Genomic DNA, 57,671 nt, shown 5'->3' with positions numbered 1-57,671 from the left:
GGTGGTGGAGCGCCTTGGTGAGCGGACCCTGCTATATGGCAAACTCGACAACGGCCTTGACCTGATTGTCGAGGATAGCGGGAGGTCGACCGTGCGCGCAGGGGACCGCGTGCTGGTCGGCTTCGATGAAAAGGCCCTGCATGTCTTCGATGGCAATGACAAGGCCTATCATTGGCAGGAGGAAGCATAAAATGGCTGAGTCCTACCGTCGTTCCAGTTGGTCCAACGCCTTGTTCATCCTGCCATATATGAGTGTTTTCATCACTCTGCTGGTCTTCCCCCTTTTCTGGGGCATGTGGCTGTCTCTCAACAAGACAGACCTGTTCGGGGGTGCCAAGTTCATTGGTATCAAGAATTATATCCGGGTTTTCAATGATCCGGTTTTTGCGCAAGCCGTCTGGAATACGGTTGTTTTTGTTCTGGTCTCGGTGCCAACTCTGGTGGCATTGGGGCTTTTTCTCGCCTTGGCTCTCAACAAGACAACCAAAGGCTCCAGCTTTTTGCGCGGCCTGTTCTTTTCTTCTTCGGTTCTGTCGGTGACCATTGTCACACTGATTTGGCGTTTCGTCTTCGTGCCCGGTGACGGGTTGCTTTATCTCATTTTCACAAAGATGGGATGGGAGACGATCAACTTTCTCTCGACCGAAGGTTGGTCGCTCTTTGCCGTCGGGGTTGCGACTGTCTGGTGGTGTCTTGGGTTGCCGATGATGCTGTTTCTGGCATCCCTGCAACAGATTCCCGGCGACCTCTATGAGGCAGCCGCTCTGGACAATGCGTCTCGCTGGCGGATCCTTACGCGCATAACCCTGCCTTCGATCAAATCGACCATCCTGTTGGTCACCGTGGTGCAGATCGTGTTCCAGTTCCAGCTTTTCGGGCAAGCACAGCTGATGACGAATGGCGGCCCTTCGGGCACGTCGCGTCCGATCGTCATGTATATCTATGAAACAGGTTTCATTCGCTGGGATGTTGGCATGGGTGCCGCGGCATCGGAAGTGCTGTTCCTCATCATCCTGGTTGCGGCCATGGTGCAATATTGGGTTACGTCAAACAAAGAGGAGGCCTGAGCAATGGCTGGAAAACGAAAGGATACCTATTCTCCCGAATGGTTGACGGCGAACCGCTGGTTCTTCTGGATCGCTGCATTTCTGGCATGCGTCATGGCTGCGCCAGTTCTTTGGGTTACCGCACTTTCCTTCAAGGATAATGCGCTTCTGATGCGTGGCACGGAGGCTGTGTTTTCAGCGCCCTATACACTGAAAAACTATTTCGACCTGCTCCATTCCAGTCTTGTTTTTCGTTGGGTCCTCAATTCCATGGTGGTGGCTATCGGACAGACTGCGGGCGTGCTCATATTGGCCTCTCTTGCAGGATATGCCTTTGCGCGCCTTGAGTTTCCATTTCGCAAGACAATCTTTGTGATCGTTCTGTTCGGGCTGGCCGTGCCTGAGCAGGCGGTCATCATTGCCCGCCATCAGATGTTCAGCTGGCTCCAGCTTCACAATACCTATTGGGGGCTGATGCTGCCCGGCATGTCTTCGGCTTTTGGCGTGTTCCTGATGACGCAGTTTTTCAGGGCAATTCCGCGCGAAATCGACGAAGCGGCGCTGCTCGACAACACGCCACGGTTCCGCATTTTCTGGAAGGTGCTGATGCCCCTTACCATGCCAGCGCAGGCGACACTCGGGATTTTCACCTTTCTGCTCGCATGGAATGATTACTGGTGGCCGCTCATCTCGGCGACCAAAAAGGACATGTATACCCTGACAATCGGCATTGCGTCTTCGCAGCGCAATTTCGCCCAGTCGGAAGGTCTCGGTTTTCTGGCAGCGCAGGCTGTGTTCGCCGCTCTTCCAGCTGTTATCGTCTACATTTTTTTCCAGCGGCATATCGTAACCGCTGTTTCGGGAGGAGCTGTCAAATAAGGCGGCTGACAAGCCGGTTGCGTTCAAGGAATGGGAGATTTGAAAGCGGTCCGGCAGTTTTCGGGGCACTTGCCCCAATATAGGGAGAGAGAAAAATGAAATCGGTTCTATTGGCCACTGCCTCTGTCGCATTGCTCGGCATGGCCACCTTGGCTCACGCAGATACGACCATTGAATTGCAACGCTTCTTCGGAGCCTGCGACGCGGACTATGGCACCAACACCGATGTTGCCAGTGCTGTTGGAGAGTGTGGGATCATCACCTCGCTCGTCAACAAGTTTGAAGCGGACAATCCGGGCATCAAGGTCAATGTGACGACTGTCGAGTGGCCCGGCTACAACCAGCTCAACGCTCAGTTGGCGTCCAATGCTGCTCCTGATGTCGTTTCGATGCACTATACCGCTATTTCCGACTATCAATCGCGCGGGCTTCTGATCCCGTTGGATGATTTGCTCGCCTCTCAGGGCATCAAGCCAGATGACTTCACCGATGCTGCTCGCGGTGGATCCACCAAAGAAGGCAAGATGTTTGCTCTTCCGTTCGACAACTGGGCCATGCTGTTCCATGTCAATCTCAACCTCATGAAGGAAGCCGGATTGGTCAAGGAAGACGGAACGCCAATTCTGCCAAGTTCGGTTGATGAATTCTTTGCGCAAGGCAAGCAGTTCAAGGAAAAAACCGGAAAGCCTTATCTGGTACAGGTTTATGCGAATGAAACCGCGGCTTACACGCGCATGTTCTACACCACGATGATGCAGCAGAAATACGATTTCTTTGCTGATCCGAAGAAAATCGACCTGTCAGGTCCGGAAGCAAAAGCCGCTCTCGAATTCATGAAGAAAACCCACGATGACGGTCTCAGCTCGCTCGGTATGGACTATACCGCAGCTGTTTCCGGTTTCTCATCCGGCAAAGGCGGCATCGCGGTCAACGGTACCTGGTTGATCGGCGACTATGACGCCCAGTCGAAAGAAGAAGGCAATGCACTGTCCGGTGGTTACACCGTTTATCCTGTGCCTCAATTCTTCGCAGCCAAAAACGCCACCTATGTGGATGGTCATGGCTGGGTGATCCCTCGCGGTGATCGTGACGACGAAAAAATGGCAGCCATTGGCAAGCTGTTCAAGTTCCTCAAAGACAATGATTTCGAATGGGCCCGTACCGGCCACCTGCCAGCCGTGAAATCTGTCTTTGACATGCCGGAATTCAAGGCTTTGCCGCACCGTGACAACATTGCTCCGATTTCGGTAATCGGTCAGTCTCTGCCACCGGAAGTCATGCGTCAGTTCGCTATTCAGGACATCATCGGTGAGGAAGTTGGTGCCGCTGTCAATGGCGACAAATCGATTGATGATGCCATCGAACGGATCGAAACCCGCGTCAATGACCTGCTGGGTAACATCTAGTTTGTTTGACCGCCAGCCATTGGGGTGAGCGGTGGATTTTGGCCCTGTCGGATGGATGTTTGCCATCCGGCAGGGTTTTTTCATACATGTTTCCAGCCAGCGCCAATGGTCACTATGTAGCAATTGATTTCCTTGCTGTTCTCCTGAAAGTTAAACAAAGGTTAAAGCTTTGTACCAAAGGCGAAAAGGCAGTGGTTCGAGTGTAAGAGGATCTTATGCCCAGCGGGGAAACGATGATTGCGAAACCTGATCTGTCTCCACGAAAAGATGCCCCTTTGCAATGGTGGTTTGTTGAGGGTCAATTCCGCGATGAAACTCGTGGCGTCTATGACTTCATGGTGTCCGTGTTCCGCGCCAAAATCACGCGCGAACAACGACAGCCGGGCTACATGCTTCTGGTCTCGCTGTTTGACCATGAGACTGCGGCAAGCCTTTATCGCAGCGAAATATCAGGCTCTATGGTCGATGCCTTTCTGCATCTGGATCCGACACGCAGCCGTAAGAATGCGACAATGCATGATATCGAGCATGCTTTCTGGGAGGAAATCCGCCTCCATGGCGTGCCAAAGCCGCTGGTGAAGTCCGAAGAGCCGGACCTGTTTGATGAAACAACCCTCGATATTCGTTGGAACGATGTAAGCCTGAGCGAGGTTGATGACACCATTGCGCTCAAGTTCAATCTTCCCGGCTGTGGCTCCGAATGCTCCCTTACCCTGCGTCCGGAAAGGGGATGGCTCGGAAACACTTACAATGAGCAGAAAAAAGACGACGAGATGTCCTATGAGAATTGCCCGCGGCTGGCTGTTAGCGGGCAGTTCAAACAGGGCGCTGTAACCGGCCATGCCTGGTTTGATCATCAATGGGGTGAACTCGATTGGCTGTTCCGCAAGGATACGGGTGGGGAGCTTTTGGGTTGGCAATGGTTCGGCATAAATCTCGACGACCAGACGGATCTTCTGCTGATCAAACGCCATGCCTATATGTCGGAGGAGATCTTGCAGGCCCTTTGTGTCTATTACGGGCCCGATGATGATGGCGCACCCCGGCTCATAAAGACATTCGACCTGCTGCCCCAGAGGCACTGGACCAGCCGCCGAACGAAGGCAAGCTACCCGGTCGAGTGGCTTATCGAGATCCCTGAACTTGATGCCTCTTTGCGCTTCACTCCCCTGATTGATGATCAGGAGATCCCGGTTTTCGGGCTGGTCAATGCCATCTGGGAGGGGGCGGGGACCGTTTCCGGTACAATCAATGGCAAAGAGGTATCCGGTCGCGCGCGCCTCGAATTGCACGGCTACAGCAACATTCTGGATCACGATCAGAGTTTGAATCAGTGGGGCAGACAGATTGACGCGATCATCTCTGATTTTCTGCCCGAAACACTGACCGATGAAACGCTTGCAAGCTTTGCCGGGAAACCAAGCTGGGGTTATGACAGCACGGCCCAGACGGACATGCTGATCAAGCCTGTCTGGGACTTGCTCAAACGCGGCGGTAAACGCTGGCGCCCGATCTTTGGTTTCTTGTTGATGGAGATGCTGGAGACCGACCACCGACCGTTTCAGACGATGCTCGCGGTCATTCCCGAATTGATTCACAATGGCTCGGTGATCATTGACGATATCGAGGACAAATCGCAAATGCGACGGGGCGGGCCATGCCTGCATCATGGCTATGGCATGCCCAGTGCCATCAATGCGGGCAACATGCTCTATTTTCTGCCAATCCTGTCACTGGCAAACCATCCCGCCTTGTCCTTCGAGCAACGGGATGAGATCTATCAGATTCTGATCGAGGTTTTCGTCAGGGCTCATATGGGGCAGGCTCAGGATCTCTATTTCTCCGAAAGCGGTCTTAGGCGCGACGCTGCCTTCTGGCAAGACAACCAGCTTGAGGGCCATATCCTGCAAATGCATGCCTTCAAAACTGCGGCCCCTGTCATGGCTCTGGCCGAGATTGTTTGCGTCATCGCCGGAACCTCGCAGGGACTTGCGCGAAAAGCTTGTTCGCTTCACCGAGGCGATGGGCGTTGCCTTCCAGATTGTCGACGACATCAACAATTTCACCAAGGAGCCTCGTTGGGGCAAGGAGCGCGGGGAAGACCTGTTTGCTGGCAAAACCAGTTACACGATTTTCAAGGCCATGGAGATGCTTCCCCTTGACGAGCGCGACGAGCTGATTGCCATTGCCGACGACAAGATTTGCCGCAACACAGCCGAGGGCAAGCGACGCGGATTTGAATTGATAGAAAAATCCGGTGCCTTCAAGGCCTGTGAGACAAAGGCCCATGATCTGCTTGAACCCCATTGGCGGGAAATCTCGAACATCATTCCTCCCAGCGAAGCAAAGATCATGCTGCGCTTCCTGATGACCAGACTTCTCGGAATGCGGCTCGAAATCTAGCGCATCGGCTCTCTACTCTCGGCCTCGACCAGTGACTTGCGCCGCTTTTTTGTCCCTGTAAGGACCGCAAGAAAGCTTGGCAGCAGGAACAGATTGGAAATCAGGGCGAAAAACAGGGATGCCATTACCAGCCGACCGAAAAGAGCGACAGATGGCAGGGCACTCAGTTGAGATGTGGTCAGCCCGGCAATAAGAAGAAGCGAGGTTGCCATGACCGCCGGGCTGATAGCCTTTATCGCACCGCTGAGCACATCCTGCGTTTCAAGCGACTCATCCTCGCTTCCCACAAGGTGAACCTGATTGAGCAGATGGATGGAATTGTCGACAGCAATGCCAAAGGCAATGGTCAGGGCAATCACTGACGACAAACTCAGAGGTTGGTTGGCAAACCAGAAATAGGATTCAACGGCAAGGATCGGGATCATGTTGGGCACAAGGCAGGCAAGCCCCAGCCGAGCGGATCGAGTGATCAGCATGATGGATGCAATGACGATAAAGATCGCGCTGATGAGGCCAGCCCTCAACTCGTGGATCATGACCGGAGCCTGATAGGCGGTGAGAACCGAGACACCAGAAAATGTCACCATGTCCTTGAGGCCGTCTCCTGCAAGCTGATCCTCGATTTTTTCAATGACCTGTCGAATTTCAGTTGCTGTGATGATCGAAGCAAGCGGCAGGGGAATGCAGAAGGACAACCCGTCCTCGCTGATGAAACGCCTGGAGAGTGGATTGCCATCCTCAAAGCTGGCTTCGCCGAGATAATCCGTCATGCCAAGCAACATCTCGGATTTCAAAGGCTTGGAAAGGCCTTTGTTGAGAGACGCAAATATCGCAGAGATCTGCTCTTTGTCGCTTTCACTTATGCCCCTTTGACCGTCAGGATCCCGGATCGTCGCATAGAGCTGCCCCGTGCCGCCAAGCTTCTGCTCGATCTGGCGTTCATGCTGCAAAATGAGCTTGTCTTCGGGCAAATAGTCGACCACCCGGAAGTCGGCCTTTGTGTTGAAATGGATGGCAACGAGCCCGGCACCGAGAAGCAGGGCAACCACAACCGCCAGACGGTAAAAGCGTTTCGTTACGAAAATTGCCAGAGGGCTGAGGGATTCCAGCAAGGGAAGCATGGGCGCGATGGATCGCTCATCCCGTTTCAACAAGAACAGCGCGGTCGTGGGCAGAATGATGATGACCGCGAAAAAGGCGAGCATGATGCCCATGGTGCCGGTAAAGGCCAACCTGTCCATGGAACCGGTGGAGCCAATGCCAATGCCGATGAAGGCCAGAGAGGTCGTAAGGCTGGTGAGGAAACAGGCCGGGCCTGTTGTGCCAACGCCAAATATCACGGCTTCCCGCACGCTTGCGCCCGTCAGCAGCTTGCGATGCATGGCCATATAGAGATGCATGCCGTCGGCAAAGGCCACGACGATGACCATCGTGGGCACAATGGTGGTCAGAAAATCGACCGGGATCTTCATGAGTGCCAGGAAGCCGAAATACCAGACGGCACTGACAACGGCGGGTAACGTGCACACAACAGCACTGCGCCAGCTGCGGAAGACCAAGCCTGACACCAGAATGCAGAAAATCGTGGCGACAATTGTCAGCTTGGTCTGATCTTCGTTGAGCGTGTCGCGAATGGAGCGCTGGATTTCGGGAATGCCGACAAGGGAAACCTTGAAATGCTCCTTGTAGGAAGAGGCCATCTGAAGGATCTCGTCTACGCTTTCCTGACGGAAACCCGATTGCGAGGCCGTGGCGGGTTCCGAGAGCATCAGCACCACAAGGGTCGTGGTCAGATCCTCACTGAGCATCTTGTCCGCAAAGGCAACATCTTTGCGCAATTTCGTGAGCCGTTCGGCAACGGGCAGATCCGCAAGGGTTGGGCTGGTCAGGAAAAACCGGACAGCACCGATATCTCTTTTCTCACCCGGAGCAAGGGCAGACAGCTCCGGCAGGCTAAAGATGGAAAAAGCAGTCTCCATTTGCGGGGCAAATTGAAGATCGAGAAGGAAATCCTGCAAGGCGGCATACGTATCCGGCCGGGACAGGTCCTCGCTTTCAATCAGCAGATATTCATCTTCGGAAAAAGGGTGAAACGTCTCTTCAAGCGCCTCAAACTGGTGATAGGTCTCCGAGTTATTGCGCAGATTCTCGTTTATGTCGCCGGTGAAAGTCGTCCGGGTGAACATGAGGGCGAGGCAGATGAGCGTCACCAGCACCATCAGCACGGCAAGCATCCGCGCATGGGTTGCGATCTTTGGAGCGAAATGCCTAAGGCCGAAATTATGCATGGCTTGAAATGCTTCCCTTGGATCCCGATAATTCCATCGAACTGATGGATCAACAGTGGGACCAAGCGTTTATATGCATTTCAAGAGTGGATGATCAATAGACAAATCTTGCCAAAATCGGCATGGACGATAGTCCCCGAGAGGCCGGATCCGACATCAGGTCTGTTTTTCCGTCCTTATGACGATCTCGGACCGTTTCGAACTCTGGAATGGTGCATTTGGCAGGCTGTCGACCGCCTCATGCAACGCCTTGACAAAATGTTCGGCCACCGGCGAGTCCGACCGGCTTGCCTTGCGGATGATCCCGATGCGGCGATGTAGCCACGGGGCATCGATCTGCTTGTAGGCAAGCCCCAGAACGCTACCCGCATCGATTGCCGACATGGGAAGAATTGCGATCCCAAGTCCGGCCCGCACCATGCCAAGAGCCGTCGACATATAGTTGGCCTCGGCCGCAATTTCGACTTCGGTTCCTTCTCTGGCCATGGCGCGTTCAAAAAGCACGCGAATGGAGCTGTTCTTTCCCGTCAGCACGAGCGGGTAGGCGGCACAATCCTGAAGTTTCAGAACAGCCCTCGCATCTTCCAGTGGATGCCCACTTTGATAAAAGGCACAAACATGGTCGGTGATGAAATTCTCAACCTTGATATCTCGGTCAGGGGTCAGGCGGGTCCCGATGCCGAAATCCACTTCCTCATTCTTGACCATCTCGACAATCGTTTCCGCGACAACGTCACGAATCCGCACCTCGATATTGGGATGGCTCTTTCGGAAACTGGCCATTGCCTTTGGTACGATGCGCGACGTAACCGAGGGCAGGGCGGCAAGACGAACAACGCCGCGACGGGCCTGATAGATATCGGTGCTTGCTGTCATCACCTCTTCCATGTCCGCCGCAATGCGCTCGAACAGGGGCAGAAGATCCTGCCCGGCCGGGGTCAGTGAAACCTGTCGCCGGTTTCTGTCAAACAGCTTGATCCCAAGCGCTTCCTCAAGCTGGTTGATCTGAACGGTAAGAGCTGGCTGGGAGATATTGAGCTCTTCCGCCGCCCGTGTGAATTTCAGGTGTGAGGAAACGGAAAGAAAGGCACGAATCTGCCGAAAACTGGGCTGCACGGAACGCCTCTTTGCTGTTTGATCGCGGCGACTCATTTCAACCATGAAGAGAATGCACACAACCGAGGTAAATTTTGACCGAAAGGATAACTTTCACAAAAGGGTAGAAGAATCAAACCTTAGGGCGATCAGTTATAAATAAACGTTATCAGAGATATCATATAATTTCAATTTTTTAAACTAAAGTTTTCATTTAGACTATTTGGTGCGAGCCAAGAAAAGGGTTCGCCTACAGGTTGGGAGGATGAAAAATTCACTTCAAGTCATGAAGTGAATATTATAAGTATTACTCCTTATACTGTGGTAGCTGTTTCAATAATACTGGGGCTCGGGAAGAGATTTCTTGTAAAAATCTGTGGGCCCTGAAAGCTGAGGGATGAAATGCTAGCACTATTGGGACTGGTTACGATTCTTGTACTTCTCGTAACCATCATGACAAACAAACTCACACCTCTGGTCGCGTTGATCTTGGTTCCGCTTGCTGCCGCTCTGATCGGTGGTTTCGGTCTGGAAAGCGCCGGTTTCATGGTTGGCGGTATCAAGAAAATCGCCCCCGTTGCAACCATGTTCGTTTTCGCGATTGTCTTCTTCGGTATCCTGTCCGATGCAGGCATGATGGACCCGATCATCGACCGCATTCTTAAAGCGGTTGGCATGAAACCGGCCCGCATCACTGTCGGTACCGCAATCCTTGCGATGGTTGTCCATCTGGATGGCTCGGGCGCCGTGACATTTCTTGTCACCATTCCAGCAATGCTACCGCTATATGACAGGTTGAAAATGCGCCGTGTCGTTCTGGCCGCGATTGCTGCGATGGCTGCCGGGACCGCGAACATGTTGCCATGGGGCGGCCCGACCTTGCGTGCTGCGACCTCGCTGCATGTGCCTGTTACCGATGTCTTCAATCCGATGATTTTCGTCTTGATCATTGGTCTGGTGGCTGTTCTGGTCTTTGCTTATCTGCTTGGTGTTCGCGAAGAAAAACGTCTTGCTGCAAGCGGCGAAACCGTTGAAGTCGATCATACAGAAGTTCATGTTCGCGAATTGAGCGAAGAAGAACAGGCCCTGCGTCGTCCAAAAATGTTCTGGCCGAACATTCTGCTGACCATTGCCGTTATTGCTGCGATGATTTCCGGCGTTTTGCCAGCTGCCATTTCCTTCATGCTCGGTACTGTTTTCGCTCTGCTGCTCAACTACCCACAGGTGGATGCACAGAAAAAACGTGTTGATGCTCATGCAAAAGCAGCTCTGATGATGGCTTCGATCCTGTTTGCCGCAGGCGCTTTCACCGGCATCATGCGGGATTCCGGAATGCTCAAGGCAATGGCCGAAACGGCTGCCAACTTCGTACCGGCAGACTTTGCTTCGCATATGCCTGCAATGGTTGGCGTTCTGTCCATGCCATTCAGCTTGCTGTTCGACCCCGATAGCTACTATTTCGGCGTCATGCCAGTGATTGCAGACGTATACAAAGCCTTCGGTGGCGATCCGATTGCAATCGGTCAGGCCTCTATTATTGGCCAGATGACCACTGGTTTCCCGGTAAGCCCGCTTACCGCGTCAACCTTCCTGCTGATCGGTTTGACTGGTGTGCCACTTGGTGAGCATCAGAAATTCACCATTCCGCTGGTTTTTGCCATCTCCGTCATCATGACACTTGCAGCCGTAATCTTTGGGGTCTTCCCGCTCTGATAACGACTAGGCATAGCCCTGAATAACAACAAAAGGAACATTCGATATGAAGACCATTCGTATTGGATCCGGAGCCGGCTATTCCGGTGACCGAATTGAACCCGCCGTTGAACTGGCTGAAAAGGGAGACATCAACTATCTTGTCTTTGAATGTCTCGCCGAACGGACCATCGCGATTGCCCAGAGAGCAAAACTGAATGATCCAGAAAAAGGCTATGATCCACTTCTCACCGAACGTATGCAGGCGGTACTCCCCGCCTGCAGCAAGAACGGCGTAAAAATCGTTACCAACATGGGTGCTGCGAACCCACTTTCCGCAGCGAAAAAGACAAGCGAAATCGCTGCCCAGCTCGGCTTGAACGATCTCAAGATTGCTGCCGTTTCCGGTGACGATGTGTTTGAAATCCTCAAGTCCAGCGACACCAAGATCACAGAAACCGGCGAACCGGTTTCCTCCATGTCCAACACCATTGTCTCGGCCAACGCCTATGTAGGTGTCGAACCCATCGTGAAAGCCTTGCAGGAAGGGGCCGATGTGGTCATCACCGGTCGCGTGGCTGACCCGTCCATGTTCCTCGCACCCCAGATCGTCGAATTTGGCTGGGCGCTGGATGATTGGGACAAGTTGGGCAAAGGCACCGCAGTTGGCCATTTGCTCGAATGCGGCGGCCAGATCACCGGCGGTTACTATGCAGAGCCGGGCAAGAAGGATGTTGAAGGCCTTGGACGCCTTGGCTTCCCGATTGCTGAAGTCAGCGAGAATGGCGAAGCCGTGATCACCAAGATTCCTCAGGCTGGTGGACAGGTTACTGTCGATACCTGCAAGGAACAGATCCTTTATGAGGTTCATGATCCTTCGACCTATCTGACCCCGGATGTAACGGCCGACTTCTCTAACATCACCTTCACTGAAGTTGCCAGAGATCGCGTCAAGGTCGGCAATGTGACTGGTCGGGAGCGTCCGGCAACGCTCAAGGCATCGGTTGGCTATGTCGATGGCTATATCGGCGAAGGCGAAATCTCCTATGCTGGCCCTGGCTGTGTTGCCCGTGGCAAGCTTGCCCTTGAGATCGTCAAGGAACGCCTGACAATTTCTGGCGTCGAGACCAGCGAATTGCGCTTTGACCTGATCGGCATCAACGCCATTCATGGCGATGTGCTTGCACCTCAGCCAGAACCGACAGAAGTACGCGTTCGTGTTGCTGGCCGCTGCGAGACAATGAAAGAAGCTGGCAAGATCGGCAACGAGGTCGAAACCCTCTACACCAACGGTCCGGCCAGCGGAGGCGGTGCAACCAAGTCCGCCAAGCAGGTTGTTGCCATGCTGTCCGCTCTCTTGCCACGCGAGCAGGTCACCCCGTCCATCCAATTCATCGAGGGCTGAAATCATGAAACTCTTTGACATTGCGCATTCCCGCACCGGCGACAAGGGGGACATCTCCAACATCTCCGTGATCGCCTATGACCCGAAGCATTTCGACCATCTCGCCAAGGAAGTGACGGCCGAAAAGGTAAAGGCCCATTTCACTGGCATCGTGCATGGTGAGGTGGTTCGTTACGAACTTCCCTCTATCGGAGCTCTCAACTTTGTCATGCAAAAGGCCCTTGGTGGCGGTGTGACGCGCTCCCTGGCTCTTGACCCCCATGGCAAGTGTCTCGCATCGGCTCTTCTGGCAATGGAAATTGCAGATCTGAGCGACTGATGCATTGGCTCCGGGCGGCTTCCCAACCTCCCCTCAAAAGCCCGGAGCCATTTCTCATTTTCAAAGGTGAAGTGAATGTCACACGTAATTACCCTTGAGGATGCCGTCGCCAGGATTCCGGATGGCGCGTCCCTCATGATTGGTGGCTTTATGGGCGTGGGTACACCGCCACGTCTCATTGACGAGTTGGTCCACCAGAAAAAATCCAACTTGACAATCATCGCCAATGACACTGCCCGTCCCGGCAACGGGATCGGTAAGCTGGTCGAAGCGGGCCTTGTTGCCAAGGTCATCACCAGTCATATCGGCACCAACCCGATGACCCAGCAGAAAATGATTGCCGGTGAAATCGATGTTGAGCTGGTCCCGCAAGGCACGCTCGCAGAGCGTATCCGCGCAGCAGGGCATGGGCTGGGAGCTGTTGTCACTCCGACCGGTGTTGGTACTCCGGCTCAGGACGGGCAGGAAACCGTGACCATCGATGGCAAGACCTTCATTCTGGCCAAGCCGATCAAGGCGGACTTTGCGCTGCTCAATGCCAAGATGGCCGATTACCTCGGTAACCTTGTCTATAATCTCACCGCGCGCAATTTCAATCCGGTGATGGCCCTGGCCGCAGAAACGGTCATTGCCGAAGTACAGACCATTGTCCCAACCGGCGCTCTGGCTCCCGACCTCATCGCCACACCGCATGTGTTGGTGGATTATCTTGTGGCAAAGGAGCAGAGCAATGGATAGCAAATCTTTGATCGCAGCCCGCGTTGCTCAGGAACTTGAAAGCGGAGATCTGGTCAATCTGGGCATAGGACTGCCTACCATGGTTGCCAACTATCTGCCGCAGGGCGTAGAGGTCTTCTTTCAGTCAGAAAACGGCATCTTGGGCATGAGCAGCTTGTCCGATCCGCTGTTGCAGGACGAGGACCTGACAGATGCCGGAGGCAGCCCCATCGGTGCCATTCCCGGCGCTGTCGGTTTCGACTCGTGCTTCTCTTTTGGCCTCATTCGCGGCGGTCACCTCGATGTGACGGTTCTTGGTGGCTTGCAGGTGGATGAAAAGGGCCAGCTTGCCAACTGGATGGTTCCGGGCAAGATGGTGCCGGGCATGGGGGGCGCGATGGATCTGGTCGCCGGTGCCCGCCGTGTGATCGTTGCCATGACGCACACCGCAAAAGGCAGCCCCAAGATTGTCAAAGAATGCAACCTGCCTTTGACCGCTTTGCGCCGGGTCGATCTGATCGTCACCGATCTTGCTGTCATCGAGCCAACAGATGAAGGTCTCGTGCTGCGTGAACTCAGCCCCGGAACAAGTGTTGATGATGTCAGGGCTGCAACAGAGGCAACACTCATCATCCCTGATGACATCAAGGAAATGAAAATCGCCTAGCGGCGCTTGCCGCATTAGCCAAATCTCAAAATAGCGATTGGAACATTGAGAATGACTGAAATCATCATTGCCGCAGCGGCCAGAACGGCTGTAGGAAATTTCAACGGTGCATTGGCGAGCGTGCCTGCCCATGAACTGGGAGCAACTGTGATCCGATCCTTGCTCGACAGGGCGGCGGTTAGTCCTCTGGAAATCTCAGATGTCATTCTTGGGCAGGTGCTGACGGCCGGGCAGGGGCAGAATCCGGCCCGTCAGGCCGCAATCAGAAGCGGCCTGCCCGAAAGCTCAACCGCGATGACCATCAATCAGGTCTGTGGTTCGGGACTGCGTGCCGTCGCGCTTGGCATGCAGGCCATCATCTCCGGGGATGCTTCTGTGGTTATCGCCGGTGGTCAGGAAAATATGAGCATGGCTCCCCATGTGGCCAATCTGCGCAAGGGGACCAAGATGGGGCCGACAACCTTTGAGGACTCCATGATCAAGGATGGCTTGTGGGATGCATTCAACGACTATCACATGGGGATCACTGCCGAGAATGTAGCGGTTACCTGTGGCATCAGCCGGGAATGCCAGGACAGGCTTGCCGCCGAGTCCCAGCGCCGAGCCGCCAAAGCCCAAAAGGAAGGTCGGTTCGAAAAGGAAATCGTTTCTGTGGCCGTGCAAAGCCGCAAGGGAGAGATCATTGTCGAGCAGGACGAGTTTATCCGTCCGGAGACCACCGAGGCATCGCTTGCAAAGCTTCGTCCTGCCTTCAAGAAAGACGGGTCTGTTACTGCTGGCAATGCGTCTGGCATCAATGACGGCGCCGCTGCCGTACTGATGATGTCTGGCGAGGAAGCGGACAAGCGAAATATCAGGCCGATGGCAAGGGTTGTGGCCTGGGCAACCGCTGGCGTCGATCCGGCCCTCATGGGAACTGGTCCGATTGCCGCCTCTCGCAAGGCGCTCAACAAAGCGGGCTGGAAGCCTGAAGATCTCGACCTGATCGAGGCCAATGAGGCCTTTGCGGCTCAGGCTGCTGCCGTCAACGACGAAATGGGCTGGGACATGTCGAAGGTAAACGTCAATGGCGGAGCCATTGCAATCGGCCACCCCATCGGAGCCTCTGGTGCCCGTGTGCTCGTGACCCTGCTTCATGAAATGGAACGTCGGGATGCCAAAAAAGGCCTCGCCACTCTATGCATTGGCGGCGGTATGGGCATAGCCATGTGCATCGAGAGAGATTGAACGGTCTCCAAATAAAAACAACTTGATTCCCTGAAAGCAAACTGGGGCATTTTCCAAAAGGCTGGCAATACGGCCCGAATGGAACGTGCCCCTTTTCTTTCATGCGACTGAGCGGGTTTGGCGATCTTGCCATCACGGTAACGACAGAATTGCAAGGCCCTGTCAGGCGCGCAGTCGGGCAGGGACAGCTTCTCCCCTCGGCATCAGCCCGGGGGAAGCTTTCGAGGCCAGTTTGAAATCGAAGCGGAAGAATTCAACATGCCTGAGCAAAATCGCACGAACTGCCTTGCGCCCAGTCCGAGAGTTCAAGGAAATCCGCTGGTCGGTCGATCATTGGACAAACAAGCAGCGAAGCCGCTCGCCACTGTTGGAGAAGATCATTGTATAGCGGCGATCCGATATGTCTTGTCTGAAATAGAAATCACTGAAATTAAAGACGATGGAGTTCATTATGTCTGACCGTCTATCACAATTGCTTGCTGATACGCCCACAGAGCCGATAATTGAAAGTGCCTTCGGTGTGGTTCAAATCCCCACCCCCGCATCAACTCTTTAATCTTTATAGTTCAGATCCGTAAATTTGCGGTATGCCCTCTTTTCCTTCGTTTGTTAGGTCCGTCAAGCTTTTGCCGTCGAAGATTGGAAGCTGTAGCATTGGAGCAATTAGTCCTCCACTAGCGTGATTTTCCCCTTGTAAGCTTCTGCTCACTACGCCCTTGGTTACCACACCCCCACTGACCAAAATCGGACTGCCGCTCATCTTTCCCGGAATTTTAGCACTGAACTCGAAGTTTGGACCGGGCGTATTGTTTTGCTTTTCGGTCATGTTATCGGGATAAATCGCAGTAACGGTCCCAACTGAAACCATTAGTTCCGGCCGGTATCTCTCCTTGCCGCCAATTCGCAAGTTTTGCATTTCCGGATAACCGATAGCTACGGCTTGGTCTCCAACTCTCAAACTGTGGGGGCCGATATTTAGTGGCTGATATGGCCCAATTGCCGGAAACTCTCGAACCTTACAAATAGCGATATCCAAGTCGAGTTTGAATTCTGGTGGCAAGTGAAAAAGTGGACCACAAACCTCTTTGCCCCAATGCGTCGTCCACACAATAGGGCAAAGGAAATATTCGGCTTCTCCTAATTCTTTGGCGATTCTGAAGGGAGCTGTTTTTATCGCAGGATTTGCTGGAAGCATCACGCAGACGTGAAGGTTGTTTCCCAGCATAGCTGAATTGTTGCTGATCTCAGTCAGCTCTGCGTATTTTTCATCAACGGGGTCTCTAATAACGTGAGCCGCAGTCATGAGCAATCCTGAAGCACTTATGAAAAATCCCGTTCCTATACAGCGAATTTCGTCGTCCCCTTCATTCCAAGCTACAATTGGAACGATGCTTTGTCTTAGGAAGAAATCCGTCGTGCCAAAAGAAGTAAAGAAGCTATCCATAATCCGTGAGGGGTTTTCGGTCATGACATCTACTTCTGGTTCAATCTTGAAGTAGTTCGATTCAAACCCTCTCTTCGCTTTAAGATTCAGACCTTTAATAGCTTCGATACTCCAAACGCCGCTATTGGATTTTCTAAATACAGTCTTGAGAATTTCTACGCCCATGACGTCCACATTGAAGTTGGTTAGCGCTGCAATGTGAATAGATTACACTCAATTCGCACGTATGGCGATAACGCGCAGATGGTATGCACTCTGTTATAGAAGCTGTCTTTTCACGAACAGGTCATGTGGGGGGGGGAACTAAAACTCTCTAATGAAATCAAGAGAATTGGCTGGGGTGGTAGGATTCGAACCTACGGTACACGATACCAAAAACCGATGCCTTACCACTTGGCCACACCCCAGCATGCCCGAACAATTTGCTCAAGCGTAAAGTAGGCGCTTTATACAGAAGCCATTTGAGCAGTGCAATGCCTTTGCTGCCTTTTTCACAAGCCAAACAGGAGGGGCGCAAAAAAAGTCAATGCGAAACGCTTGTATCCGATCGCTTTGCGCAGGCAAATCACATCGGACGTGGAAAAACATTTATTGTAAGAGGAATTTACCACAATATGGCCTTGCCATTGTCAGACTGGGACGCTATAAGCCCCACCACCAGAGGTACGGAGCGTAGCGCAGCCTGGTAGCGCACCTGATTTGGGATCAGGGGGTCGGAGGTTCGAATCCTCTCGCTCCGACCATTTAGCTAAGCAAAGCCAATCCTTCCTCAGAATACCCTGCTAGCACTCTCGTAAAAACCTGGTCGGGTCCATACGAGTGCTGGTTTCTTTTCAACTTACCGATATTTCCACCCAATTGGGCCCGCTGGTTCTCTGGTGCTCTTCCGCATTGACATGTCAGCGCTTCAATCGGAGTTCCGCTCGCGTTTCAATGTTTCGCTCGAAAGAGATCCACAACAGCACGTGTTTCTGCAAATTCATACCCTTTTTTAAAACTGCTGACACAGCATGAACGAGTTTGGAAGCACTTTCACAAAATACAACCAAAAGTATATAAAAATAATAATAATAGTAATGGTTGATATATATTGTCGAATTGTTGCAAAAATACAACCGCAGACCTCAATTTGAAGTGTTTATTCTGGATATTTGCAATTGATTTAGGCTTGCAACATTCCATAACCAGTCCGTTTATGTATAAAATTACATAAAATTCTCAGGATTGTTCCAAGAAATTTATTTTTTGAAAATGAATAGTGCTGATTTGGGATGTTTCGATAAATCATTTTGACGGTCTTTATATTATGCAGCGACGAAATTTATGTAGCTTCTTTGTAACCGCTCTTGTTTTCTTGGTGTTGCCCGGTCTTTCAGGCCCCGCCTTGTCGGCTTCTTCAATGACATTGGCCGGAGCCGTTCAGCAGGCAGTCACGACACACCCCAAAATCTTATCTCGTGTTAGTGAAAAGAAAGTCGAGAGGACGCGTCTGAGACAGGCTACCGGGCGCTTTTTGCCAACACTCGATGTGAGCGTGAGTGCTGGCAAACAACGAATTGACCAGCCAGCTGGGCTTTCTGAGGACCGCAACAGGCAGTGGAATTTTAACAGACAAGCAACCGCAGAAATCGGGTTGGTGCTGTTTCAGGGGTTTGATCGGGCTAACCATGTTTATGGGCAAGTTGCTCGGCTGAATGCGTCGGCCTTGAGGATTCTGGAAGAATCCGAACAGATTGCTTTGCAGACGACGGAGGCTTATCTGGACGTCTTACGTCATCGCAAAATGCTGGCAATCGTTCGACAGAATATTGCGACCCATCGTCGATATCTCACAAAGATCGAAAATTCCTTCAAGGGAGGCTCAGCCATTCGGGGCGATGTCGTTCAGGCGCGTGAGCGCCTTCGCTCGGCTGAAGCTGTGGTGAGCGAAGTCGAACTGGCTCTGGGAACAGTAACGGCGAAATTTGCAAATCTTGTCGGTGTTGAACCCGGACGATTGGCGGCGGTGAGCTATCCGTCCGGTCTTCCCGGTTCCGTTTCCCTTGCAATGTCCAAAGCCCACAGCAGCAATCCATCCTTGAAGGCTGTCGAGAAGGATATTGATGCCATCGGATATGACAAAAAGCGCGCGAGCAGTTCTTTCCTGCCAACAGCAGAACTGGTTGGTCGTTCGTCCTATGGTGATTACATCAATGCGACACCGGGCTATCGCCATGAGGAATATGTGGGTGTCAGACTGTCATGGAACATTTTCAATGGCGGGATCACGCGTGCCAAGCAGGATGAACAGACCGAACTTCAGTCCGTCCGGCGAAATTATCTTGATCAACTGCGCAGGGATGTCGACCAGACTATCCGCACGGCATGGGTGACCAAAGATAGCAATGACAAGAGACAAGCTGCATTGAAACGCCAGATTCAGGAAGGCCAAGCGCTTGTGAAGGCCTATGAGAGGGAGTTTGATGCCGGCCAGCGCAGCTATCTCGATCTGTTGTCAGCCGATGGTAGCTTGACCAATTTGCGAATGGAACTGGTCAGCACTCAGACGATCGCTCTGTTCGCCCGCTATCAACTGCTCGCTTCTATGGGCGGACTGCTTGACTTTTTTAATATTGCTCCCGTGCCGGAAGGCAACCAGCAGGCCAAGCCGAACTCTGCACTCGGGTTTGCGCTCTCCAATGGATTCGTGATCAAGCCATTGAGCGACAAATAAGTGTTTCCAAAGGAATAAGCCGCTTGATACGGCTCGCTTAAGGTATGTGTGGTGATAGAAGATCATTCTCAATCCGGTTTTCTTTCGAAGCAACCAGATATTGACGCAACGACTGACACAACGGCACAGCCTCAGGACAATGAACCCGCTTCTGTCGATATCGTCCACACCACATCTTTGGGCGACTGTCTGGTGCATGTCGCAAAATTCCACGGACTGCCGGCTTCAGAAAAAGAGTTGGCCGATAAGTTGGCGGTTACTACGGAAGGAATTCCGTCCGAGCTTTTTATTCAGGCCGCTGAAAAGCTCAATATGATTGCGCAGATCGAGAAAATGTCTCTCAGCTCGATCCCGTCTGTGACACTTCCTGTCATATTGTTTCTGAAAGACGGGTCTTGCATTGCTCTTGAAGAGAATGCTGAAAGGCAAAGCGTCAGGGCTTACGTGCCTGGAGAGAAGGGGGGCTTCCGACGTTTAAGCCGTAAGAATTTGACGCGGGATTATGCTGGCTATTGCGCTTTTCTCACGCCCGATCCCAAATCGCATCAGCATCCTGAGGACGATAGTCCCGAGGTCAAGAATGCCAGTTGGTTCTGGTCCGCAGTCAGACATTTCTGGCCTAGTTATGTTCAGGTGGCGATTGCTGCCTTGCTGGTCAATCTTCTGGCGCTGGCCAGCCCGCTCTTTGTAATGAATGTCTATGATCGCGTCATTCCAAATCTGGCTATCCCGACACTCTGGACTTTGACGTTTGGGGTGTCGATTGCCATTCTGTTCGACCTTATCTTGCGTATCTTGCGTTCATGGATCGTGGATAATACCGGACGTCGAATTGATATGGCCATATCAGGCCGTCTTTACGATCATCTGGTTTCGCTGCGCCTTCAGGCAAGGCCGGTTTCAACCGGTATGCTTTCCAATCAGATACGCGAGTTCGACACGGTCCGCGACGTTTTGACGTCGAATGCGGTGGTTGCCATTCTGGACAGTATCTTCATTGGTGTATTCCTCTATGTCATGTGGTTGATCGTCGGGCCCTTGGTGATGGTCGCCGCGATTGCGGTGCCAACGGTATTGATCCTCACTTTCCTGTGTCAGTTTCCCTTGAATATGGCTGCCCGTCAGGCGCAGTCAGACGCATCGCGTCGTCACGGGATACTGGTTGCCACGGTCGGCGGACTGGAAGACGTCAAGGCAATCGGCGCTGCTGCTTGGCTGCGGCGGCAGTGGGACCGGTCAGTTGCGGCATCCAGCAAGTCCTCGGGAGCGGCTCGCTTCTGGAACACTCTGGCCCTGACGGGAATGACCACAGTGCAACAGATCGTCTCTGTCGTGGTCATTACATGGGGAGTATTTCTTGTTCTTGAGGGGAACATAAGCGTAGGTGCCCTAATCGCGACCAATATCTTGTCCGGGCGCGTACTGGCTCCGCTTTCCAATGTTGCTCAAACCCTGTCACGCTTGGCACATGCGCGCGCTTCATTGAGAGGGTTGAATGGATTCATGACCCTTCCAGGCGACATTGTAACAACCGAGCAATCCATCGTACCACGCAAGGATGGTCACTGCCTTGAGACACGTTCCCTTTGTCTGAACTATCCGGGATCGCAGATCGCATCTCTACAGGATGTGTCGATCACCATCAGGCCCGGAGAGCGGGTTGCCATCATCGGACAGATCGGGTCAGGCAAAAGTACGCTTGGCCGATGCGTTGCAGGATTGCTCGATCCTTCCGAAGGTGCTGTCTTGCTTGATGATCAGAATTTGAGCCAGTTTGGGGCCGCATCCATAAGAGATGTTGTCGTCTATTGTTCTCAAGATCCAGACTTGTTCGAGGGTAGCCTGCGAGACAATATCATCATGGGACGCCCCTTTGCCAGTGATGATGAAATCCTGACAGCTCTTCGCGTGAGTGGCGTTGATCAATTCGCTGCCACACACCCCTTGGGACTGGGATTGCCAGTTCAGGAACGCGGGCGCAATCTCTCCGGTGGCCAGAAACAGGCCTGTGCCTTGGCGCGCGTGTTGATCAAAAAGCCGGACATTCTTTTTCTAGATGAACCGACGGCTTCCATGGATACCGCAAGCGAGAGGCGTTTCATGGCATCAATGAAAGAAATGCTAACCCCTAGCCATACACTCATCCTTGCGACCCACAAGGAACGACTTCTCGAACTGGTCGACCGGATTATCGTAATGGACCACGGCAAGGTTGTCTTGGATGACAAAAAGGAAGTTGTGTTGGCAACGCTCAAGGGGTTGCGAGCAGGGAAAGTTCCGGTGAACGCCAATGCCAAGAATTGAAGAGCGGTATGCCAATGATGTGCGACAGGCGATGAAAGCAAGCCGGGCTGGCTGGTCTTGGCTGTTTTTGCTGGTAATCGTCGTCATGTTGGCAGGAGGCGGGTTCTGGGCTGCCAATGCGCATATCGGTGAAGTTGTGCGCGGCCAGGGGCGTTTCATCGCAGCGCAGGAAAATCAGCTTGTCCAATCCCTCTATCCCGGCGTTGTTTCATCAATCCATGTCCGGGAAGGGGATCAGGTTTCCATCGGCCAGGACTTGATCAGTATCGACGATACCAGCGCTCTGTCTGAATTGGGAGAAGTCCGCGAACGGATTGCTGCACTGGATGTGCGGAAAATGCGATTGATGGCCGAGGTAAATGGGACGATTCTGGACTATTCAAAACGGCCGGACTTGCCAAAGCTGCTATGCAGTGAGGAATTTGCGCTCTACAAGGTTCGTCAGGATGCGCTCAAACAGGAGCTGGCTGTGGCCAATCAGCAATTGGCTCAAAGACAGATTGAAAAGGTTGAAAACGAGACAAAACTGCGTGAAATCGAGGGTACGATCGAATTGTCGAACCGGGAGTTGACGCTTGCAAGAGATCTCAACAAGACCGGATCCATACCCGAACTGCAATTGATTAGGCTGGAACGGCAGGCTCTCTCTGAAACAAGGGAAAAGGCAGTTCTGCAAGCAAGCAGCCCCAGAATTTTGGCTGCAATTTCCGAAGCCAAGGCGAAAGTGTCTGCCGTAACGTCAAACTATATGGCACGGGCCAGGGAAGAACTGGCCAAAGTTATGGGAGAACGGAATGTTCTTAAGGAAAGCATCATCCGGCTGGAGGCAAAGGTTGCACGTACGATTCTGAAGTCCCCGACAAATGGTATCGTAAACCGAATGCAGATCAAGTCTGTCGGTGCCGTGGTGCAACAAGGTGCGGTTCTGGTAGAGATCGTGCCATCCGACGACAATTTGCTGGTTCAGGCGCGCGTCAGCCCTCGAGACATTGCTTTCATCCATCCCGGACAGGATGCGCGTGTGAAAGTGACCGCCTATGACTACACGATTTATGGGGATCTTCCTGCGCGATTGGAACGGATCAGTGCGGATACGGTTACAGATAAAGAAGGTCAAACTTATTACCAAGTTATTATTAGTGTAAGTAAAGATGATTTCGGCGGAAAAACCAAAAATTTACCAATAATTCCGGGAATGGTTGCTAGTGTAGATATTTTAACCGGAAGTAAAACCGTGATGGACTATCTGTTGAAGCCAATAAAGAAGGCGCAATGGGAAGCTCTCAGGGAGAGATAATCTTTACTTAACCATGTCGCGCCTGTTTGGAGGCACGCATGGTTGTGAGATTTTCAGTTAAGATTTTGGCCCTCGTGGTCATGACTTTGCCGTGCCAGGCCAATCCTGCCTCTGTTTCTATCAAACCTGTTCAGTTGGCTGACAAAGCCGCCGATACTATTTCTCCAACAGGAATGGAAGATTTGCGGTTCGAGCGTCGCAAATTCTTCAAGCCCAATGACGTGGTAGCCAGAATATTGGCCACACGAAAAGCAAAGGAAAGCAACTCGGACGCCTCAAAGCCGCAAACTCTGGTTTCTCGGAAGGTAGCCACTCGCTTGACACCACCTTTTGCGCAGAAACTCTATCTAGACCATTTTGTTCGAGTGCCTTCCATTGGTCTGGCTCAGAAATGGCAACGGGCCAGGCAGCAGATGCAGGAAATGGCTGTGGCTCTTCGGCTGTGCGAAGCCGGGATCTGCGAAAACCAACAGCTGTCAGAGCTGAGCCGGGTTGTGATGAGTCTCAGAACTCTCCCCCAAGAAGATCTCCTGCAAGCAATCAACTCGCTGGTGCGTTCAAAACTTGCTTATCGGCCTGAGATGGCTGGATTTGACGAATGGGCAAATCCGATGGTGACATTTCAAAACGGGTTTGGAGATTGTGAAGACCATGCGATCTTCGTTGGGGCATTGTTGCTACAAGCAGGTTACAAGGAAAACAGCCTCAACCTGCTGGTGATGAAAAACCAACAAACCGGGGCAGGGCATGCGGTTATGTCCGTCAAGGATGACAGTGGCAAAAGGCACATCTTTGACAATCGCAAACGCGATGTCACGTCGACGCCTGATGCTTTCTACACTGTGCAAGCGATCGGATCCTTCAATGGGCTCTGGTTACCTGTCACCTTTGCATCTGGTCAGTTGGCCATGCTCTAGTGGTATTGCGAGTGCAATTTGCCACCATAACAAAACTCAAAGACTATCCCGCAGCGGCCAGAACCGTGATCTGGGTCAGATCTCCCTCGGAACTATAAATGGCGTTAAGGACCTCGCCTGCCGAGACGTCGGTAAGGTGCGCCACTGCTTCAAAGCCATGTGCCGAACCAGCTCCGTCAATATCGACATATAGAACGGCATCGCCATTCTCATTGACCTCGATATTTATGAAGCTATCGGGATCAGCAGGATCAAAGGCGCCATCGAGCAGGTCGGACAGATCAAGTCTGTCCTCATCGCTATCGAAATCGAGGATCGTGTCTACTCCGCCATCGGTTTCCAAAATGAACGTATCTTGTCCAAAACCACCCGAGAGCAGATCATCGCCAGCACCGCCTGAAAGGGTGTCATTGCCATTCCCGCCACTCAGTTGGTCGATACCTTCGAGGCCAGAGAGAGCATCGTCCCCTATGCTGCCCGTGAGAATGTCCGCACCGCTCGTTCCTGTGTAGCTGTTCCCGATAATCCCGGACCCATCGTGATTATAGGCAGGAAAGAAGGCGTCCTCAGAGAAGTCATCAAGGCTTGTATTCTGGAAGGTGACCATGGTGACGTAATTGTCACCACCGCCATTGACATCAACCTGAAGCAGGACGTCGGAGCCGGACTGGATCAGTTGCATCAGACCTGCACCAAACGGATTGGACGACCCATCCCAACCGGTCAGGTTGTTGTTGAGAATGGCATCGAAGTCGAGCGTGTCACGGCTTGCGTCAAAGTCGGTGATGGTGATGCCAGTTGCTTCTGTGCCAGACCAGCCCATGAGGGTAATGCTATCGGCATCGGTGTCGGCAGCTCCCTCATCCCCAAGGGTAAGAGTTGCGCCTTCGGTCTTGGCATAAATCTCGATGCTATCTGCTCCAGAGCCAGCCACCAGATCAAGACCGCCATAGACGTATTTACTTACGCTCGTGAATGTGTCGTCGCCGGATCCTCCCAGAATGGTGAAGCTGGAGCCATTGTAGGAATTGGCGGTGGACAGATCGACAGTGTCATCACCATCCCCGCCGTCGATCAACAGCGTGCCAGTGGCATAAGTGATTTTAAAACGGTCATTGCCCGCACCACCATAATATTCACCACCGGCATAATTAACCTCGGTGGAAAATGTATCGTCCCCAGATCCACCTGTCGCGAGGATGCGATCATAGCTCTGATCAATATAAAACGTATCATTCCCCTCGCCACCGTCGAGGGTGTCCAGAAACTGACCAAAGGACCCTGAGCGGGAATGAGAAAAAAGATAATCATCGCCATCTCCCCCAATCAAGGTGTCATTGCCGCTCCCGACTGACAGATGATCATCGCCGTCTCCGCCATAAAGCGTGTCATTCCCCTGGCTGGTGGACCCACCGTCGGAAAGCGTGTCATTCCCTTCACCGCCGATCAGTTCATCGTCGCCCTCGCCACTATAAAGTTCATCATTGCCGTCCCCGCCGACAAGCACATCGTCTCCCGCTTCGCCATAAAGCGTATCATTGCCATCCCCGCCATCAAGATAATCGGATCCTGCTGAGCCTGATATATTGTCCGAACCACCCAGACCGTAAATTGTGTCGTCGCCAATATCGCCCTTCAATATATCAGCTTCATCTGTGCCTGAAAAAGTTACTCCTGTAGGCGCACTGCCATCAATTGGCCAGGCAGGAAAGAAGGCGTCCTCAGAGAAGTCATCAAGGTCTGTATTCTGGAAGGTGACCATGGTGATGTAACTGTCACCACCGCCATTGACATCGACCTGAAGCAGGACATCGGAGCCGGACTGGATCAGTTGCATCAGACCTGCACCAAACGGATTGGACGCCCCATCCCAACCGGTCAGGTTGTTGTTGAGAATGGCATCGAAGTCGAGCGTATCGCGGCTTGCGTCAAAGTCGGTGATGGTGATGCCAGTTGCTTCTGTGCCAGACCAGCCCATGAGGGTAATGCTATCGGCATCGGTGTCGGCAGCTCCCTCATCCCCAAGGGTAAGAGTTGCGCCTTCGGTCTTGGCATAAATCTCGATGCTATCTGCTCCAGAGCCAGCCACCAGATCAAGACCGCCATAGACGTATTTACTTACGCTCGTGAATGTGTCGTCGCCGGATCCTCCCAGAATGGTGAAGCTGGAGCCATTGTAGGAATTGGCGGTGGACAGATCGACAGTGTCATCACCATCCCCGCCGTCGATCAACAGCGTGCCAGTGGCATAAGTGATTTTAAAACGGTCATTGCCCGCACCACCATAATATTCACCACCGGCATAATTAACCTCGGTGGAAAATGTATCGTCCCCAGATCCACCTGTCGCGAGGATGCGATCATAGCTCTGATCAATATAAAACGTATCATTCCCCTCGCCACCGTCGAGGGTGTCCAGAAACTGACCAAAGGACCCTGAGCGGGAATGAGAAAAAAGATAATCATCGCCATCTCCCCCAATCAAGGTGTCATTGCCGCTCCCGACTGACAGATGATCATCGCCGTCTCCGCCATAAAGCGTGTCATTCCCCTGGCTGGTGGACCCACCGTCGGAAAGCGTGTCATTCCCTTCACCGCCGATCAGTTCATCGTCGCCCTCGCCACTATAAAGTTCATCATTGCCGTCCCCGCCGACAAGCACATCGTCTCCCCGCTTCGCCATAAAGCGTATCATTGCCATCCCCCGCCATCAAGATAATCGGATCCTGCTGAGCCTGATATATTGTCCGAACCACCCAGACCGTAAATTGTGTCGTCGCCAATATCGCCCTTCAATATATCAGCTTCATCTGTGCCTGAAAAAGTTACTCCTGTAGGCGCACTGCCATCAATTGGCCAGGCAGGAAAGAAGGTGTCCTCAGAGAAGTCATCAAGGTCTGTATTCTGGAAGGTGACCATGGTGATGTAACTGTCACCGCCGCCATTGACATCGACCTGAAGCAAGACATCGGAGCCGGACTGGATCAGTTGCATCAGACCTGCACCAAACGGATTGGACGACCCATCCCAACCGGTCAGGTTGTTGTTAAGAATGGCATCGAAGTCGAGCGTATCGCGGCTTGCGTCAAAGTCGGTGATGGTGATGCCAGTTGCTTCTGTGCCAGACCAGCCCATGAGGGTAATGCTATCGGCATCGGTGTCGGCAGCTCCCTCATCCCCAAGGGTAAGAGTTGCGCCTTCGGTCTTGGCATAAATCTCGATGCTATCTGCTCCAGAGCCAGCCACCAGATCAAGACCGCCATAGACGTATTTACTTACGCTCGTGAATGTGTCGTCGCCGGATCCTCCCAGAATGGTGAAGCTGGAGCCATTGTAGGAATTGGCGGTGGACAGATCGACAGTGTCATCACCATCCCCGCCGTCGATCAACAGCGTGCCAGTGGCATAAGTGATTTTAAAACGGTCATTGCCCGCACCACCATAATATTCACCACCGGCATAATTAACCTCGGTGGAAAATGTATCGTCCCCTGATCCACCTGTCGCGAGGATGCGATCATAGCTCTGATCAATATAAAACGTATCATTCCCCTCGCCACCGTCGAGGGTGTCCAGAAACTGACCAAAGGCCCCTGAGCGGGAATGAGAAAAAAGATAATCATCGCCATCTCCCCCAATCAAGGTGTCATTGCCGCTCCCGGCTGACAGATGATCATCGCCGTCTCCGCCATAAAGCGTGTCATTCCCCTGGCTGGTGGACCCACCGTCGGAAAGCGTGTCATTCCCTTCACCGCCGATCAGTTCATCGTCGCCCTCGCCACTATAAAGTTCATCATTGCCGTCCCCGCCGACAAGCACATCGTCTCCCGCTTCGCCATAAAGCGTATCATTGCCATCCCCGCCATCAAGATAATCAGCTCCAGGCAGTCCCCTGATCTCGTCATTGCCCGAAAGCCCGTAAATCAGGTCGCCCTGAATGGTGCCTTCAATCACGTCATTGGCTTCGGTCCCTGTCACGAGTTCACCATCCAGAAGGCTCAGCGTTACGGTCGTGCTGGACGATGTCCCGTCTGGTTCGCTCGCCGTGACGCGGAGGTCCAGCAATCCGACATCGCTGTTGCTCGGCGCGTTGGCTGCAAAGGACAAGCTGCGCGTTGCTGCATCAAATGTCAGCCAATCGGGCAGGGCACTTCCATCCGCCAATGTAACGCTATAGCTGATGGCCTGTTCGCCATCGCTGTCGACAAACGTATCAGCGGGCAACTGATAAGAATAATCTTCATCGATGAAACCGGATTGCGCCTGAAGGCTTTGCTGCTGCACAGGAGCGTCATTGACCCCGGCTATGGTCAGTGTCGCGGTGTTAGAGACGCTCACTGTGCCATCCGATAGCTGATAGGAGGCAGTCAGGACAGAGGTTTCTCCCGTCCAGAGCGCGCCGAACTGATCTGTGTCGATAGAGATTGTTCCATCGCCATTGTCTGTGAAACTGACCGGATTACCCAACGTATCGGTGATCACGATATTGGACACAGTTAGACTGTCACCATTGTCCGGATCTGACTGGCCGAGGGTCAAATCGAGAGTCTGAACGCCATCATCTTCACTTAACGTACCAAAATCAATGGCCGAGGCCACTGGCGCATCATTGGTGCCGGTGACAGTAACCGTGATTGTCCCGGTCGTAGACGCCCCATGGCTGTCGGTTGCCGTAACCTCCATGGTTATGTCACGTGTCTCGCCCTGAGCCAAAGCCTTGAAGTCTTCACCCGGGGTGAAGGTCAGGATGGTTCCGGTGATGGACGCTGTCCCGCCATCAGGGCCCGAGGAGAGAGTGTAGATAAGGGATGATCCGTCATCGTCATTGTCAATGTCGCTGGAAAGTGTCGACAGATCCAGGTCAACCGCACCGCCATTGTCCGTTGCACTGAGCGAGCCGGCAGTAACCACCGGTGCATCATTGACACCTTGAACAGAAAGGGTGACGGTTGCCGTGCTCTCCCCTCCGTCGCCATCTGAGACTGTGTAGGTGAAGCTGTCTTGTGCAGATTGGCTTCCTGACAAAGCCTGAATCTGTGAGGCGTTTGTCGGATCATAGCTGATGGTGCCATCCGCATTGAGGGTGACAGTCCGCTCCCCATCGCACTCGTCGTTGAAACGCTGATGATGCTGAAAGCGTCACCTTCGGCGTCGCTGTCATTGGCAAGAAGATCGGATGATTTTATTGTTGCAATGGAGTTTTCGGTATAGCCGCGAGAGCTTCCGTCCGCTTCAAAAATGCGGGCCCTTCACAGAATAACTATCAGTATCTTCCGGATCGCCATTTATAGAATGCCAAGTGACTACAAATCCGCCATCTTCGAGTGCAGTGACAATTTGAGCATATTGCTTGCCTTCAACAAATTCATTGACAAGAAATTCGCCGGTTACTTCTCTGCCGCTTGCATCAAAGATACGGGCATAAATTGAGCATCCACCCTCAGACCCCTGTTCTTCATCCCAAGAATACCAGGTTACGACGAAATTTCCATTGGATAGAGCTGCAACACTTGGGACACGCTGTCCGTTAAGAACAGTTTCATTCACCAGGAATTGATCGACAAGCACGGAGCCGTCCGTGCCATATATTTTTGCAAAGACAGCTGAATCTGACTGATCGACGCGAGAGCCGGTATAGCCATGCCAGACGGCAACAAATCCGACTCCGGGGAGAGTCGTGAGACTTGGGTAAAACTGCTCACCCATGTCGACATCATTGATTTGGAATTCCGATGTAATCGGAACACCATCAGGACCAATTATCCGAGCATTGATCGTTCGGGTCTCTGTGGCGGCATCAACCTCATTTGGTTCTGTTTGCCAACTGACGAGAATATTCCCATCTGATAGCACCGTCAGCTTTGTGAAGCGTTGGATGCCCGTCGTTGTTTCATTGACGAGAAACTCGTCAACAACGACTTCGCAATCTGCATTGTAGATTTTTGCTTTGATCGCAAATCCGTCCTCATCCCCTTGCTCTCCATCGTCAGAATGCCAGGCAACAAAAAACCCTCCGTCCGGCAAGGCAACAATGTCTGGGTAGATTTGGTCATTTGTTGTGACATCGTTGAGCAGAAACTCGTCGCCGATCGGATTGCCATCGGAATCGAAAAGCCTTGCATTCACAGAAAGCCCGTCGCTATCGGTCAACTCATTGTCATTTGAACACCAGGTAACAACAATATTGCCGTTGGATAGCTGGGACGCGATAGGACCATACTGACTATTCGAGACATGGTCATTCACTAGTATCTCGCCGGAAATCGCGATCCCTCGGCTGTCATAGAGCCTTAATTTGATATCAAGGCCTTCCTGCCCCTCTTGGCTGGCATCATCTGAAGTCCAAACGATTGCAAAGGATCCATCAACGAGAGAAGCGACATATGGCTGAAGCTGTTGTCCATTCGTGTTTTCATTCACCAGGAACTCGGTGATGCCATTCAACACGTCATCATTCGCCACCGGATTGTCATTGCTGCCGGTGACAGTGATCGTAACAATCCCTGTATCAGTCGAGCCTCTGGAATCATCTGCCTGATAGTTGAAGGACACCTCTCTGCTTTCTGCTAATGCCAGATCGTCGAAATCTGTTCCGGGATCAAAACTGTACCCACCATCTGCATTGAAGGTAAGGGTGCCTTCGGCGGTATCGCTGACAAGACTGTAGGTAATGGAATCCCCGTCCGGATCATGCGCACTAACGTTAGCTGTCAAAACGCTGTTTTCTTCTGTGACCTCTTGTCCGTCCTCGGCGACGACCTCCTCGTTGACATCGGAGACTGTTAGGGAGAAGTCCTCGCTAACCGTGGCTCCACTGCTATCTTTGGAGGTTACCGTCAGGCCCAGAGTTGGTTCGTTTTCATGGTCAAGGCTGATCCCGTCCTTGAGCTTGAGTACAAAGGCACCATTCTGCTCGACCGCTTCAAATCGATTGTCCGAGACCGTGTAGGTATGGGTGTCGTTTCCATCGATATCTGAAGTTGTAAGCGTGCCGACAATTGCTCCTTTGTCATTTTCTGAGACTAGGTTGGTCGACAAAGAAATACTATCCGGTGCATCATTGGTGCCTGTGACCGTGATGGTCAGGGTCTGCGCCACTGTCGCTCCTTGCGCGTCAGTGACATCATAAGTAATTGTAATGGATTGGGTTTCGCCTTCTGCCAGACTGTCAAATGCTGCATTTTGCGGATCCACGGATAACGAAGTGCCTGAAAGGGTCACGCCGTCCGTCAAGCCCTGTAGATTGCTGATCTGCAAGCTTGCGGTCTCGCCATTATCAATGTCAGTTGCGCCTTGCAGAAGATCGATGCTATAGGCCTGCGCTCCTTCAGCCGTGGAGGATGTCAGCTCCGCCTCGACAACCGGAGCATCATTCATCCCGTAAACGGTCAATGTGACCGTTGCCGTGCTGGTGCCACCATTGCCGTCCGAAATTGTGTAGGTAAAGCTATCCTCAAGCGTTTCACCTGACCCAAGAGCCTGAATGTCTGCGGCTGCGGTTGGGTCATAGCTGATGGTGCCATCGCCGTTAAGGGTGACCGTCGCCCCGTTGGCGCTCAAATCCGAGACGTCAACGATCGACAAGACATCACTTGCATCCACATCCGTGTCATTGGCAAGAAGCGTGTCTGCATCGATTGTGATGGATGTGTCTTCGTTATAGGCATGTCTTGGCGAGCCGTCAGCATTGAAGAGTCTGGCCTTGATGCCTGATCTGCTCGTATCCTCAATCCCGTCAAAGGAACTCCAGACGATCGCAAAGCCGCCATCATCCAGAGCTGTTATCGCGTGGTAGTTCTGGTTCGAGTATGTTTCGATATTGACGAGGAAATCAGCGACAATCTTGTTGCCTTGTTCGTCAAAGACACATGCTTTGATACCAACATTGCTCGTATCGTCAACGCCGTCATTCGTCACCCATGCAACGACAAAACTACCATTGGTCAACGCTGTGATGGTCGGGAAATTCTGATGCGATTGTGTCTCGTCATTGACAAGAAACTCTTCGCCTATCCGTTGGCCGTCTGCTGTAAAGATCTGGGCCTTGACGCCGTAGCTGTCTGTATCATCGATCCCATCGGTCGAAGCCCATACGACGATGAAATTGCCATTGGCAAGTGTCGTAACGGATGGCTGCCTTTGCGTTGAGGCTGTCTCGGTATTGATCAGGAACTCGCCGCCCATTTTGGTTCCATCAGAGCCGAAAATCTGCGCCCTTATGCCGTAGTCGTCAGTGTCATTGACCCCATCACGAGATGCCCAGGTGACAACAAAGGCGCCGTCGGACAAGGCTGTGACAGACGCCTCGAGCTGATATGATGTTGTGAGCGTGTTGACGAGAAACTCACTGCCGACCAAATCACCTTCGGCAGTGAATATTTGCGCCTTGATGCAAGTTGCGTCGGAATCCTGGCTGCTGCCCCAAGACAGCCAAGTGACTACGAAATTGCCATTGTCCAGTTCGGTAACAGTCGGATATTGCTGGCTGAATTGGGTCTGTGTATTGACCAGAAACTCACCACCTGTTGGCTCACCGTCAGGGCCAAAGAAGCGTGCCTTGATGCCCCCATTATCAGTATCGCCAACGCGTGCATCTGAATACCAAGCAACAATGAAGCCGCCATTGCTCAGCGCTGTTACATCGGGGAAGGTCTGAGTTGAAAAGGTTTCGTTATTGACAAGGAACTCTTCACCAATTGCATTGCTATCACTGTCAAAGAGCTGCGCTTTGATACCAGAGTGGCTGGTGTCATCTACTCCGTCAAGACTGTCCCAGACGACGACCAGATTGCCGTTGAGCAATTGCGTTACCGTCGGGTTGCTCTGACCGTTGAGGGTTTCCGTATTGACCAGAAATTCGTTCGATGGTTCGGTTTCCACCACATCATCATTTGCCGCCGGTGCGTCATTCACTCCGTTGATGACGAGCGTCGCGGTATTGGCGACGTCTTCACGGCCATCCGTGACAGTATAGTCGACGGTGATGGTCCGGCTTTCGCAAACGGCCAGAGCGTCAAACTGGCCCGGATCGATGCTGATCGTTCCATCCGCCGAAAGTGAATAGACAACATCTTCGCCGGTCGCGGCTCCGGTTCCGTCAACCACAGAAAGGGATACACCGGTGACGGAAAGGCTGTCGCTGCTATCTGGATCACTCTGGCCTGCGAGAAGGTCGATTACCTGCGCTGCATCATCTTCGGTAGCAGCGCCAGCATCAATGGCTTCAACGACTGGAGCGTCATTCGTCCCTGTGACTTCAATCGTGACGGTTCCGGTATCCGTGGAGCCATTGCCGTCTTCAACAGAAAAGTCGAAGGAGACAGTGCGGCTCTCGCCCTCTGCCAGATCATCGAAGTCCGAACCCGGATCGAAGCTGTAAGAGCCGTCTTGGTCAAGCAGGACGAAACCGGATTTTGGTCCGTTCTCCAGATGGAAGACAAGCGCGTCGCCGTCCTCATCATTCGCGTGCACCGACCCATTCAGAACGGAATTTTCGGCCGTGCTGTCGCTGCTGTCCTCTGCAACCACAGCCTGATTGCTCGGTTCGGTCTTGTCATTCCCGCTTTGCAGCTGACTTGAGGACGTTCCTTCTGCCGTAGAGCCCGGCTCGTCTTCTGAATAGCTTGTGCCGTTGGTTTCGAAAGCGTCTGCATGCAGTTGAGAGAGCCGAAAATTGAAACTTTCAAAATGAATGAATCCATGCGAAGCGACCTGTTCGGCGTCTTCGCCTTCCGCAGTCTGAACAATCGCATCATTGATTTGAAATGCGGATTCAAACTCTGCCGACGAGAGAATTCCAGCGTCGAACTTGAATTGTTCAGGCAGAATCTTACCAGATTGGACATCAAAAAAATCGTCAAGTCTGAGCTCCGAGCCGTCATTGAAATAAATGACAAGGCTCTGTCCATCCTTTTCCAAACGGATCTCGTCGTTGCCGATCTCACTGAAATCAATAAGAGATCCGGGTTCAACTCCTAACGTGATCTGAGCGCCAGGGCTTGGTTTTCGAAGTGTCGTTGTAGAAACTTGATCAGATGAAATGTCTTTGTGCGACAATTTGTCGCCTATAGCTGGAGAAACAATCATAAGCAACCTCAAATAGAAATTAAGACATTGTTAACGCACTTTTGCCCGGATTCCTACTTGAATCTTAAATGATTTGTATGTTGGTAAATTTGCGCGTTCCCCTTTGCTAAGTATGGAGAAACGGCGTTATTCAGACCGCCCGGAGCATGCCAATAGCGACCGGGTAGCCGGGTTGTGCTCCAGCTCCATTTGTTACATTTCCGGATTTTTCTGGGCAAGCCAGTGCGTGCCGCATTGATATCGACTTTCAAGCCTCGTGGAGACCTGATCGGTTTGAACAGGGCAAAAGGGGACGTGGTAGCTAGAACACCATGCTGCCTTCGGAATGGGGCTCGTGGGCCTTGTTTTCTGGCTCAATGTGAATTGTCACGATTGCGTAGGGCATGTCGCGCCGTAGGGCATGCTCAATCCGGTCGCAAATAAAATGAGCGTCAAAGACCGACATGGCGCTTGGCACCACCAGATGGAACTCGACAAAAATGACCCGACCAGAGCGGCGCGTACGCATTTCGTGGGCTTCAATCGCACCATCGGCATGGGCCATAATGACAGAACGAATCTTTTCCTGTTCCACTTCGCTGACAGCTTCATCCATGAGGCCACCCACCGAGCGGCGCAACAGATCCCAGCCGGTCCAGAGAATATGCATTCCGACAAGGATTGCCAGCAGGGGATCTATCCAGTCGAGGCCCGACCACATGGCCAGTCCCACACCGACGAGAACCCCTACCGAGGAGAGCACATCACTGAAAAGGTGCCGGCCATCAGCAATGAGGGCTGGCGAGCGCAAACGCCGACCGGTATGAACCAGCACCGCAGCCCAGGCGGCATTGACAATACCGGCAAGACCGTTGAGCACAAGGCCCAGAATCGGGACCGACAGGGTGCGCGGTTCAAACAGGGATTGCCGGGCTTCCGCAAAAATGGCAAAAGCCGCCAGAAGAATGAGAACGCCTTCGATGACCGCCGAGAGATATTCTGCCTTGTGATGGCCATAGGGGTGATTGTCATCTGCCGGTTTTTCTCCAAGCCAAATGGCAACCACAACGGCAAAGGCCGCCGCCAGATTGATCAATGTTTCAAGAGCGTCAGAATAAAGACCGATAGAATTGGTCATCGCATAGGCGGCATATTTCAAGCCAAGCACAATAACGGCAATCAGGACAGACCCGAGTGCAACCTGCTTGGATGAAAAGTGAAGGCGTGTGCGATGATTTTTATCAGTCATGGGATTTCAGTGTCAGCTCGGTTGATCCGCGTTGCTGTCTGAGGACGCCAGAGAACCACGGGTCGTCCCGTCCTTTGCCAGCGCTTGCAAGGATGCTTGTCGCACAAGCCGTCTCCGATTCCCATTAAAATTCTCTTTTCGGGCTTTGCCGTGTATAACTCGCCCTTATTGGTGACCACCCTCAAGTGGTGATTGTGTTGGAGAATGGCAAGTCCTAGACTTTACTCCCGATCCAATAGCCGTCCGCACCCATTGGGCAGGATATCTTTCAGGTTATCTGCTCAGACCGTGTGACAGGGCTGGCGGGGAACGACCCCGCGCAAAGAAAATCTAATGACTTTAATAAGAAGAATATGGAGGATGGTCAGACAATGTCCCGCATAGTCTATGTGAATGGCGAATTTCTGCCCGAGGAAGACGCAAAGATTTCTATTTTCGACAGAGGGTTCCTGTTTGCCGATGGAGTTTATGAAGTCTCCACGGTTCTTCAGGGCAAGCTCGTCGACAATGAAGCCCATCTGGTGCGCCTCCAGCGGTCTCTCAATGAGTTGAGCATGACCGCTCCGTGCTCCATGAAGGAAATCGAAGAGATCCAGCATGAGTTGCTGAAACGCAACGACATTAAGGCAGGCAGTCTGTATCTTCAGATTACCCGAGGCAGCGAAGGGGACCGCAGTTTTCTTTTCCCGAAAAATGCCAAGCCATCCCTGATCATGTTCACGCAGGCCCGTGGTGCCCACAGCGAGGAAACCGCCGAGAAAGGCATCTCCGTGATCACCCAGCCTGATATCCGCTGGCAGCGTCGCGATATCAAGACGGTTGGTCTTCTTCCTGCTTCCATGGCCAAACAGGCCGCCATCGACGCCGGTGTCGATGATGCATGGATGGTGGAAGACGGATATGTCACCGAAGGCAGTTCGAACAATGCTCACATCATCACCAAGGATGGCGTGTTGGTCACGCGTCCACTGTCGAACAAGATCCTGCATGGCATCACCAGAAAGGCCGTTCTGGCGCTTGCCGATGAGGCGGGCCTGAAAGTCGAGGAACGCCTGTTCACCCCTCAGGAAGCGAGCGAAGCGGCCGAGGCTTTCATTACATCCGCAAGCACATTTGTCACCCCCGTTGTCGCGATTGATGGCGCTCCCGTTGGAGATGGAGTTCCCGGCAAACACGCGAAGCGGTTGCGTGAGTTATACGTAGAATTTGCTATTAAATCCCTGTCTTGATGCGCATGCCTCTTGAATAGTCATTCTTTCTTTACCATCTCCTGAAGGCAACTTCGGAGTATGAAGCAATGACAAAGGAATCGGGAAAACTCACCAGACGGCCCTACGAGCCGACTATGAGCTTGCTCGTAGGCCTGACGATCATCGGTGCAATGATATGTGTCTGGGCACTCTAGACATGCACTGACGATCGCATCAATGCGCTGAAATACCATCATTTTTACGTTTTTTTCCATCCCGGCGCAGCCGGGATGGTCTACACGGGAATGCTCTCATGACACCTGAACAGGCAACCAATACCAAGCATGTCTATCTCAAGGATAGAATGCGTGGCTATCGCGGTTGGCTCAAATATCTGGTCTACACATTGTCTGCGATTGTCATGCTGACCATGGCAGCAGGCAATATCATGCAGTCTTTCTGATTGGACAAAACCGTCTCATGACAGATAGGCCGAAAGGCCCGAAGCGGCGCGATAGCCTTGTGACAGGCAAGCGGTGAGCAGATAGCCGCCCGTTGGGGCTTCCCAATCGAGCATTTCACCAGCCAGAAACAGGCCCGGTTTGCTTCGCATCATGAGTTTGTCGTCAAGCTGAGAGACGAGAATGCCTCCCGCTGTGCTAATCGCTTCCTCAAGGGGGCGAGGACGCAACAGCGGGATCGGCAAGGCCTTGATCGCACCGGCAAGGGCATCTGCATCCTGCATGATTTCCTTCTCGGTACAGGCTTTCAGAAGGGCCGCTTGTGGGCCCTGAATCCTGAGCAGCTTTCGCAGATGATTGGCAAGAGACTGCTTGCCACGTGGTTGTCTGATGAGCCTCACCACGTCGGTTCGTGGCAGGTGTGGGCGCAGATCGACCTTTAGTACCGCACTGCCGCTCTCTTCTATCTCATCGCGCAACAAAAACGACAGGGCATAGACAGGTCCGCCTTCGATCCCGTGTTTCGTGATGACAAAATCACCCCGAACGGTCTGGTCTTCAAACGTCAGCCGGATCGACTTGATCGGGGTCCCTGCCCATTGCTCGACAAAGTCAGCGGGCCATGCCACATCAAATCCACAGTTGGCTGGCCGATAGGGTCGGCTCTCAAGGCCGATATCACGCAGCGGTTGAAGAAATGCTCCATCCGTTCCCAGCTTCGGCCAGCTTGGTCCTCCAAGCGCCAAAAGGCACGCATCTGCTTTCACACATCGCTCGCCTTGTGGCGTTGAAAACAGAAGGGCTCCGTTTCCCTCCCAACCGTGCCAACGATGCCGGGTTTCAAGAGCAACATTGCGGCTGGCCAGCCGCTGCATGAGGGCCCTCAACAGGGGTGAGGCTTTCATGGTCTTGGGGAAAATACGCCCCGAGGATCCCGCAAAGCTCTCCTGTCCAAGGTCTTCCATCCAACCGACAATCTGCTTTGGTCCGAATTCGGAGAGCATGGGGGCAATCCACTTGGAAGCCGGGCCATACTGCGAGCAGAAAGCCTCTGGTGCATCAATTCCGCTTTGGTGGGTGATGTTGAGCCCGCTCTTGCCTGCCATCAGGACCTTTCGCGCCGGGCTTGGCATGGCGTCAAAAAGCGTGATGCTGATATCGGGACGCAAGACGGACAGACGATCCGCTGCCATCAGGCCAGCGGCTCCGGCCCCTATGATTGCAACAGTGTAGGTGTCTTCAGAGCCCATCGGAGAATGCTTTCATGAAAAGAGTGATGCCAAGCATGTACATCGCGCGAGCAAGCTTCACCAGAGGCAATTGCAATCATTTTTCAGAAAAGCGGCCTCGAAACAGTGTTTCGAGGCCAGTTGGGATAGCAGTGTGAAAAGGCCATCCGGGCTCAAGTTGGAATGGTCTCCCTGAACATGGTACGAGCGGTTCCTCCTCCAGAATGGATTGCTAGGGACCATGTTCCTGCGCGTATACCAGGTGTTCGCGCTATTGCCTCCGGGAGTGAGAGGCCGCAGCTTTCGCTGCGCTGAATTCTTGTCCGCCTACTGCCGTCCTCTCAGTTCAAGGCCCGCAACAGGGCGTGAACCAGAGGCTTTGGGGGCACCGGCAACCCGTTGCCAGATTCTGGGGTTGCCAACGGACTGTCTCTTGTTCCACTGGTAGGAAACCTTTTGCCAGGGCAGAACAAGCGGACTGAGATTGTCGAGCACAAACTCGCCGCGATCTGTGCGGACCAGCAAGATCGCGTGATAGGTGCCGTCCTTCAAGAAGGCTGTCGTAATGAGCAGGGCGTCAGATGGCCAACCCTTGCGCAGCAGTTCCTGCTGCTTGGTCAGCGCATAATCTTCGCAATCTCCTTGCGCGACATAGATCGACCACTCATCAATCCGGCCATCGGCCTTGGCCTTGATGCTCGCATTGACCTGAGAATTGATGTCCAACAGTTGCTGCCAGCTTTCCTGTGTTAGCCGGATGGCTCCGTGGCCATAGCGGTTGCAAAGCGCAGGATTGCTGGCGCAAAAATAGACGTGGCCCGCAGGAGGACTTGTTCTTTCGGTGACGCGCATGGTCCAGCTCTGCGCAGCAAAGGCCTGCACAGGAGAAAAACCAATCACGATACTGAGTACAACCCCGCTTGCCAAAAGAGGCCTTTTGACAAAGGGTGCACCATGTAAACGCCGCGTCAAGGCCGCCCCCTTCATTATGCTTTTTGAAGAGCTTACGCTTGCCGCTTAAACAAGGTGTTCGTCGTTAACGAAGATTTCTCGGCATTAAGGAATGAAATATTTACTCTGTTCGAAAGGTAAATTTCGAAAATGCAAATATGATGCGTCCGATTGAGCAATAGACATTGAAATAGGACTGACGAATAAGTCCTTTTCGGATCGCTGATCTATTGGCTTAAGCTGGCGTTAAGCCTGAGCGAGCTGCCACGGCCTCCGAATACACGCACATCAGGGTCAAAAAAGTTTAGAAATGCACCATTTTTATTGGAGGCTAGCCCCAAGATTATCCGGATAGGTGCCTGCAAGAACCTTGATCAGAGCGATCCGTCATGAATGTGGATCCGTCGGTCCAAAAAAAAGGCCCTCGCAGTCTGGGGGATGCTGCGGGGGCCTCGGTTGCCGGGTAAAGAGGTCACGGTAGGATGACCAATCTGTTTTTACTCGGCAGGGGCTGTCTGAGGTGAGGAAACCTGCTTGTCTTCTCTGAGCAGTTTGCCAACCAGATGGAACATCACCATGAAGGTTTTGATCTGAAGCCAGACGACTGGAACATAGAGAACGAAATAGGCAATCGAGAATTTGTCCACGACACCAACACCAACCAGACCCCAGTTGATGAAGAAGTTGGCAAGAACAACCGCCGCGATACCGGGGCATACCAGAGCCAGAGAGCCGGGAGACTTGTCTGGGCCGGAAACGAAGCGTTCGAAATAGCCGACCTTTTTCATGATGGCATAGCCGATGAGACCGAACACCGCCTGAATAGAAATCAGGGACGTCAGCATTGCGAACAGGCTTGCCGGTTCCACATGAGCACCAAAATTATGCTCAAGGCCCTTGGTCATGCGGAACATGCCGATGCCGAGAATGGTGATGATCGGAATGATGATCCAGAGCGTCGGAGTGGTTTCTTGATTGACGCCGTGATCCATCATGGAGCGGAAACCGAGAACCAGTTTGATCGTGCCGAAAATGATCACTGCCGCAAAGAAGAAGGTCGCGCCAATATAGCCCACGGCAGATGTGACCTGCACATGGCTCATGGCAGCAGCTGCGGAGAAACCAACGCCGACCATGGCAAGCGAGAAGACCGACAGCATCTGAGCGAGGCTGTTGTTTTTCTCACAATCGAAATGCCCGTTGACCAGCGCATTGACCATGAACTGCGAAAAGATCTTCAGTGCGAAATAACCGATGATGCCGAAGCCGACCAGAGCGGCAGGCAGAAGATATTCGGAAAGGCGCCAGAGCCCCGGCACAAAGACCGCACCGGCGATGAAACCACCATTCATGGTCATCGCGAAGGTGAGGGGAATTGCCATGAGCTGGATTCCGTTGTTGGATCTCACAAAGCCATCATAAGCATCGCTGGCCCGAAATTTGTTGAACTCGATGACGTTCCAAATGAGTGTGCGGATATGCAGATACAGAAAGACGGCAATGCCTGCCAGTACAATCGGGATCATGATCTTATAGGCAAGTTGATCGCCGTTGAACGCCGCTACCACATCATCGAATATGGCAAGCGGGCGACCCTTGTGTGGCACCATGAACATGAGGAACATATACATGGACACCATCGCGCCACCAGCGCCTAACGAAGCAAGAAAGAGGAGGGGGCTGTAACCCGCACCGAGATTTTTGCGATAAGCCATATTGCTTTCCCTGGTTGATGCTTCTGTCTTCTTAAATCCCGTCCAATGGGCGAAAGATCAAGAAGCAAATTAGAAATATCTAATATTCGAAATAACAAATATAATAAAATGCTGATAAACGCAAGTGACAAAAGAACGCACCTTCGAATGCACGAGAATAAGGGGGCTAAACCTCCTTGGAAGGGGAAAGGCTCAACGCGCGCCGACGCGTGTTATCTGATGATTATGGAACCAAAGAAGGTCATAAGCCGGGAAGCGCTTGCTTCTCTTTTCAAAGGATCTTGAATCGATTTATGAGCGAGTTGAATCACTTTCTCAATCAGACTTGAATCAATTTGTCAGGAGCCCGAATCGATTTTTCAAGAAATTCATTCAAAACATTGATAATATTATGTAATTTTCCTATCAACGATCTCTTGTCGGGCACTTTTTCTCGCCATTCCAAGGCACTATGCTGACCTCGCAGCTTTGCTCGGCCCACAGAATGAGGCCGCAAAAACCTCCTGAAACAGCACCAAAAAAAAGAGCGATGCGGCAAGGGCATCGCTCCTTTTCTCACGATCAATGATCGTCTGAATGACGCAGGCAATCCTGACGGCATTGTCTGCGTCTTGGCCAAATTACCTATTCACAGAGGTCGAGTTTGACGTCCCAGTTCTTGATTTTCATGGTGCCATTCTGCGCGAGATTGAGCTGCATTTTGAAAACACGATCCCACAATTGTGGTTCATGACCGACACCGCGGGCGATGCAATCTTTCTCCGCTGCTTCGTAATACTCGTTCATGATGTCCCGGAAATCGGGATGGACGCAATTGTTGATGATGGCGTGCGCACGGTCCCTTGGCGCCAGCCCGCGCAAGTCTGCGAGGCCCTGCTCGGTGACCACGATATCGAGATCATGTTCCGTATGGTCGATATGCTGGGCGTGCGGAACAATGCAGCTGATGCCGGTTGGATCGGTCTTTGTTGGCCTGACCGACGGGGTATGCATGATCTTCAGGAAGCCCGAACGCAGGAAGTCGCCAGACCCGCCGATACCGTTGACGATGCGGGTACCGCCGATCAGCGTCGAGTTGGCATGGCCATACATATCGATCTCGATTGGTGTGTTCATGGCAATCACCCCGAGACGACGTGCCACTTCCGGGTTGTTGGAAATGGACAATGGCCGCAGCGTGATTCTGTCCTGATAGAAGTCGCGTTTCTCGATGAAGCGCGGCATGCCGACATCTTCAGACAACGACAGCGAACAGGAAGAGGCATAGTCGAGACGTCCACTGTCAAACAGGTCCAGCATGCCATCCTGAAGCACCTCGGTATAGACGCTCAGATTATAGAAGGGGCCACTGGCCAGCCCGCTGACGACCGCGTTGGCAATGGAGCCGACACCCGACTGAAGGGGGAGGAGATTTTCAGGCAGACGGTGTGCCTTGACTTCCTGGGCGAAGAAATCGAGCAGATAGCCGGCAATGGCAACAGAGCCTTCGTCGGGAGCTGCAAGAGCGCGGCCCTTGTCCGTATATTCCGACTCGACAATCGCAACGATCTTGCTCGGATCGCACGGAATGCATGGCATGCCGATTCGGCTGTTGGCCTTCGTGATGCCGATGATTTCACGATGCGGAGGCGCATGCAGCACCATGATGTCATGCATGCCTTCGTAAGACGGCATCGCTGTGTTGACTTCGAGAATGATATTGTCACAGGTCTGGATGATTTCGGGAATCACGCCCACCGAGGCCGAAGGAACAAGGCAGCCATCTTCCGTGACCGCAGATACCTCGATGATCGCAAGGTCGAGTTTGCCCGACTTGGAATCCTTTGTGTAGAAGCCATAGGCAAGATCCTGAGCGAACAGCGAGAGATGCTTGTCGCCCATGCGAATGCGGCCTTCGTTGATGGCCTTGGCGATATTCTTGCCGGTCTGATAGGGCCAGCGCCGGTCGATCATGTCATTATCGGCCCAACGCCCTTCCGTTTCCGCGCCAACAGAGGCACCAATGAAGAGGTTGAATTTCAGCTTGCCCTGAAGATTGTTCTTTTCAACATGCTCGGCCAGTGCGATTGGCACAGCCTTTGGATACCCAGCGGGCGTAAAACCGGACCAGCCCAGATTCATGCCGTCCTTGAACATGTCAATGGTGTCTTCCACTTTCATGACCCTGTTCATAAGGAACGGACAGCGGACGCGATCCTCCAAAGTTCCATACTTACCCATTCTTATTTTCTCCTATGGGGATGTAGTCTTGTTCACGGGTGACCCAACCTCTCAACCGAATGGCGAGACGGGCAGAGCTACGAGGAATGTCGTGCTGACAACAGCGCAAAATGCGAAAGAGCCGCATCAGGATCGGTCTGTCGGGCCGGTCCCGTGTGAGCGCTCCGCGAGATGAGAGGCATGCGCTGACCTTGTTCAGCAAAAGAAGAAAAAGAGAGCCCTGTCTCACACCGAGACCTGCCGGTGACGCGCCAAACGCCACCTTATCCTGTCCTTGGGGCACAAAGGCCCGCTCCAGATCATAGTGCATCGACTTGAAGGCAATCCCTTTTGGTATATCGAAATAGAATGATTCCTACTTGATCATCCGAAAGTGTAGCATTCTCGTCAAAAGTCGGGAATTCGGACCAAGGGTGAAATATTTGCCTTAAATTGAACCTAAAGGCGAAACAAACGTGAGGAAAAAGGTAAAAACTTTTTGAAATTTGGCCTGTATCAATGCTTGCTGTGCAGAGCGTCTCTGAGAGAGTGTCAAGATATGCAAACGGGGCCAATCAAGGGCCCCGTTTTGTTTTCCAATCGTCTCATCGCAAAGCGATCAATGGCTCTATTCCGGTTGGCAAATCTGATTTTTTGCAATGCCAACCATGGTTCTGATGAGCAGCCCGACAATGACGACAACAAGAATGGCAAACATCACGATTCCCGCTGATTTATGGAATGCCGATTGCAGCTCGGCCCCATAGAGCAGGGTTGAAATGGTCAGCGCTGCCATGGGGAAGCTGTAGGCCCACCAGGACATCGCAAACGGAATGCGAGACAGCTTGGGAACCTGAAGCAGAATGATAAGGAAGAAGAAGATCCCGACATTGTAGAGAATTCGCCCGAAGGCATCCACAGAACCAGTCATGCTCACATAGGAAATGAAGCCGATCGCCGGTGGTGCAATGAGAATCATCAGGGTCGGCAACAGACGTTCCGGTAGCGGGTTGTGGAAAATCAGGCGGTTGAATACGAGCGTCAGCAACACCAGCCAGAACAGCAGACCGGCAGAAAAGAAAAACCAGCTCAGTTCATGAAAGCCAAGACGGCTGCCTGCGATGGGGATGATGATGTTCCCGACCACTGGAATGAACCAGGCAGGATTGAGATGCATGAGCTCGAAATTGCGGTGGCCGATCCATGTCGACAGCACGGCAAGGGTGCCAAACAGATGCAACGCCGAGCCCACGGCCCAGAAGCCGAAAGACAGTTGCGTCGAGAAGGGACCAAAGGCCGTTCCCATCAAAATGAGTCCGATCGATGCGGCCGGAAAGAAGCACATGCGCACCGGATGATGCCATTCCCATGCGATGGCCGCGGGATAACGGATGGCTTTCAAGAGATAGACTGCCAGCAGAATCGCGAACACCACGCCAGTAAAATACAATAGAATCAGGCTGAGGCCATGGTCCATGCCCAGGCTTTTTTCCAATCTTTCTCCAGCCAGCGTGAAGCCTGCCAGTCCCATGACCATGGCAAAAAATGCATTCGGAAAATGTTCAAGACGGGAATGTGGCTCTTCATTACCATTTGGGGCTTGAGCTTTTTGTTGCGTTTGCGCCGACTTCGCGCTCTCGCCTTGCTCTGCGCTAATATGCGTCATTCTGCCTCTCCATATAGGGGGTCGAAATTAAACAAGTATACTTGATGCTTGTTATATTGAGTGTTATAACATAACCAACATTTGATTTGCGGAAAACTGAAAATTTCAAAAATTCGCAATTACTAATGTTTGTTATGCGAATGCCGGATTATCGCTTTCCGTTCTGGAAAGCCGATAGCACTGCTACCTGTTTCGATCACCCCGGTCTCTAATCGGAATGGGTAGCAGTGCATTTATTTTCAAAATCCGCTATGAACGCCATACGCATAGCGTGTCTCTGGACGTTGATTCTCGCGCTACACGCTTGCCATATTGTATTTTCTACCGATTATCGATCATACTAGCGGCAAACAGATTCAGCCATCCGTCGGAGGTTCAATGCGACTCACTCAGCATTCAAATTTCGCCATGCGCCTATTGATGTATTGTGCGCTCAAACCTGATGAAACGGTTCGCTTGGCCGAGATTGCCGAAGCCTACGATATCTCCTGTCATCATCTGAACAAGATCGCGCAGCGTCTGGCGCATATTGATGTCATTCAGGCCATTCGCGGCAGAAATGGCGGAATTCGGCTGGCCAAGGACCCCAAAGACATCAATATCGGGGCTGTTATACGGCAAACTGAAGAGAATATGGTGATTGTCGAGTGTTTCTCTGAGGAGACCAACACATGTCCGATCATCTCTCATTGCAAGTTCCGTGTGCTGCTTCAGGATGCGCTGCAAGCCTTCCTGAAGGTTTTGGACGCCTATACGCTGGATGATCTGATTCTGCATCCCGAATGCCTCAAGCCCCTGCTTGGCATGAACGAACAAGTCGGGACACTTTCGGAGATTCACCGCCCTGATTGTGTCTGATGGGCATGATCGGATTCGATATCCGGGGTGAGTGATTCTTTTACAGCCAAAAGATGTGTATAACTTTTTTCTCAATCTTGCAGAGAATAATTTGCCATTGTCCCGGATGTCCGTGTTAGCGACGACAAACTTTCCCCAACAAATTTGCATGTCTTGATTTCAAGCTCGTGCCGTGATGCATTGTTCCTGACGGTCAAATTCATGCCCGGGAATGTCTGAAAAAGCCCCAAAAGCAGAAATATGCTAGTATGCTATATTTACGACAAGATAGGCTTTTGATACATTCCGGTACAAATAACTAATGCTAATTGTGATGATGACCTGCCCGGATGAGACGATTACAGTCTGCGGGAATTGGCCCTCGCAATAATGACAATGCGAGACTGTGTTTCTGATGAAAGCCGTTGCGGCTTGACAGGCATTGCCTTTTCACAACAGGCACAATGAATTTGAATTAGCTTTGCGAAAAGGAGCGGTCAGGGACAGTCATGCGCGTTCTGGTTCTTGGTGGTTTTGGCCTAATCGGATCGGAAATCTGCAGGACATTGCTCCGGGCAGAGCATGAGGTCGTGAGCCTGTCGCGCACCCCCAGGGAAGCTGCGCATCTTCTCCCTCAGGTCGAATGGCACACCGGCGACATGCGTCGCATGCTGGATCCGTCCGAATGGGATCATCTGATTTCCGATGTCGATGCGGTGGTCAATGCCGCAAGCGCCTTGCAGGATGGCTTGATGGCCGATCTCGAGGCGGTACATCATCTGTCTGTCAAGGCATGCCTTGATGCCTGCGTTGATCGCGGAATCTTGCGTTTTGTGCAGATTTCGTCAACCGGTGCCGAGCCCAATGCGCCCACGGCTTTCATGCGAACCAAGGCCATTGGCGATGATGTGGTGATGGATTCCACAATCGAGTGGGTCGTGCTGCGTCCCGGCCTTGTTCTGGCTCCGTCTGCCTATAGCGGAACTGCGTTGCTGCGCCTGCTTGCCGGTTTTCCATATATTCAGCCGATTGTCATGGCCGATCGGCGCATTCAGACCATTCATATCGATGAGTTGACCGAAGCGGCCCTGATGGCGGTGGAGGGGCGCATTCCCGCCCATGCCGACATTGATCTGGTCGAAGCGGAAAGTCACAGCTTTGAGGAACTGGTCGCCGGTATGCGCAATTGGCTCGGTTTTTCTCCTGCGATCCGCACATTCCGTTTTGAAGGCCGCCTGAGCAAAGCCATAACGGTGGTTGCCAACGGTTTGGGTCATCTGGGTTGGCGTTCTCCCTTGCGCACGACGGCACTTCAGGTGCTGGAAGGGCACGTGAATGGCGATCCCGCCCTGTGGCATTCCATTTCCGGGCGCTATTGTCGATCTTATGAAGAAACGCTTGCGATGCTGCCCAGCACAACGCAGGAACGCTGGTTCTCCAAACTTGCCTTGCTGTTGCCAGCACTGGTGACGACGCTTTCGCTCTTCTGGATCCTGACAGGCCTCATCACCCTGTTCCAGATCAGTTCAGCAGCCGAAATCCTTGCAAATTCAGGTACATCCGCCCTACAGGCCGAGTTTCTTCTGGCCAGTGCAGCCCTGATCGACATTGGTTTCGGAGCGGCCATTTTGGTTCGCAGGCTGGCGAGCCAGATCTGCATGGCCATGGTCATCATGACCCTGATCTATCTGGCGGCTGGCACCATTCTTGTTCCTGATCTCTGGGTCGATCCTCTCGGCACCCTGCTCAAGGCCATTCCTGCCATGATGCTGGCTCTTGTAACCCGCGCACTGGTTTGCAGCCGATAGAGTGCGTTGCCAATCCGCTTGAACGATCTGCCATGTGGCTATAGCTTCGGCCACCAGTCTGCAAGACTTGTCCTGATCCTGCCCTTTTTCCCTCTCGTCGTCCGGGACGCAAAGAGCGCGTTCAGAATGGCTTCCTCTACAGCTTCCACTGTGGCGCGGAACAGCTGATCCATCGCGCTTTCATGCAAGACATCCACCGTCATGACCGGGTTGTCCGGGCTTTCATGGGGCAGGCGCGTTGCTGTCGAGAAAGCAAGGGCGATGTCGCCACTGCCCGAGCCGAAATGCGATCCCGTGCGCGCAAGACCAGTCCCGGCACGCACGCAAATGCGCTTGAGCTGACGGGAGGAAAGGGGGGCGTCGGTAGCAACAAGCATGATGATCGATCCCTTGTCCACCTCATGGGCCAGAGAGCTTTTCCTCAAGGCTTCGATTTCAGCACCGACGGCTCGCCCGCCGACCAGCAGATCTGGCAGTCGCCCCATATTGCACAGGGTCGCCGCAGCAAGTGTAAAGCTCCGTTTTCCATAGGAAACCTGTCGTGAGGCTGATCCGATGCCTCCCTTGAGACTGTAACAGACCATGCCGGTGCCCGCGCCAATCGCTCCTTGCTCAAACGCTTTTTCATGCATGCCGAGAACCTCAAGGACATGCTGTTCGGATATGTGCAAACCGCGAATGTCGCTCAACCCTCCGTCATTGCATTCCATGACGACCGGATTGACTGTGCCTGTGGTCTCGCCAATCGCTTCGTGGCCTGCAAGCATGTATCTCACCAGCGCGCTGGATGCTGTTCCGACAGACAATGTGTTGGTCAGCACAATGGGCGTTTCGAGTTGGCCCAGTTCCTCGACCTGCATCAATCCGACGCTCTTGCCAAAGCCGTTGAAGACATGACAGGCAGCCGCGCATTTGTTTTCGAACGGAGAATTCGGAACCGGGTGAATGACACTGACGCCGGTCTGAACTGCACCATCCGACAGGGTGACATGACCGAAGGAAAGGCCGTCGATGTCCGAAAGGCTATTGGACGGTCCACATGGTAAACTGCCAATCTGGATGCCAAAGTCTCTTGCTTTTTTCTGTGTCATTTTTTGTCTGTCCCGGAGCTTCTTTCAAGAGAAACCCTAGATGAGCGGATTTCGCTCTGCAAGCGGGGCTGCCAAAAAGAGCGTGATATTTTGCACTTGTACTCCCCATATTCCGGCGATAGTCTCGACACCCGAAGGAAGACGCCGGGTATATCAAAAATGTATTGAGAACAATAGAGTAGGGAACAATTAATGGCTGTTCTGGTTGAAGTGACTCGTGGCTCTCGCGTCGAGAGCTGGCACATGGGAGCAATTGCTGTGGTGGATGCCAGCGGCGCACTGGTTGCTTCCATAGGCGATATCGAAAGCCCGGTATTTCCAAGATCCGCGATCAAGGGGTTGCAAGCCCTGCCACTGATAGAGTCAGGTGCCGCTGACGCCTACCATTTGCAGACGGAAGCCCTGTCCATTGCGTGTGCCTCTCACAATGGCGAACAGGTGCATGTTGACACGGTCAAGTCAATGCTGAAAGCCTGTGGCCTTGAAGCCGAAGATCTGGAATGTGGTGCTCACAGTCCGAGATTCGAAAAGGATCAGGCTCTTTTGCATTTGGCTGGTCACAAGCCAATCGCTGCAAACAACAACTGCTCGGGCAAGCATGCCGGTTTCCTCTGCTTCTCCCAGAAGGCGGGCTTCGATCACCATGGCTATATCGAATATGACCACCCGGTGCAAAAGGAGGTCCGCGCCGTTCTGGAGCAGATGACCGGATTTGCGCTTGAGGGCGAGAAATATCGGGACCTGTGCGGCACGGACGGATGCTCGATCCCCACCTATGCCATTCCCCTGAGGAATCTGGCTCATGCCTTTGCGCGATTTGGCACCGGAGTGGGCCTTGAAAGCACCCGAGCAGAGGCCGCCAAGCGGCTGAGACAGGCCGTGGCCAAAGCCCCTTACATGGTTGCCGGGCATGATCGTTTCTGCACCTCGATCATGGAGATCTTTGGCGAGCGTGCCTTTGTCAAGACCGGTGCCGAAGGCGTTTTCTGTGCAACCTTGCCCGAGCAGGGCCTTGGTATTGCACTCAAATGCTGGGATGGAGCCTCCCGTGCTTCGGAAGTCATGATGGCTGCCGTTCTGGATGCCTTCTTGCCGATGTCGGAAGGAGAGGCCGTTGCCATGGAGACCTGGCGCGAGCCCAAGCTGATCAACTGGAATGGCCGTAATGTCGGCTCGATCAAACTGGCGGATGGTGTTCTGTCCCATCTCATGCAGAAAATGACCGTCTAGCGTCGTCACAGTCTGGCTCTGAATTCAGCTAGAGCCAGACGATTTCCCCCGATGGCCTATCGCACGTCTGTACAGGGTCTGCCTCGACTTTGTCGATGAGCGCATGTCTATTGTTCAAATTCTGCCTTGGTATTTCCAGCAGTCCATGCATCAGATGGTCTAAGTCCCTGGGGTAGAACGGCTTTTTAAGAAATCCCGAAAGCCCTGATTTGTCATAGGAAGGCAGCAGGTCCGACTTGCTGTTGGGGCTCATCAGGATGATCCGGCACCAGGGCTGTCTGTGAATGATTTTGCGGACAGTGTCCGCTCCCTGCCAGCCTTCAGTGTCGGGATCGACAAACAGGATCTGGTAGGGAATAGACCGGCACAAAGAGATGGCCAGAGTTCCGCTTTCCGCTTCCGAAATATTCATTTTGAAACTGCTTTCCTGAAGCAGCTTGTAGATGATTTTTCGGGCCGGTGGTTTCTGGTCAACGATGAGGACCGAGAGCTGTTTATGAAGGGCTTCAAGGCGTTTGAGAAGGCGTTCGATTTCGCTCTGGGCGACTGGAAGGCGGACACAATCATAAACGCCGTGCTTCACCGCTTTTGCTATAAGCTCTTCATCGAATGTCTCTGCCATCAAAACGGTAATGGGAACGGTACCAAAATGGGAAACCTGTTCCAACAGCGCAAGTCCACCGATATCCATGAAATGTTCATCGATCAGGATCATTTCAATTTCGCGGGAGGTCATGATTGCCCCGAAGCTGGAGGTTGTGCCAGCTTCGAAAACCGAGATATCGGAGCTCAATGAAGTAATCATTTCCACCATAGATACACGCCTACTGGTGGAGGAATCCGCAATCAGGATCGATCCCCTGGTGTGCCGCACGGTCTAGTGTCCCCAAAATGCCCGAGTCAGTTAGCTATGAAATCATAGGCAAAGATTATTAAAAACCGGTATTCACAAATTGAAAACTTGTCCGGTTAAAAACCTATGGCTGCAAAGCTTTGGGGAATATCAGGCAGTTCTCTCGCATTTAGCGGAAAAATGCTGCGGAATACCGAACGCATAAGCCTGATATTCCGATCTTTTTCCGCCAGCAGAGGATGCGGCAAGCTCAGTTCTGCTTGCCACTCTGCAAGCTCGAAAGCAATGCCATCATCACATCATTGACCGCAACGGAAGCCGGCATGGTGCCATCCTCGACGCTTTTCTCAACCTGATCCAGCAATTGAGTAACATCGGAATTCTCATGCAATAGTGCCCGCATGCGATCCTCAAGCATGGACCACATCCATCTGACTTGCTGTCCGCTCCGCTTCTTTCGAAGCTCGCCCGTAGCGGTGAGCTTTTCTTGATGAATGACAACCTGAGACCACATTTTGTCCAGACTCTCATTTGCAAGGCCGGAAATGGTCAGGACCGGCGGTGACCAGCTCGGGCTTGACGGTGTCATGATCTGGAGCGCCGCTCGATATTGAGCGGCCGCCTTGCGAGCCCGGGCCCAGCCGTCGCCATCGGCCTTGTTCACCGCAATCATGTCCGCGATTTCGAGAACGCCCTTCTTGATGCCCTGCAACTCATCGCCCGCACCGGGGAGCATGAGCACGAGAAAGAAGTCGACCATGTCCGCAACGGTCGTTTCGGATTGCCCGATACCGACCGTCTCCACCAGAATGACGTCATATCCCGCTGCCTCGCACAGAAACATGGTTTCGCGCGTGCGAGCGGCAACGCCGCCAAGGGTACCCGCAGAAGGGGAAGGACGGATGAAAGCGTTGCGGTCGCCGCACAGCTGTTCCATCCGGGTCTTGTCTCCTAGGATCGACCCACCGGTCCGCGTTGAAGAGGGGTCAACGGCCAGAACTGCGACCTTTTTCCCCGCTGCGGTGAGATTGGTTCCCAGCTGATCAATCGTCGTCGATTTGCCAACGCCAGGGACGCCTGTAATGCCGACCCTGTGCGCATTGCCGGTAAAGGGCAAGAGACGGGTGAGAAGATCGCGGGCGATTTTACGATGATCCGGTTTGCGGCTTTCAATCAGCGTGATGGCGCGAGCAAGAGAAGCGCGATTGCCCTCCAGAATTTGATTGGCTAAAAGTTCAGCGTTCAAATGTGCAGGTGCCATATGCATTCTTCCTTGGTCATTCTCTCGGACATATCAAACGCGGAGACATGAGTGATCTCCGCTATTGCGAGCTCTATTTATAGACGAGTCGTCCCGGACAGGTTAGCTCTATGCTCTATCGCATCAGCGCAGACATGTCTTGTTGCCAAAATGGGGTGATTAAAATCGAAAAGGCCGCCGTCTGATTGGATTCTTGTGCAAATACAGGGGCTTGCCTGGTGGTGCAGAAGATGAATTATCAACAAGCTAGAAAATCAGGCCCGCAGAGCTGAAAAACGAGCAACCTCCTTGCAGACACTGTCTCTGTGCGGAGCTTGTCAGTAATTCACATTGATCGAAATAGCATCTCTGTCCGGATCAGGCATGGCAATCGGCTTCTCCAGATTGCAGGCACTGTCTGCCTTGACCATGACCCGCCCGTCTTCAACGGTGATGGGATAGGGCTCAAAGGTCAGTTGACCGGATTTGACACCGTCACCGGACACGCGCAGCTCGGCGCGGAAACGCATCATGTTGCTTGCAAGCCCATAGGAAGGTAGGTCGGGCAGCATTTTGACCACCCCTTCGGTGACGATCTGTTTGGACTCGGAATCAACCAGCAGAAGGTGGAAACCGTTGCACCAGTTCTCGGGCACTTCGCCCTCGATCAGCATCTCCCCGCCCAGATCCGCACCAGACTTCAAGCCTTCGATATTGACGCTGGAGGCCGCAAATCCCTTGCCGCTATGCCGATTGATCTGCAAGGCGTCACCGCCGAAAACCTCGACAAACTTGTCCGCAAGCATGGCGCTGAATATGGAGGCCGGAATATAGACTTCATACATGCCATCGGCTTCCGCTCCCAGCAGTCCGGGATTGAAATGGAACATCAACCCGGCAATCATTCCCGTCTGTCGCGAGGGGACGAAAGTGAAATTCTTGAGCAGTTCCAGACTCGGTTTCAGGTCCTTGAGCCAGGCATCCTGATCGGGCCGGACCAACGTTCCAAGGCGAATGGATTTCTGACGAACAATATCGGTCTGGATATATGCATCAATAAGCTCGACCGTCGCAGCAAGCGCCTTTTCGTCCTTGCCCTTGAAGAGATCGGAAAGCGAGATCGGCGACTTGGCTTGATTGTCGTAATTGAAGCTCAGAATCTGGCTTGGCAGCTTGGCCCCATCAAGGCTCTTGATCTCTTCCAGATACAGGGAACTGTAGGATGCGGAATAAAACCGATCCTCTACCCGCCCGTTGATCACCAGCGGCGGTCGTTCCTCGCCTGCCATTCTGGCCTCTTGACCCTTTGCCGCCAGTTCCTCGCGAGACGTCTTCCATTGCGCAAGGGCGCGCTCTTCCAGAATACTGCGCAGATATCCGCTCAGATAGGGATGATCAACCAGTGCGTTCGGCATTAGATAGGTGATCGACAGGTCTTGCGCAAACAACAAGAAAGGCCGTTGCTGCGTAAAAAGCGGCGAATAGCTCTCTCTCAGACGCGGACCCTTTTTCAAACTGGCGGTCTCGGTCTTTGCGGCCTGAGTCTGGCTCGCGCTTGTCTCGGCACTGGTGCTTTCTGGCACCACCGTGTCAGGAGTGACTTGTTCCTGAGGATTGAGCGGTTGTTCCAGACCGTCCTGTTTGAGCGAGGAAGGGACATTTGGCAGAACCGGACTCGTCAGGGATGAAGGCATGGTGCCCGAAGGGGCTGTCGTCAGGGGCTGCTCGTCACTTGCCTGCGCCACGCTGGGCAGTTTGTCATCTTCCGGCGCCAACTGGGTGCCCGCACTGGATAAATGGGCGTTCGGAAAACCTGATGTCTGGCTCGGGCTCGGGGTCCAGCCGAGATTGAGCGCAGGCTTGCCCGATATAAGCGCCCAGCCGCTTGGATCCTGTTCAAGAAGCTGTTCACCGGCACCGATCAGCAGCCCGGAACCGTCGAGCACGATACCGGAGCTTGCAGGAATGGTCTGTGTGGGAATGGTTTGGGCAAATGCAGCCGGAACAAAAAACAGCGCAAAAAGCAGGCCGGGAACGTAATTACTGTATTTGTTCCTCATTTTGTCTGACTTTCCATAATCATTAGCAAACGTTGGAACCCGCACATTCATGACAGATACTCTGGTAAAACAGCTTCACCGACTCAAATCAGAAACTAACAAACATTTGGTCCCATTTTATGGCAGAACCGAGCCTAAATATACTTGGGATTTGGACTAAGGTGTCCAGAGTATGCGCTGTAATGTGGCTTTCTGCAATTGAGAAGATGGCGGAAGGCTGTTAAATGGCCCTCTATATTCGGAGATGGCAAATACAAGTGTGATTTTATTGGTATTGGCCGCTTTGCAAATAGCCATTCCACGCCACAAACTCTTGCCCACCCGGCAGGCGCTGCGCGGCAGGCGCGATTGGGCGAATGTCATGCCCAGCCGTTCCCCGTTCGGCCCCGCAATTGCTTCGCCTACGCCGTGAACAACACCGATCTTGCCACCGCTGCCCTTGAAGATCTGCACCATCTGCAAGCCATTCTGAAAGGCGGCGTAGGTCCATTGGGTTCCGCTTTCACCGGCCGCTTCTATGGTTTCAATGCTGTATCCGGGCATGGCCGCAGCAATCGCCTTCGGGCCATAACCGGTCTCGGGTGTCAGGCCGTTGACGCCAGCATCGGTCATGGACAGTGTGGCCTGTGGCGGTGGTGCCCCTGTTGAATCGGCAATCGGTCCAAGGGACATGCTGCATCCCGCCAGCATGGAAGAGAGAAGAATGCCTGCAACAACATGCTGAACAAGCAATGGCAATTTGGCCTGCATCAAGAATTCCGAATTTTTACAAGTCGTGAAAAAAAAGACCCCACCTTTCGGCGAAGGGATCCGTCGAAAGCAGGCATAGCAGATTCTGAAGGGCATACCAGTTGTCGCACCAAGATTTCTGACATCCCTTACCGTAAAGACTAGCATCAATGGCTCTCCGGTGAAAGTGGATATATCTGTACAAATGACAAAAAGGACCCTTTCCGGACATGACAAGATAGGCAGAAAAACGGGGTAGAGTGGTGTTTTAGGTAAGCTCTCGGACACTTGCAGTATTCGGAACCCCACTTGTTTGGCCCATGCCGAGGGCTATTGTTGAAAATGTCCCGCAAGCCCTTCGCCAAGGCAATCGATGCGATCGATATGTGGCGCAAAAATGGCCATGGCGCACCTGTCTGGCTTTATCTGGCCTTATCATACAAAGACCGGACTCCTTGAGCCCGGTCTTCCTTTGTTGACGGATCTGAGCGCTGTGATCAATCCTTGGCAAGCGCATCAAGAATGCGCGCCCATGACCGAATGCCCTTGTGATAGCTTTGCAGGTCATATTTTTCGTTGGGAGAATGAATATTGTCATTTTCCAGCGCAAAGCCGACCAGCATCGAGTCCATGCCGAGAATAGACTTGAATTCGCCGACAATGGGGATGGATCCGCCCATTCCCATCATGATCGTGTCCTTGTTCCACTCGTCTTTGAGGGCGGCAGCGCCCTTTTTGAGCGGTGGGAAATCAGCCGAGAGGCTATGGCCGGGACCGGCCCCATGTTCGGCGAATACGACTTCGCAATCTTCGGGCAACCGTGCCTTGACGAAGGCGCGCAGGTTTTCGCGGATCTTGTAAGGATCCTGCTTGCCAACAAGTCGGCAGGAAATCTTGACCGATGCCTTGGACGGAATAACGGTCTTAAAGCCCGCCCCCGTATAGCCGCCAGTGATGCCGTTGAATTCGCAAGTAGGGCGGGCGTTCAATTGTTCATAGACGCTATAGCCGGTCTCGCCTGCGGGGATGGAAAGCCCGACATCGGCAAGGAACTCCTTGTCGTCAAAGGGCAGGGCATCCCACTGGGCTTTCACGTCCGGGGTCAGTTCTTCGACACCCTCGTAGAAATCCGGGATCTGGACGCGACCCGTCTCGTCATGCAGATCCGCAAGGATGTGCGACAGAATCCGGATCGGATTGGCTGCCGGTCCCCCGTAAGACCCTGAATGCAGATCACGATTGGCAGCAATAATGGTCACTTCCTCTCCCACCAGACCACGCAGCATGGTAGTGATCGATGGTGTCTCGCTGTCGAACATGGCCGTATCGCAGACGAGAGCCAGGTCCCTGGACAATTCATCCTTGTGAGCGTTGAGGAATGGCAGGAGGCTCGGCGAGCCGCTTTCTTCCTCTCCTTCGAGAAGAAGAGAAACCGCAATTGGCAGCGAGCCATGGACTTCCTTATAGGCGCGGCAGGCTTCGATAAAGGTGAGCATCTGCCCCTTGTCGTCGGACGAACCGCGGCCGAAAATCACTTTCACGCCATTGCGCTCGATGATTTGAGGGTCAAAGGGATCTCGCTCCCAAAGCTCGATGGGGTCGATCGGCTGAACATCATAATGGGCATAGAACAGGACACTCGGTCCGGCTTTTTCGCTTGTGTCGCTGTCATGGGCAACCACCATCGGATGGCCCGGTGTCTCGTGTGCCTTGGCATCAATGCCGATGCCGTTGAGTTCACCAACAATCCAGTCCGCAGCCTTTTTGCACTCCTCTTTGAAGTCCGGATCTGTAGAGATGGACTTGAAGCGAATGAATGTGAAGAGTTTTTCGATGGAACGATCAAGATTGGCGTCGATTTGCGCCAGAACGGAATCAAGCTGTGACATGAATGAACCTTGTTGAAAGAGGCGGAGGGAATATGATCGCACAGGGTCATAAGATCCAATGAAGCTATCAGTTTCGCGCCCCTAATGCCAGCGGTGCAGCACAGTCTTTCACACATGCAAGGCAGAACCCGAAGCAATGTGCAAGGCCTCGCAAGCCCGAGATGGCTCGGCATTGATATCTGTTTTGAGATGGCCGCAAGGTGCGGTCGAGGCGAACAGCTCTTGCCTAAAGGAAGACGACTTCTTCCTCGCTCGATTGTCCGGAACGACCGGGGGCTTTCAGCCTTGGCAAATCCGCGTCATCGGGGCGAGGGCGTCTTGGGCACTGGGTGCCCCTGGGCGAAGCTTGATCCGGACTTTGCGTGGCTTGCTGATCTTCTGCCGCGGGTTTGTTGCCGGAGCGTGCGGCCAGCGCATGGCCATTTTGCCCATTTGACGGGTGACGCTCGCCATTGGTTGGCTCTACTGCACCATCTGTCCCGGACGAGACTTGCATGTCGGGTGTCGCACCTGATGTTGGGTCGACCTCACCCCGTGACGGAACGATTTGTCCGGGCTCCTGACCAGATGCCTTGTCAAATTTCATGGCTCCGGAGTTGGCTTGAGGAGCGGATGCGTTGGCCGGATCTTCCTTTGCCTTGGGCATTTGCCTGGAAGGTGCGTCCACCTTTTTCTTGGGCACCGACCAGCCCAGCTCCTCATCGGATAACGGAATATAGCGCGCCGCCAATTCAAGATGCTTGCGTATGGTGTCACTGGACGCTGGCAGAATGACAAGGGATGCGAAGCCCAGCTTTCGTGCGTTGATCACATCCTGCGCCGTCGCTTTTTTGGAACACAGGATCAGACAGATTCCACGCCCTCCGGAAAATTCGATCTGGCGAGCCGGTTTCAGGATGCTGACAAGCTCCTGCGGGCTGTAGCTTTCGTCCACAAAGACAACATCAATCTGCCCATTTGCCACAAGCGCCGAAGCATGCTCAACATCACCGATGGAATGGGGATGGGATACGCCACAGTTTTTAAGTAGATCTGCCCATAACTGACGGTCATGGCGCCTTGGAGCGAGCACCATGACTTGCAGATCTTTAACGGGTTTCAAGCGGCGCGACAATTTTTGCTTCACCTTGCATAAATCGGACTAGGCTCCCAGGATGCCGACCCAAAGCGCAGTTTTCTGCGAATTTTGCGCTTTTGTCAAAATCAGACAAAAAGTCCGGCTTCGACGGAGCTGGACTATTTTCCTGTAAAATCCCTTGCAAAATGTAAACATTCACCGTTCCGAAATAGGTAATAATTAAAAAAGGCTTTCATCTATATTGAAAATAAATGGATGTTCCCGACCTCTGCCTCCCATGACGGTCTTTGCATGGAAAGACAAAGCTGCCCG

At 52.9% G+C, this 57,671-nt stretch carries 40 protein-coding genes, 2 tRNA genes and 2 pseudogenes (1 of these 44 only partly in view); 22 read left to right on the top strand and 22 right to left on the bottom strand.

The features are described 5' to 3' along the window. The 6 genes from ACHZB8_RS01270 to ACHZB8_RS01245 form a co-directional block, all read left to right on the top strand. On the top strand, window positions 1-190 hold the 3' end of the coding sequence (locus ACHZB8_RS01270; protein WP_316858189.1) for a sn-glycerol-3-phosphate ABC transporter ATP-binding protein UgpC. Its footprint begins 911 nt before the window's first position; the window shows 190 of its 1,101 coding nt (coding positions 912-1,101); the start codon falls outside the window, past its left edge; the stop codon is at window positions 188-190. A gap of 1 nt (window position 191) precedes the next feature. Next, window positions 192-1,067, top strand: coding sequence for a sugar ABC transporter permease (locus ACHZB8_RS01265; RefSeq protein ID WP_316858188.1), 876 nt, complete (start codon window positions 192-194; stop codon window positions 1,065-1,067). Window positions 1,068-1,070: 3 nt separating this feature from the next. Further along, the gene (locus tag ACHZB8_RS01260) at window positions 1,071-1,925 is read left to right on the top strand and encodes a carbohydrate ABC transporter permease (protein ID WP_316858187.1); all 855 of its coding nucleotides are present in this window, start codon (window positions 1,071-1,073) and stop codon (window positions 1,923-1,925) included. A gap of 95 nt (window positions 1,926-2,020) precedes the next feature. Continuing rightward, the gene (locus ACHZB8_RS01255; RefSeq protein ID WP_316858186.1) at window positions 2,021-3,331 is read left to right on the top strand and encodes an extracellular solute-binding protein; all 1,311 of its coding nucleotides are present in this window, start codon (window positions 2,021-2,023) and stop codon (window positions 3,329-3,331) included. Between the two features lie 215 nt (window positions 3,332-3,546). After that, window positions 3,547-5,493, top strand: a complete 1,947-nt coding sequence (locus ACHZB8_RS01250; protein ID WP_316858185.1) for a polyprenyl synthetase family protein — start codon at window positions 3,547-3,549, stop codon at window positions 5,491-5,493. Beyond that, window positions 5,384-5,734, top strand: coding sequence for a hypothetical protein (locus ACHZB8_RS01245; protein ID WP_394706065.1), 351 nt, complete (start codon window positions 5,384-5,386; stop codon window positions 5,732-5,734). The genes ACHZB8_RS01250 and ACHZB8_RS01245 overlap by 110 nt, the downstream gene beginning before the upstream one ends. Here the strand turns inward: ACHZB8_RS01245 and ACHZB8_RS01240 are convergent. Further along, a complete protein-coding gene (locus ACHZB8_RS01240; protein ID WP_316858182.1) occupies window positions 5,731-8,022 on the bottom strand; it encodes an MMPL family transporter in 2,292 nt (763 codons plus the stop codon). The two genes, ACHZB8_RS01245 and ACHZB8_RS01240, sit on opposite strands and share 4 nt — an antisense overlap. A gap of 156 nt (window positions 8,023-8,178) precedes the next feature. Next, window positions 8,179-9,138: a LysR substrate-binding domain-containing protein gene (locus tag ACHZB8_RS01235; protein WP_316858180.1), complete on the bottom strand. Its 960-nt coding sequence runs from the start codon at window positions 9,136-9,138 to the stop codon at window positions 8,179-8,181. A 381-nt stretch (window positions 9,139-9,519) separates the two neighbouring features. On the opposite strand from ACHZB8_RS01235, the gene ACHZB8_RS01230 reads away from it, so the two are divergent. From ACHZB8_RS01230 to ACHZB8_RS01205, 6 genes are all read left to right on the top strand, one after another. Further along, window positions 9,520-10,830, top strand: coding sequence for a citrate:proton symporter (locus ACHZB8_RS01230; protein WP_316858178.1), 1,311 nt, complete (start codon window positions 9,520-9,522; stop codon window positions 10,828-10,830). A gap of 46 nt (window positions 10,831-10,876) precedes the next feature. Beyond that, a complete protein-coding gene (locus ACHZB8_RS01225; RefSeq protein ID WP_316858175.1) occupies window positions 10,877-12,214 on the top strand; it encodes an acyclic terpene utilization AtuA family protein in 1,338 nt (445 codons plus the stop codon). Between the two features lie 4 nt (window positions 12,215-12,218). Then, window positions 12,219-12,533, top strand: a complete 315-nt coding sequence (locus ACHZB8_RS01220) for a hypothetical protein (RefSeq protein WP_316858173.1) — start codon at window positions 12,219-12,221, stop codon at window positions 12,531-12,533. Between the two features lie 75 nt (window positions 12,534-12,608). Next, window positions 12,609-13,271 carry a 3-oxoacid CoA-transferase subunit A gene (locus ACHZB8_RS01215; RefSeq protein WP_316858170.1) on the top strand — a complete coding sequence of 221 codons (663 nt, stop codon included), beginning with the start codon at window positions 12,609-12,611 and terminating at the stop codon, window positions 13,269-13,271. Then, window positions 13,264-13,917 (top strand): 3-oxoacid CoA-transferase subunit B, encoded by a 654-nt coding sequence (locus ACHZB8_RS01210; RefSeq protein ID WP_316858168.1) that lies wholly within the window; start codon window positions 13,264-13,266, stop codon window positions 13,915-13,917. The genes ACHZB8_RS01215 and ACHZB8_RS01210 overlap by 8 nt, the downstream gene beginning before the upstream one ends. 51 nt (window positions 13,918-13,968) lie before the next feature. Beyond that, window positions 13,969-15,144: an acetyl-CoA C-acetyltransferase gene (locus ACHZB8_RS01205; RefSeq protein WP_316858166.1), complete on the top strand. Its 1,176-nt coding sequence runs from the start codon at window positions 13,969-13,971 to the stop codon at window positions 15,142-15,144. A gap of 559 nt (window positions 15,145-15,703) precedes the next feature. Here the strand turns inward: ACHZB8_RS01205 and ACHZB8_RS01200 are convergent. Together ACHZB8_RS01200 and ACHZB8_RS01195 are read right to left on the bottom strand one after the other, a co-directional pair. Then, a complete protein-coding gene (locus ACHZB8_RS01200; RefSeq protein ID WP_316858164.1) occupies window positions 15,704-16,753 on the bottom strand; it encodes a trypsin-like peptidase domain-containing protein in 1,050 nt (349 codons plus the stop codon). Between the two features lie 167 nt (window positions 16,754-16,920). Beyond that, window positions 16,921-16,995, bottom strand: a tRNA-Gln gene (locus tag ACHZB8_RS01195). Window positions 16,996-17,254: 259 nt separating this feature from the next. Here ACHZB8_RS01195 and ACHZB8_RS01190 point away from each other — a divergent pair. The 5 genes from ACHZB8_RS01190 to ACHZB8_RS01170 all read left to right on the top strand — a co-directional run bounded on the left by ACHZB8_RS01190 (window position 17,255) and on the right by ACHZB8_RS01170 (window position 23,819). Then, window positions 17,255-17,331: transfer RNA gene (locus ACHZB8_RS01190), tRNA-Pro, on the top strand. 656 nt (window positions 17,332-17,987) lie between these two features. Next, window positions 17,988-19,301, top strand: coding sequence for a TolC family protein (locus ACHZB8_RS01185; RefSeq protein WP_316858162.1), 1,314 nt, complete (start codon window positions 17,988-17,990; stop codon window positions 19,299-19,301). A 51-nt stretch (window positions 19,302-19,352) separates the two neighbouring features. Further along, window positions 19,353-21,605 (top strand): type I secretion system permease/ATPase, encoded by a 2,253-nt coding sequence (locus tag ACHZB8_RS01180; RefSeq protein ID WP_316858160.1) that lies wholly within the window; start codon window positions 19,353-19,355, stop codon window positions 21,603-21,605. After that, window positions 21,592-22,902 carry an HlyD family type I secretion periplasmic adaptor subunit gene (locus ACHZB8_RS01175; protein ID WP_316858158.1) on the top strand — a complete coding sequence of 437 codons (1,311 nt, stop codon included), beginning with the start codon at window positions 21,592-21,594 and terminating at the stop codon, window positions 22,900-22,902. Before ACHZB8_RS01180 ends, ACHZB8_RS01175 begins: the two co-directional genes overlap by 14 nt. Window positions 22,903-22,940: 38 nt before the next feature. Further along, entirely contained in the window at window positions 22,941-23,819 is an 879-nt protein-coding gene (locus tag ACHZB8_RS01170) for a transglutaminase-like cysteine peptidase (RefSeq protein ID WP_316858156.1), read from the top strand. Window positions 23,820-23,862: 43 nt separating this feature from the next. On the opposite strand, the gene ACHZB8_RS01165 is transcribed toward ACHZB8_RS01170, so the two are convergent. The 6 genes and pseudogenes from ACHZB8_RS01165 to ACHZB8_RS01140 all read right to left on the bottom strand — a co-directional run bounded on the left by ACHZB8_RS01165 (window position 23,863) and on the right by ACHZB8_RS01140 (window position 35,133). Then, on the bottom strand, window positions 23,863-26,514 hold the full coding sequence (locus ACHZB8_RS01165; protein ID WP_316858155.1) for a calcium-binding protein: 2,652 nt from the start codon (window positions 26,512-26,514) through the stop codon (window positions 23,863-23,865). Continuing rightward, complete coding sequence (locus ACHZB8_RS01160) at window positions 26,511-27,797, bottom strand: calcium-binding protein (RefSeq protein ID WP_394706064.1); 1,287 nt, start codon at window positions 27,795-27,797, stop codon at window positions 26,511-26,513. Before ACHZB8_RS01160 ends, ACHZB8_RS01165 begins: the two co-directional genes overlap by 4 nt. Window positions 27,798-27,827: 30 nt before the next feature. Continuing rightward, window positions 27,828-28,901, bottom strand: a pseudogene (locus ACHZB8_RS01155) (Ig-like domain-containing protein); the annotation flags it as partial. Window positions 28,902-28,924: 23 nt separating this feature from the next. Beyond that, window positions 28,925-29,059, bottom strand: a pseudogene (locus tag ACHZB8_RS01150) (hypothetical protein); the annotation flags it as partial. Next, window positions 29,052-33,905 (bottom strand): Ig-like domain-containing protein, encoded by a 4,854-nt coding sequence (locus tag ACHZB8_RS01145; RefSeq protein ID WP_316858153.1) that lies wholly within the window; start codon window positions 33,903-33,905, stop codon window positions 29,052-29,054. The pseudogene ACHZB8_RS01150 and the gene ACHZB8_RS01145, both read right to left, overlap by 8 nt. A gap of 301 nt (window positions 33,906-34,206) precedes the next feature. Continuing rightward, the gene (locus ACHZB8_RS01140; protein WP_316858152.1) at window positions 34,207-35,133 is read right to left on the bottom strand and encodes a cation diffusion facilitator family transporter; all 927 of its coding nucleotides are present in this window, start codon (window positions 35,131-35,133) and stop codon (window positions 34,207-34,209) included. Between the two features lie 371 nt (window positions 35,134-35,504). On the opposite strand from ACHZB8_RS01140, the gene ACHZB8_RS01135 reads away from it, so the two are divergent. Continuing rightward, window positions 35,505-36,362, top strand: coding sequence for a D-amino-acid transaminase (locus ACHZB8_RS01135; protein ID WP_316858150.1), 858 nt, complete (start codon window positions 35,505-35,507; stop codon window positions 36,360-36,362). 274 nt (window positions 36,363-36,636) lie between these two features. Next, window positions 36,637-36,786 carry a hypothetical protein gene (locus ACHZB8_RS01130; protein ID WP_316858148.1) on the top strand — a complete coding sequence of 50 codons (150 nt, stop codon included), beginning with the start codon at window positions 36,637-36,639 and terminating at the stop codon, window positions 36,784-36,786. A 15-nt stretch (window positions 36,787-36,801) separates the two neighbouring features. On the opposite strand, the gene ACHZB8_RS01125 is transcribed toward ACHZB8_RS01130, so the two are convergent. The 5 genes from ACHZB8_RS01125 to ACHZB8_RS01105 form a co-directional block, all read right to left on the bottom strand. Beyond that, window positions 36,802-38,034, bottom strand: a complete 1,233-nt coding sequence (locus ACHZB8_RS01125; protein WP_316858146.1) for a TIGR03862 family flavoprotein — start codon at window positions 38,032-38,034, stop codon at window positions 36,802-36,804. A 306-nt stretch (window positions 38,035-38,340) separates the two neighbouring features. After that, window positions 38,341-38,985, bottom strand: coding sequence for a transglutaminase-like cysteine peptidase (locus ACHZB8_RS01120; protein WP_316858144.1), 645 nt, complete (start codon window positions 38,983-38,985; stop codon window positions 38,341-38,343). A 476-nt stretch (window positions 38,986-39,461) separates the two neighbouring features. Then, the gene (locus ACHZB8_RS01115; RefSeq protein ID WP_316858142.1) at window positions 39,462-40,679 is read right to left on the bottom strand and encodes a TsoY family (seleno)protein; all 1,218 of its coding nucleotides are present in this window, start codon (window positions 40,677-40,679) and stop codon (window positions 39,462-39,464) included. Between the two features lie 624 nt (window positions 40,680-41,303). Next, window positions 41,304-42,899 (bottom strand): acetyl-CoA hydrolase/transferase C-terminal domain-containing protein, encoded by a 1,596-nt coding sequence (locus ACHZB8_RS01110; protein WP_316858140.1) that lies wholly within the window; start codon window positions 42,897-42,899, stop codon window positions 41,304-41,306. A gap of 607 nt (window positions 42,900-43,506) precedes the next feature. Further along, entirely contained in the window at window positions 43,507-44,544 is a 1,038-nt protein-coding gene (locus tag ACHZB8_RS01105) for an SLAC1 anion channel family protein (protein ID WP_316858138.1), read from the bottom strand. A 378-nt stretch (window positions 44,545-44,922) separates the two neighbouring features. Between ACHZB8_RS01105 and ACHZB8_RS01100 the strand changes: the two genes are divergently transcribed. Together ACHZB8_RS01100 and ACHZB8_RS01095 are read left to right on the top strand one after the other, a co-directional pair. Further along, window positions 44,923-45,402 (top strand): Rrf2 family transcriptional regulator, encoded by a 480-nt coding sequence (locus tag ACHZB8_RS01100; protein WP_316858137.1) that lies wholly within the window; start codon window positions 44,923-44,925, stop codon window positions 45,400-45,402. 488 nt (window positions 45,403-45,890) lie between these two features. After that, window positions 45,891-47,189 carry an SDR family oxidoreductase gene (locus ACHZB8_RS01095; protein ID WP_316858136.1) on the top strand — a complete coding sequence of 433 codons (1,299 nt, stop codon included), beginning with the start codon at window positions 45,891-45,893 and terminating at the stop codon, window positions 47,187-47,189. A 38-nt stretch (window positions 47,190-47,227) separates the two neighbouring features. Here the strand turns inward: ACHZB8_RS01095 and ACHZB8_RS01090 are convergent, their stop codons facing one another. Beyond that, window positions 47,228-48,280 (bottom strand): P1 family peptidase, encoded by a 1,053-nt coding sequence (locus ACHZB8_RS01090; protein WP_316858135.1) that lies wholly within the window; start codon window positions 48,278-48,280, stop codon window positions 47,228-47,230. Window positions 48,281-48,472: 192 nt separating this feature from the next. On the opposite strand from ACHZB8_RS01090, the gene ACHZB8_RS01085 reads away from it, so the two are divergent. Further along, window positions 48,473-49,510, top strand: coding sequence for an asparaginase (locus tag ACHZB8_RS01085; protein ID WP_316858133.1), 1,038 nt, complete (start codon window positions 48,473-48,475; stop codon window positions 49,508-49,510). A gap of 28 nt (window positions 49,511-49,538) precedes the next feature. Here the strand turns inward: ACHZB8_RS01085 and ACHZB8_RS01080 are convergent, their stop codons facing one another. The 6 genes from ACHZB8_RS01080 to ACHZB8_RS01055 all read right to left on the bottom strand — a co-directional run bounded on the left by ACHZB8_RS01080 (window position 49,539) and on the right by ACHZB8_RS01055 (window position 57,395). Then, the gene (locus ACHZB8_RS01080; protein WP_324292906.1) at window positions 49,539-50,384 is read right to left on the bottom strand and encodes a response regulator; all 846 of its coding nucleotides are present in this window, start codon (window positions 50,382-50,384) and stop codon (window positions 49,539-49,541) included. Between the two features lie 229 nt (window positions 50,385-50,613). Beyond that, window positions 50,614-51,624, bottom strand: coding sequence for a methylmalonyl Co-A mutase-associated GTPase MeaB (gene meaB / locus ACHZB8_RS01075; RefSeq protein WP_316858129.1), 1,011 nt, complete (start codon window positions 51,622-51,624; stop codon window positions 50,614-50,616). Window positions 51,625-51,941: 317 nt separating this feature from the next. Continuing rightward, window positions 51,942-53,663, bottom strand: a complete 1,722-nt coding sequence (locus tag ACHZB8_RS01070; RefSeq protein ID WP_316858127.1) for a hypothetical protein — start codon at window positions 53,661-53,663, stop codon at window positions 51,942-51,944. 156 nt (window positions 53,664-53,819) lie between these two features. Next, window positions 53,820-54,413 (bottom strand): DUF1131 family protein, encoded by a 594-nt coding sequence (locus tag ACHZB8_RS01065; protein WP_316858126.1) that lies wholly within the window; start codon window positions 54,411-54,413, stop codon window positions 53,820-53,822. A gap of 476 nt (window positions 54,414-54,889) precedes the next feature. Further along, window positions 54,890-56,281, bottom strand: coding sequence for a M20/M25/M40 family metallo-hydrolase (locus tag ACHZB8_RS01060; RefSeq protein ID WP_316858125.1), 1,392 nt, complete (start codon window positions 56,279-56,281; stop codon window positions 54,890-54,892). Between the two features lie 226 nt (window positions 56,282-56,507). Then, window positions 56,508-57,395, bottom strand: a complete 888-nt coding sequence (locus ACHZB8_RS01055) for a hypothetical protein (protein ID WP_316858124.1) — start codon at window positions 57,393-57,395, stop codon at window positions 56,508-56,510. Window positions 57,396-57,671: the final 276 nt, after the last annotated feature.

Origin of the sequence: uncultured Cohaesibacter sp. (assembly GCF_963556055.3) — a bacterium.
Taxonomy (GTDB): domain Bacteria; phylum Pseudomonadota; class Alphaproteobacteria; order Rhizobiales; family Cohaesibacteraceae; genus Cohaesibacter.
The sequence above is the reverse complement of the archived record's forward strand: the minus strand, read 5'-3'. Positions and strand labels throughout refer to the sequence as shown.

Bases quoted from the DNA above. Each gene is read 5' to 3' on its own strand.
- ACHZB8_RS01265 (WP_316858188.1), top strand. From the start codon at position 192: ATGGCTGAGTCCTACCGTCGTTCCAGTTGGTCCAACGCCTTGTTCATC.
- ACHZB8_RS01260 (WP_316858187.1), top strand. From the start codon at position 1,071: ATGGCTGGAAAACGAAAGGATACCTATTCTCCCGAATGGTTGACGGCG.
- ACHZB8_RS01255 (WP_316858186.1), top strand. From the start codon at position 2,021: ATGAAATCGGTTCTATTGGCCACTGCCTCTGTCGCATTGCTCGGCATG.
- ACHZB8_RS01250 (WP_316858185.1), top strand. From the start codon at position 3,547: ATGCCCAGCGGGGAAACGATGATTGCGAAACCTGATCTGTCTCCACGA.
- ACHZB8_RS01240 (WP_316858182.1), bottom strand. From the start codon at position 8,022: ATGCATAATTTCGGCCTTAGGCATTTCGCTCCAAAGATCGCAACCCAT.
- ACHZB8_RS01230 (WP_316858178.1), top strand. From the start codon at position 9,520: ATGCTAGCACTATTGGGACTGGTTACGATTCTTGTACTTCTCGTAACC.
- ACHZB8_RS01225 (WP_316858175.1), top strand. From the start codon at position 10,877: ATGAAGACCATTCGTATTGGATCCGGAGCCGGCTATTCCGGTGACCGA.
- ACHZB8_RS01220 (WP_316858173.1), top strand. From the start codon at position 12,219: ATGAAACTCTTTGACATTGCGCATTCCCGCACCGGCGACAAGGGGGAC.
- ACHZB8_RS01215 (WP_316858170.1), top strand. From the start codon at position 12,609: ATGTCACACGTAATTACCCTTGAGGATGCCGTCGCCAGGATTCCGGAT.
- ACHZB8_RS01210 (WP_316858168.1), top strand. From the start codon at position 13,264: ATGGATAGCAAATCTTTGATCGCAGCCCGCGTTGCTCAGGAACTTGAA.
- ACHZB8_RS01205 (WP_316858166.1), top strand. From the start codon at position 13,969: ATGACTGAAATCATCATTGCCGCAGCGGCCAGAACGGCTGTAGGAAAT.
- ACHZB8_RS01200 (WP_316858164.1), bottom strand. From the start codon at position 16,753: ATGGGCGTAGAAATTCTCAAGACTGTATTTAGAAAATCCAATAGCGGC.
- ACHZB8_RS01185 (WP_316858162.1), top strand. From the start codon at position 17,988: ATGACATTGGCCGGAGCCGTTCAGCAGGCAGTCACGACACACCCCAAA.
- ACHZB8_RS01175 (WP_316858158.1), top strand. From the start codon at position 21,592: ATGCCAAGAATTGAAGAGCGGTATGCCAATGATGTGCGACAGGCGATG.
- ACHZB8_RS01170 (WP_316858156.1), top strand. From the start codon at position 22,941: ATGGTTGTGAGATTTTCAGTTAAGATTTTGGCCCTCGTGGTCATGACT.
- ACHZB8_RS01165 (WP_316858155.1), bottom strand. From the start codon at position 26,514: ATGATACGCTTTATGGCGAAGCGGGGAGACGATGTGCTTGTCGGCGGG.
- ACHZB8_RS01145 (WP_316858153.1), bottom strand. From the start codon at position 33,905: ATGATTGTTTCTCCAGCTATAGGCGACAAATTGTCGCACAAAGACATT.
- ACHZB8_RS01140 (WP_316858152.1), bottom strand. From the start codon at position 35,133: ATGACTGATAAAAATCATCGCACACGCCTTCACTTTTCATCCAAGCAG.
- ACHZB8_RS01135 (WP_316858150.1), top strand. From the start codon at position 35,505: ATGTCCCGCATAGTCTATGTGAATGGCGAATTTCTGCCCGAGGAAGAC.
- ACHZB8_RS01130 (WP_316858148.1), top strand. From the start codon at position 36,637: ATGACACCTGAACAGGCAACCAATACCAAGCATGTCTATCTCAAGGAT.
- ACHZB8_RS01125 (WP_316858146.1), bottom strand. From the start codon at position 38,034: ATGGGCTCTGAAGACACCTACACTGTTGCAATCATAGGGGCCGGAGCC.
- ACHZB8_RS01115 (WP_316858142.1), bottom strand. From the start codon at position 40,679: ATGGCTTATCGCAAAAATCTCGGTGCGGGTTACAGCCCCCTCCTCTTT.
- ACHZB8_RS01110 (WP_316858140.1), bottom strand. From the start codon at position 42,899: ATGGGTAAGTATGGAACTTTGGAGGATCGCGTCCGCTGTCCGTTCCTT.
- ACHZB8_RS01105 (WP_316858138.1), bottom strand. From the start codon at position 44,544: ATGACGCATATTAGCGCAGAGCAAGGCGAGAGCGCGAAGTCGGCGCAA.
- ACHZB8_RS01100 (WP_316858137.1), top strand. From the start codon at position 44,923: ATGCGACTCACTCAGCATTCAAATTTCGCCATGCGCCTATTGATGTAT.
- ACHZB8_RS01095 (WP_316858136.1), top strand. From the start codon at position 45,891: ATGCGCGTTCTGGTTCTTGGTGGTTTTGGCCTAATCGGATCGGAAATC.
- ACHZB8_RS01090 (WP_316858135.1), bottom strand. From the start codon at position 48,280: ATGACACAGAAAAAAGCAAGAGACTTTGGCATCCAGATTGGCAGTTTA.
- ACHZB8_RS01085 (WP_316858133.1), top strand. From the start codon at position 48,473: ATGGCTGTTCTGGTTGAAGTGACTCGTGGCTCTCGCGTCGAGAGCTGG.
- meaB (WP_316858129.1), bottom strand. From the start codon at position 51,624: ATGGCACCTGCACATTTGAACGCTGAACTTTTAGCCAATCAAATTCTG.
- ACHZB8_RS01070 (WP_316858127.1), bottom strand. From the start codon at position 53,663: ATGAGGAACAAATACAGTAATTACGTTCCCGGCCTGCTTTTTGCGCTG.
- ACHZB8_RS01065 (WP_316858126.1), bottom strand. From the start codon at position 54,413: ATGCAGGCCAAATTGCCATTGCTTGTTCAGCATGTTGTTGCAGGCATT.
- ACHZB8_RS01060 (WP_316858125.1), bottom strand. From the start codon at position 56,281: ATGTCACAGCTTGATTCCGTTCTGGCGCAAATCGACGCCAATCTTGAT.